Origin of the sequence: Blautia sp. HCP3S3_C4 (assembly GCF_052064095.1) — a bacterium.
Classification (GTDB): Bacteria; Bacillota; Clostridia; order Lachnospirales; family Lachnospiraceae; genus Blautia_A.
The window spans coordinates 57,672-115,342 of record NZ_JBQHWF010000002.1; the positions used below are offsets into that span (position 1 = coordinate 57,672).

The window sequence follows — 57,671 nt, forward strand, 5'->3', positions numbered from 1 at the left end:
AAATTACTGCGGATGTATATATTCCAGAAGAGAAGCTTCAAATAAATAATTAGTTACAAACTGAAAGAATCAAAATGAATTACTTTGCAATCTGAAAAAAATATGATACACTAATGCACAAAAGTACTAAAATTCAGAAAGAAACGAGGAATAAATACTATGGCACAGCTTTGGGGCGGACGTTTCACCAAAGAAACAGACAAACTGGTATATAATTTTAATGCATCAATTTCTTTTGACCAGAAATTCTATGAGCAGGATATCAGAGGAAGCAAAGCACATGTAGCAATGCTTGCAAAACAGGGAATCCTGACAGAAGAGGAAAAAATACAGATTGAAAATGGTCTGGATGGAATTCTTGCAGATGTAAGATCCGGAAAACTAGAGATTACATCTGAATATGAAGATATTCACAGCTTTGTAGAGGCAAATCTCATTGACAGAATCGGAGATGCCGGTAAGAAGCTTCATACAGGAAGAAGCCGTAATGATCAGGTGGCACTGGATATGAAGCTGTATGTGAGGGATGAGATCGATGAGACGGATGAGCTGGTAAAGAAGCTTCTTAAAGCACTGCAGAAGATCATGGAGGAGAATATCCATACATATATGCCGGGCTTTACCCATCTGCAGAAGGCACAGCCTGTTACTCTGGCACATCATGTAGGTGCATATTTTGAGATGTTTGTCCGTGACAGAAGCAGACTTTCCGATATCCGCAAGAGAATGAATACCTGTCCTTTAGGAGCAGGAGCACTGGCAGGAACCACATATCCGCTGGACAGGGAATATACTGCACAGCTTCTGGACTTTGACGGACCGACCAGAAACAGTATGGATTCTGTTTCAGACAGAGACTATGTGATTGAGCTTTTGTCAGCCTTTTCTACCATAATGATGCATATGAGCCGCTTCTGCGAGGAAATCATTATGTGGAATTCCAATGAGTATCGTTTTGTGGAAATTGATGATGCTTACAGCACAGGCAGCAGTATTATGCCTCAGAAAAAGAATCCGGATATTGCAGAACTGGTAAGAGGAAAAACAGGGCGTGTATATGGAGCTCTGACTTCTATCCTTACCACTATGAAAGGAATTCCTCTTGCGTATAATAAAGACATGCAGGAAGATAAAGAACTTACTTTTGATGCCATTGACACAGTGAAAGGCTGTCTGGCATTGTTTACAGGAATGATCTCAACTATGCAGTTTAACAAAAAAAATATGGAAGAAAGTGCAAAGAACGGATTTACCAATGCTACGGATGCAGCAGATTATCTGGTAAATCACGGTGTACCTTTCAGAGATGCCCATGGTATTGTAGGACGTCTGGTCCTTACCTGCATTGACAAAGGGATTTCACTGGATGAACTTCCACTGGAAGAATACAAGGCCATCAGTCCTGTATTTGAACAGGATATCTATGAAGCTATCAGTATGAAAACCTGTGTAGAGAAACGTATGACTATCGGTGCCCCGGGATCTGAAGTTATGAAAAAGGTAATTGCAGAGAACCGGAAATATCTGGAACAGAATTAATTTGAAAAAACATAAAAAAGGGTTGCATTTTACTTTAATTTGTTATAGTATGTACAAGAACGACAGATGTACGCGAAATGGAGACATCTGAAAAAGAAGGTCTGACGCAGGAAAATAGAGTCAGATGATACGCAAAGAGGAGATTATATTATGAGTGAAAAACTGAGAGTTGGTATCTTAGGTGCCACAGGTATGGTAGGACAGAGATTTATCTCACTTCTTGAGAATCATCCATGGTTTGAGGTAGTAACCGTAGCTGCAAGCCCGAGAAGCGCAGGAAAAACATATGAGGAAGCTGTAGGCGGAAGATGGAAAATGGACACACCGATGCCGGAAGCTGTGAAAAAGCTTGTTGTTATGAATGTAAACGAAGTGGAGAAGGTTGCTGCTACAGTTGATTTTGTATTCTCTGCTGTGGATATGTCAAAAGAAGAGATCAAGAAGATCGAAGAAGAATATGCTAAGACAGAGACACCGGTTGTTTCCAACAACAGTGCTCACAGATGGACACCGGATGTACCGATGGTAGTGCCGGAAATCAATCCGGAACACTTCGATGTAATTGAATCCCAGAAGAAACGTCTCGGAACAACACGCGGATTTATCGCTGTTAAACCAAACTGCTCTATCCAGAGCTATGCTCCTGTATTAACTGCATGGAAAGAGTTCGAGCCATATGAAGTAGTTGCTACTACATATCAGGCAATCTCCGGAGCAGGTAAAACATTTAAGGACTGGCCGGAAATGGTTGGAAACATCATCCCATACATTGGCGGCGAGGAAGAGAAGAGCGAGAAAGAGCCATTAAGAATCTGGGGTAAAGTAGAAGACGGTGTGATCAAACCTGCTACAGAGCCGGTGATCACATGCCAGTGTATCCGTGTACCTGTACTGAACGGACATACAGCAGCTGTATTTGTTAAATTCCGCAAGAATCCTACAAAAGAGCAGCTGATCAAAGCATTAGTAGAGTTTAAAGGACTTCCGCAGGAATTAGAGCTTCCAAGTGCTCCGAAGCAGTTTATCCAGTATCTGGAAGAGGACAATCGTCCACAGGTTACAGAAGATGTAAACTTTGAGCATGGTATGGGAGTATCTGTAGGACGTCTCCGTGAGGATACTGTGTATGACTGGAAATTTGTAGGACTTTCCCACAATACAGTCAGAGGTGCTGCAGGCGGAGCTGTTCTCTGTGCAGAGACTCTGAAGGCAAAGGGATATATTCAGGCAAAATAATAAGAAAAATAAAGGGGATGTCATTGTATGACATCCCTTTTCTGACCATATGATACAATGGTGGAAGATAGGAATAAAAGCAGATATGAGAGAAAAAAATTTAACAGTGATCATTACCTTTGTGTCCACTACTCAGGCAATGGCTATGGAGAGCAGAGGAAAGAAAACAGGATTTGAAGGCAGGATTATCCCTGTACCCAGAGAAATCTCAGCTTCCTGTGGACTGGCGTGGAAGTGCAGCGGACAAAATCAGGATACTGTAGAAAAATACCTCAGTGAGGAAGACCTGGAATATGAAGGAATATACCAGATTCTGATGTGACATACAGCTTTGACGCGCAGAGTGGTTTATGCTAAAATATAGCTGTCAGTGAGCCTGACATTGGAAAAATATACTGGTTTTGAGAAAGGGAGAAGCTATCCTGATGAAAAATAATAAAGTATATCTTACCCAGCTTGCCAGTGCGGCAGGCTGTGGTGCCAAAATCGGTCCTAAGGTTCTGGCACAGGTGGTGGAAAAACTGCCAAAGTTTACAGACCCTATGCTTCTGGTAGGGCCGGAGACTTCGGATGATGCTGCAGTATATAAAATATCAGATGAGCTTGCAATGATCCAGACAGTGGATTTTTTTCCACCAGTGGTAAATGATCCCTATATGTATGGTCAGATTGCAGCGGCTAATGCGCTGAGTGATGTTTACGCTATGGGGGGAATTCCCAAGCTGGCCCTGAATGTGGTGGCTTTTCCAAACTGCCTGGGACCGGAAGTGTTGGAACAGATCCTCAGAGGCGGAGCTGATAAGGTAATGGAAGCCGGTGCAGTTCTTGCAGGAGGACATACCATCAATGATAAAGAACCTAAATATGGTCTGTGTGTTACCGGGTATGTACATCCTGAGAAAATGTGGAAGAATTATGGAGCCAGGGAAGGAGATACATTGATTCTCACCAAGCCTCTGGGAAGTGGTATCTTAAATACGGCGATCAAAGCAGAAATGGCATCAGCAGAGGAAACAGAGAGTGTGCAGAGGGTGATGGCAAAGCTGAATAAATATGCAGCGGAGATTGCTGGAAAATATACTATTCACAGCTGCACAGATGTGACTGGATTCAGTCTGGCAGGACATAGCCTGGAGATGGCAAAGGGCAGTGGAAAGACTTTGGTGATTCATTCCGGGAAACTTCCTGTCATGGATGGTGTGGCTGAATATGCCCAGATGGGACTGGTTCCTGAGGGTGCATATAGAAATCGGGAGTTTGCAGGAGAGGCAATCCGAAGTGAGATTAGGGAGCTTTGGAAGGAGGATGTGGTTTTTGATCCTCAGACCTCAGGGGGACTACTTCTTGCAGTGCCGTCAGATGAGGCGGATCAGCTTGCTGCTGAACTGGGAAAAATGGATATTTCCGGAGGAATTATCGGTACTGTTACAGAATTGCAGGATAAATATGTAATATTTGATTAGAATGCCTGATGTTATTGATATAAAAAATCAATATCTGAATATTTTGTTTAAATTTAATAATAACCAAAAAATGACAATGTATTTAGTAAACTATTACAACAAATAAAGATTGTGATAAAGTTATCAAAGTGTTATAATGTTTTTATTAAAAACATTGCGGAGGTGTTATTATGAATTTTGAAGATGTGCAGAAAGTATCAAACGCGGCGAAAGCCAAGAGTAACCTGGTGAATACCAACTTTTTCAAGTACTTTATACGTGCGGTCATGGCGGGATTTTTTATTGATGTGGCCATGATCTACAGTAATGTAGTTGGAAACGTATTCTCCAAGACCATGCCTGAATGGGGAAAATTTATGGGAGCATTAGTATTCTCCATTGCAGTGCTTCTGATCAGCTTTGTAGGCGGTGAGCTTTTTACCGGAAATAATATGGTAATGGCGTTCGGAGCCTATGATAAACAGGTAAGCTGGAAAGAGGCCGGTAAGGTATGGGGAGTAAGCTACCTTGGAAACTTTGTCGGATGTGCAATTTTAGCATTGCTGTTTGTATGGGCCGGAGCGTCCGGAACAGCAGATTATTTTGCAGGATTTATCGGAAACAAGCTGAGTGTTCCGCTCGGACAGATGTTTTTCAGAGCAGTACTCTGTAACTTCTTCGTCTGTCTCGGTGTACTCTGCGGTATGAAATTAAAGAGTGATGCAGGAAGATTCCTGATGATCGTTATGTGTATTTCAGGATTCGTCGTAAGCGGATTTGAGCACTGCATCGCAAATATGGGAATCTTTGTTACTGCATACTGCCTGGTACCTGGATTATCCCTTGGAGCCATGTTAAAGAGCATGGTAGTAGTAACTTTAGGAAATATGGTGGGCGGTGCCCTGTTGCTGGCATGGCCGCTCAGAAAGATGAGTGCAGATAAATAATATGTCAAAAGCTTTATACATAGCCGAAAAGCCCAGTGTGGCACAGGAATTCGCAAAAGCTTTGAAGATCAACGGACAAAGACGGGATGGCTACCTGGAATCTCAGGACAGCGTGGTGACCTGGTGTGTGGGACATCTGGTCACCATGAGTTACCCGGAAAAATATGATATCAAATATAAAAGGTGGAGTTTAGATACCCTGCCTTTTTTGCCGCGCGAATTTAAATATGAAGTGATCCCCGGAGTGCAGAAGCAGTTTGAGATTGTCAAAGGACTGCTTAACCGAGAGGATGTGGACACTATTTACGTGTGTACCGACTCCGGACGGGAGGGAGAATACATCTACCGTCTGGTGGCACAGATGGCAGGCGTTCATGGAAAAAATGAAAAGAGAGTCTGGATTGACTCTCAGACAGAAGAAGAGATCATGAGAGGAATCAGAGAGGCAAAGGATCTGTCAGCATATGACAATCTTTCTGCTTCAGCCTATCTTCGGGCGAAAGAAGACTATCTCATGGGAATTAATTTTTCCCGTGTACTGACACTGCGTTATGGAAACAGTGTGTCAAATTATTTAAATACGAAATATCAGGCCATTTCTGTAGGACGGGTTATGACCTGTGTGCTTGGAATGGTAGTGCGAAGAGAGCGCGAGATCCGTGCGTTTGTGAAAACTCCGTTTTACCGCGTACTCAGCAGCATTGCCCTTGAGGGAGAAAACTTTGAGGGAGAATGGAGAGCTGTGGAAGGCAGCAGATATTTCCAGACTCCTTATTTGTATAAAGAGAACGGATTTAAAGAGAAAATATATGCTGAAAAACTGATACAGGAGCTGTCGGTAAGTCAGCCTCTGCAGTGTACAGTAGAGAAAATCGAGAGAAAAAAAGAGAACAGGAATCCGCCGCTTTTATTTAACCTGGCGGAACTTCAGAATGTGTGCTCCAAACTGTTCAAGATCAGCCCGGATGAGACATTGAAGATCGTACAGGAATTGTATGAGAAGAAACTGGTCACTTATCCCAGAACAGATGCCCGTGTATTGTCGACTGCGGCTGCAAAGGAGATTTATAAGAATATTTCCGGGCTGCGAAATTATGAACATACAGCGGAAATCGCACAGCACATTATTGAACAGGAAAATTACAAAAATCTGGCAAAGACCAGATATGTTAATGATAAGCAGATTACAGATCATTATGCAATTGTACCTACAGGGCAAGGATTAAATGCATTAAGAGGTGTTTCTCTTACTGCGCAGCGTGTATATGAGACCATTGTCAGAAGGTTTGTATGTATTTTTTATCCTCCTGCTGTATATCAGAAGGTCAGTCTTGTAACAAAGATTCAGAATGAGAGCTTCTTTTCCTCGTTTAAAGTACTGCTGGATGAAGGGTATTTAAAAGTTGCCACAAATTCTTTTGCGAAGCGGAAAGTAGCAGATGCCATGAGTGGCGGAAACAGAACCGGTGTGGCGGGGAATAACGGAAATGAAGATTCTGATCCAGATAATGGAAAGAATGGTTCAGATAATTCTTCAGAAGATATGGCATGTGATACCCGCCTTCTTACCGCATTGCAGAATCTGAAAAAAGGTGATATACTTTCCGTGGACAGCCTGAGTATTAAGGAGGGTGAGACATCACCACCAAAGCGTTATAATTCCGGTTCCATGATTCTTGCAATGGAGAATGCCGGGCAGCTTATTGAGGATGAGGAATTACGTGCTCAGATCAAGAGCTGCGGAATTGGTACCAGTGCCACCAGAGCAGAGATTCTTAAGAAGCTGTGCAATATCAAATATCTGGCACTGAACAAGAAAACCCAGGTCATCACTCCGACACTTCTTGGAGAGATGATCTTTGATGTGGTAAACTGCTCCATACGGCAGCTTCTGAATCCGGAACTTACTGCCAGCTGGGAAAAAGGACTTAATTATGTGGCAGAGGGAAGCATTACAGAACAGGAATACATGGACAAGCTGGAACATTTTGTGCGTATTCAGACCCAGCAGGTGGAAAAGAATAATTATCAGGCTTATCTGCGGCGCTTCTTTGATGCTGCAGCAGTGAACTATAAAGAACCGGCAGGAAAGAAAAGAGGAAAATAAAAATGTTAAAAGATTATACAATTGCAAATCTTCTGGATCTTAATGAAACAATCGCAAAGGATTTATTTGAAGGAAAAAACTATCCATGGGAAGTATTACCGGAGATCGGAGATTTCATTCTGAAACTGGGACAGACCTTAAGTGAGGAAGAATACGACCACCCGTCAGAAGATGTATGGATCGCAAAAAGTGCCAAAGTAGCACCTACGGCCTGCATCAACGGTCCGGTCATTATTGGTAAAGCAGCAGAAGTACGCCACTGTGCATTTATCCGTGGAAAAGCGATCATAGGTGAGGGTGCGGTAGTAGGTAATTCTACAGAATTAAAGAATGCTGTACTTTTCAACAAGGTACAGGTTCCGCACTACAATTATGTAGGTGATGCAGTTCTTGGTTACAAATCCCATATGGGCGCAGGTTCCATCTGCTCCAATGTAAAATCTGACAAGAAACTGGTAATTGTAAAAGATGGTGAGGAGAAGATTGAAACAGGTCTGAAGAAATTTGGTGCCATGCTTGGAGATAACGTAGAAGTAGGCTGCGGCTCCGTATTAAATCCCGGAACTGTGATCGGACGCTGCTGCAATATTTATCCGCTTTCTTCAGTAAGAGGCTGCGTACCTGCAAATCATATTTACAAGTCAAAAACAGAAGTTGTGGAAAAGAGATAATTAAAAAATAGAAGAGGCAGGCTGTAGGAATGATATTATTTCAGTCATACAGCCTGCTCTTTTATATTTTTTTGTCTGTCAGATATAGAAGATATCTGTTGTAATTGATATTACATATGAAATAAAACTTTCCTCAGGATTACCAGAATGGCAATATGTACCGGATAAAACCAGTAAAAGAAATATTTCAAAAATCTTCCTTTGATAAATCCACGTACGCCATTGTACATATTAATGGAAAGAAAAGCAAAGCATGCCTTCCATTCGTAGTAAAGCCAGCAGCTTCCGATGATTGCCTGGGCTGTTTTCTCATTGCGGAACCAGTACATGATCAGCAGGAATACAAATCCTCGCCATCCGTAATCTGCCTTCAGGAATACGGAGACGGCTAGCAGTGCCAGTACGCAGACAAGCTGCATTTTCTGATTGTCCCAGAAGTATTCCAACGCACAGAATGCCAGGTATCCAAGAAACAGGGTGAAAAATACATTCTGCTTTTCATATCTCCAGGTATTGGTAAACATGAAGTTCCATGGAATCTCAGAGATACATGCAAATAAAAAAAGATTCAAGCCGTATTTTTTGCGGTTGTGCGTGTGCAGAAATCCTTCCACTAACAGAAAACAGAAAATCGGAAAAGCAGCTCTGCCAATATCCCGGAAAATCCGATACCAGCTGTAATCCACGTCGCCGAAACTGAAAAGGGTTGCGGTTGTGGCAGGATAATTATACAGGATCATTAGGCCGGTATGGTCGACCAGCATCAGGGTGATAGCAATTAATTTTAAAGTGCTTCCACTCAGAACCTGAAATTTTGCAGGGAGAAAGGAAGCAGGTAACTTTGTTGTCATAATAGAAATCCCTTCATTAATAGAAATTAGAACTATTTTACCACAAAAAAATCAAAGATGGTTAAAAATTTTACAATTTATGACTGGACGAATCAGCACTTTTGTGAGAAAATAACACTAGGTTGTTAGGCATACTCATCTGAAGTCATTCAGCAGACCTCAGAGATTTGCCCTGTGCAGTTCATTCAGCAGTTCTGTACAGTGGCGAGTATAACAACATGAAGTTAATCTATACTTGAAAGGAGTTTTACAATGATTTATTCACGCGAAGTAGAAGAAATGTGCCCAGTTGCACAGGGCGTTCATCATGGCGCCGCTCCAATCCCAGAAGAAGCTAAATGGGTACAGGCAAAAGAAGTCAAAGATATTTCCGGTCTTACACACGGTGTTGGCTGGTGTGCACCACAGCAGGGTGCCTGCAAGCTTACATTAAATGTTAAAGAAGGTATCATCCAGGAAGCACTGGTTGAGACTATCGGATGTTCAGGTATGACTCACTCTGCAGCTATGGCTTCTGAGATCCTTCCGGGTCTTACTGTTATGGAGGCACTGAACACTGACTTAGTTTGTGATGCGATTAACACAGCTATGAGAGAACTCTTCCTTCAGATCGTTTACGGACGTACACAGTCTGCATTCTCAGAAGACGGACTTCCTGTAGGCGCTGGACTCGAGGACCTTGGTAAAGGACTTCGCTCTCAGGTTGGTACAATGTATGGAACTCTGAAAAAAGGACCTCGTTACCTTGAAATGGCAGAAGGTTATGTAACAGGTATTGCTCTTGATGCAGATGATGAGATCATCGGATATCAGTTCGTAAGCCTTGGAAAAATGACTGATTTCATCAAAAAAGGCGATGACCCGAATACTGCATGGGAAAAAGCAAAAGGTCAGTATGGCCGTGTTGCAGACGCTGTTAAAATTATCGACCCAAGAAAAGAATAATTTAGGAGGTAACAGGAAATGGCTTTATTTGAATCATATGAGAGACGAATTGACAAGATCAATTCTGTTTTAAACAGCTATGGCATTGCTTCTATCGAAGAAGCTGAGAAAATCACAAAAGACGCAGGTCTTAATGTATACGATCAGATCAAAGGCATTCAGCCAATCTGTTTCGAGAACGCTTGCTGGGCATACACAGTAGGTGCTGCAATCGCAATCAAAAAAGGATGCAAGAAAGCAGCAGATGCAGCAGCAGCTATCGGTGAAGGACTTCAGGCATTCTGTATTCCTGGATCCGTTGCTGATACACGTAAAGTAGGTCTTGGACATGGTAACCTTGGCAAGATGCTTCTTGAAGAAGAAACAGAGTGCTTCTGCTTCCTGGCTGGACATGAGTCCTTCGCAGCAGCTGAAGGTGCTATCGGTATCGCTGAGAAAGCAAACAAAGTTCGTCAGAAACCATTACGTGTTATCCTGAACGGTCTTGGAAAAGATGCAGCTCAGATCATCTCCCGTATCAATGGCTTTACATATGTAGAGACAGAATACGATCCATACAAGAACGAAGTGAAAGAAGTATTCAGAAAAGCATACTCCGAAGGACTTCGTGCAAAAGTTAACTGCTACGGCGCTAACAGCGTTCCGGAAGGTGTTGCTATCATGTGGAAAGAAGACGTTGATGTTTCTATCACAGGTAACTCCACAAACCCGACACGTTTCCAGCATCCGGTTGCAGGTACATACAAAAAAGAACGTCTTGAAGCAGGTAAGAAATACTTCTCAGTTGCTTCCGGCGGTGGTACAGGACGTACACTTCACCCAGACAACATGGCAGCAGGTCCAGCTTCCTACGGTATGACAGATACATTAGGACGTATGCACTCTGATGCACAGTTCGCTGGTTCTTCTTCTGTACCGGCTCACGTAGAGATGATGGGTCTCATCGGCGCTGGTAACAACCCGATGGTTGGTATGACAGTTGCAGTAGCTGTTTCCATCGAGGAAGCTGCTAAAGCTGGTAAATTCTAATAAATAGCTTAAAATAAGCATTTATCGTGTCCAAACGGAGTAATAAAAATAATAAAAAGGGAGTTATTCTTAATTGAGTAGCTCCCCTTTTTACGCTAAAATGTATAGTTTGCGACCGGAAAATGAGGGGATTCGGAGTGGAGATTAATAAATATGCTTTATTTGCCGATGTGGCAGATACTAAAAATTTTACAAAAACAGGAGAGCGGATGGGGTATACTCAGCCTGGTGTGAGCCATATTCTGAAAGGGATGGAAGCTGAATTTGGTTTTCCTCTTTTTATCAGAACCAAACAAGGGGTAATTCCTACCACCAATGCAGAGACCATCCTGCCTCTGGTACGTCAGCTACTGTCCATTAATGAACAGTTGGAGCAGACCATCAGTTCTCTGAACGGATTGACAACAGGACGGCTTACCATTGCTTCCTTTGCAAGCATAGCACGAAACTGGCTACCGGAGATCATCCATGCTTTTCAGCAGGAATATCCGGGTATCGATATTGCCTTGATGGAGGGTGGTACAGATGATATTGTGCAGTGGGTGGAAAATAACCAGGCAGATTTCGGGCTGCTGAGTAAAAGAAACATTGGCTGTCTGGATTGGATTCCGTTGTATGAAGATCCTTTGCTGGCAGTAGTTCCTGAGGATTATGATACAAGGGGAAGAGAAGCTTTTCCTATCTCAGAAATGGCCGGGAAGTCCTTTATTATTTCTGCTGAAGGCGTAGATTATGATGTGCATGAAGCACTGGAAATCGCTGATATTACTCCGGATACCAAGTTTTCATCAAAAGATGACCATGTAATCCTCTCAATGGTATCCAGCCATCTTGGCGTGAGTATTCTGCCAAAACTTGTGATCGGCCATACTCAGGAAGCGATAAAGACCCTTCCTCTTGAGCCTTCTGTGACCAGAGAACTGGGAATTGCATTGCGCAATGCAGAAAGTATTACTCCTGCAGCGCAGAAGTTTATTGAATGCATTCAGAAAATCCTGCCGGAGATGATATAATAAAGTAACAAAAAACAGCCATATCACAGAAAATGATAGGGCTGTTTTAAAATTTTATCCCATGTATACAGTTACATGATATTCTTTTTTGCCTTCTTCAAAAGGAATCAGACAGCTTTCGTATTCTTTACCGTCCACATTGATTTTCTTAACCCCTTTCTGTACATTATCCGGGTTTTTCACATCAATATGATAAACAGCATCTCTGAAAGTTCTGGTGAGTGTGAAATCTCCAAATCCTTCCGGAATACATGGATTAATGCATAATCCGTCATAAGATGGCTGTACACCCAGAATAGCCTGGGAAAGATTCCAGAAAGTCCATGCTGCAGTACCTGTGAGCCAGCTGTTTTTGGCCTGACCATGGTAAACTGCGTCAGCACCTGCTACCATCTGGGAGTAAACATAAGGTTCTGTACAGTGGATTTCGCTGATGTCTTCAATATAGGAAGGACAGGTCTTTTTATAAATTTCAAAGGCTCTGTTGCCACGGCCGATTACTGTTTCTGCAATGGATACCCATGGATTATTGTGGCAGAAGATACCTGCATTTTCTTTATATCCCGGCGGATAGGAGGAAATTTCCCCAAGGTTCAGATAATACTGGGTATAAGCCGGCTGCAGGATCATGATACCGTATTTGGTATCCAGGTGCTTTTTAACAGAATCCAGAGCCTTTTCTGCAAGTCCTTCTTTGACGCCAATTCCTGCCATTACGCAGAAGCCCTGTGGCTCAATGAAAATCTGTCCTTCTTTGCATTCTTTTGATCCAATCTTCTGGGACTGCGCGTCATATGCGCGGAGGAACCATTCGCCATCCCATCCTGCATCCAGAACTGCCTGATACATATCATCTACAGCTTTTTCTGCTTTATCAGCAGCTGTAGTATCACCTATATGACGACTGATCTGAGCAAATTCTTTACCGTATTTTACAAACATTCCTGCAATAAAGACTGATTCAGCAACTGGTCCTTCGGAAGGTCCGGTTGTCTGGAATGGTTCTCCTGGTTCTGTGGAGAAGCAGTTTAAGTTCAGACAATCGTTCCAGTCTGCGCGTCCAATGAGAGGCAGCTTATGTGGTCCCAGGTGAGTGCTGGTATATTCGAAAGAACGGCGAAGGTGCTCGTACAGTGGAGCAGCTTTTTCTTTCTGGTTGTCAAAGTCAACGATTTCGTTTAAAATAGAGAAATCGCCGGTTTCCTTCAGATATGCGGAAACTGCAGCAATCAGCCAAAGGGGATCATCGTTGAAACCGCTTCCGATATCAAGATTTCCCTTTTTGGTAAGGGGCTGATACTGATGGTAAGCGCTTCCATCTTCAAACTGTGTGGCTGCAATATCAAGAATACGCTCTCTTGCACGTTCCGGGATCAGATGTACGAATCCCAAGAGATCCTGGCAGGAATCACGGAATCCCATACCGCGGCCTGTGCCGGATTCGTAATAGGAAGCAGAACGGGACATATTGAAGGTTACCATACACTGGTACTGATTCCAGATATTGGCCATACGGTTTACATTTTCGTCCTTACTTTCTACATGGTAACGGGAGAGCAGATTGGACCAGTAAGCATTCAGCTCTGCAAATGCTGCATCAACCTGCTGTGTTGTCTGGAACTGTTCCAGGATTTTGTGAGCCCCATCCTTGCGGATTACATTAGGAGCAATGAATTTCTGATCCTGAGGATTTTCACTGTAGCCAAGAACGAAAACCAGATCACGGGATTCTCCAGCGGAAAGTGTAAGATTAATCTGATGGCTTGCAATAGGATACCAGCCGCTGGCTACAGAATTACCTGCTTTGTTTTTCTTTACAGCATCAGGGAAAGCGTTTCCGTTATTATGTCCCAGGAAAGCATCTCTGCTTGTGTCATATCCGTCTACCGGACAGTTTACGCTGAAGAAGCTGTAATGTTTGCGGCGTTCGCGGTACTCTGTTTTGTGATAAATTGTGCTGCCTTCGATTTCAACTTCACCAATACTTAAGTTTCGCTGGAAGTTTGTGCTGTCATCAACTGCATTCCAGAGACAGAACTCTACATAAGAAAAAAGAGAGAAAGTCTTGGGTTTGTCAGTGGTATTGGTAAGAGTCAGTTTATTGATCTCACAGGAAGTATTTACCGGTACAAAAGCCAGAAGATCAGCCTTTAATCCGTTTTTAGAAGAGAGAAAACGGCTGTATCCGATTCCGTGATGACATTCATAGGAATCCACAGGTGTTTTGGAAGGCATTGTACCTGGATTCCAGATATCTTCGCCATCATGGATGTAATAATATTTGCCGTTGGAATCTATCGGAATATTGTTGTAACGGTAGCGTGTGATGCGTAGAAGCTTGGCATCCTTATAAAAGCTGTAGCCTCCGCAGGTATTGGAAATCAGGGAGAAGAAATCCTGAGTTCCCAGATAGTTGATCCATGGAAGGGGTGTGTCAGGGGTTGTGATGACATATTCTTTCGCCTGATCATCGAAATAACCGAATTTCATAAAAAATCCTCCTATTTGTTGTGATGAGATATGACATGTTTGCTGAAAATACAGAAAATTAAATCACGAAAACGAATAAGTTCAGAAAGGAACGACATGGAATCGTGAGACATTCTGCTATTTTTCCTTAGTATAGCGGAATAGAATATGAAAATCAACTGTTTTCAGGAAAAATAACTGTCCAAAATAATAGGCGAATTTTCGTTAAAATGATGAAATTGATTTGTGATAAAATGAAAAAATAGGATAGAGAAATTGTGTAATCATACAAAAATAGTAAATATTGCACAAAAATGGAAAATGTTATCTTGAAAAATTGTGTGAGTAGTTATACAATAGATATAAATAAAAGTACGAAAACGATTACGAAAATTTTAGAAGGAAAGGAGTTACTGTTCACGGAGTGCATAGTGACAGATTGAGGAGTAAATATGGTTTCCATGAAAGAAATTGCAAAAAAATGTAATGTTTCTGTGGCAAGCGTGAGCAAAGCGCTGAACGGTTATTCAGATATCAGTGAAGAGACGCGAAAACTGATTCTGAAAACTGCCTCGGAAATGGGATATCTGCCCAATTCCTCTGCCAGAACATTAAAGACAAAGAGAAGCTACAATATTGGAGTTATGTTTGTAGATGAAGCACGCAGCGGACTTACCCATAATTATTTTAATCATGTGCTTGAAAGCTTTAAACGGACAGCAGAGGAGAGAGGCTATGATATTACCTTTACCAGCGGTAAAATCTCAGGACAGAAGTTAAGCTATTATGAACATTGTCGCTATAGAGGGGTAGACGGAGTGGTGATCGCCTGTGTTGACTTTTATACAGATGAAGTGCAGGAACTGATCCGCTCAGAGATTCCGGTGGTGACGATTGATCATGTTTTTGACGGGAATATTGCAGTGGTTTCCAACAACAGTCAGGGTATGGAGGAGCTGGTGAGCTATATCTACGAGCAGGGTCACAGAAAGATTGCCTATATTCACGGTGACAATACCTCTGTTACCAGGATGCGTCTCACCAGTTTTTACAGAACTGTGCAGAGACTGGGGGTTCAGATTCCGGATGAATATGTAAAAGAAAGCCCATACAGAGATGCAGACAGTGCAGCACGGACAACCGGTGAACTGCTGGAACTTCCGGATCCTCCTACCTGCATTATTTATCCGGATGATTATGCGGCCATTGGAGGAATTAATGAAATTCGAGAGAGAGGGCTGCGGATTCCTGACGATATTTCTATTGCAGGTTATGATGGAATTGATATTGCGAAAATTCTGGAGCCAAAGCTTACCACCCTTTGTCAGGACACAGCGGCAATTGGCAGGATGGCTGCGGAGAAGCTGATCGATCTGATTGAGAATCCCAAGACGACGTTGATTGACCGTTTTTCAGTAGACGGAACTTTGTTTAAGGGAGCGTCTGTGAAGAAAATAAGAGGTCTGAAAAAGCAGGATCCTGCTTCACATAAGTTATAAAAAATGATATAATTTATGAACTAAAATATAAAAGTCAGAGGTAAATATGGATTATCAGAGTATTATAACTTTTTTTATGGAAATGGCAGGTACGGTTGCTTTTGCTGCTTCCGGGGCAATGGTAGGTGTAGAACGGAATATGGACATTTTCGGTGTAAGTGTACTGGGGGTAGTGACAGCTGTGGGCGGAGGGATGATCCGGGATATTGTGCTGGGGATTATTCCGCCTAATGTGTTTATAAATCCGGTATATGCCCTGGTGGCTACCATTACTTCCTGTCTGGTTTTTCTGGCTTTTTACTGGAAACGTCAGCTTTTGGAAGGGCATATGCGGCTTACCTATGACAGAGTCATGCTGGTGATGGACTCTATCGGTCTGGGAATTTTTACAGTAGTGGGAGTGAATACGGGAATTCGCAGTGGATATATGGATAATGTGTTTCTCCTGGTGTTTCTGGGAACGATTACAGGAGTAGGGGGAGGCCTGATGCGTGACATGATGGCAGGAGTACCGCCTTATATTTTTGTAAAGCATATTTATGCATGTGCGTCTATTGTAGGAGCGGTTGTATGTGTGTATATGAATCGTTTTGTGGGAAATGTGGAAGCAATGATGGTAGCCTGCTTTGTAGTCATACTGATTCGGTATCTGGCAGCACATTATCGCTGGAATTTGCCCAGATTGTCTCATAATGAGAGTGAAAAATAAAAAGGAGCCCGGATTTATTCCGGACTCCTTCTTGACTTTATAGCAGGATAGTTATTGAGTGCTTATTTATTTTGTATTTTATTTTGTATTTTATTTTGTATCCTGGAGAGCGAGATAACCTTCTTCGCCTGTACGGATCTTAACAACATTTTCAATGTCGTATACAAATACTTTACCATCACCGATCTGACCTGTATGAAGGACTGCTTTGGCAGTTTCAATAACTTTCTTTACAGGTACCAGGCTGACAACAATCTCAATCTTGATCTTAGGAAGAAGATTCATTTCTACTTCAACACCACGATAGTAGGATGGAGCACCTTTCTGTACACCGCATCCGAGAACGTTCGTAATAGTGATACCTGTAACACCGATCTCGTTCATTGCCTGCATAAATTCATCAAGTTTATTCTGACGAGTGATGATAACAACCTTTGTAAGCTTGTGAACGCCTTCTTTCGGAAGTTCAGGAACTGATTCAGCAGGAGCAGAAGGTCTGGCTGTGACAACAGGAGCTTTTATGGAAGTTCCCATAGGAGTCGGAACACCTGCCATTGCGAAACCGTCATAAGCACTTGCAAGACCATGTTCTTTGGAGTCAAGACCTGCGATTTCTTCTTCAGCTGAAACACGAAGTCCGATTGTATGCTTGATTACCTGGAAGATAATTGTCATAGTAACAACAACCCATGCGATTGTAATGATCATACCAGTAAACTGAACACCAAGACCGTGAATACCACCGCCTGTGAAGAGACCTTTCCAACCTGTACCTGCACCGTCGGAGAAAAGACCAACTGCAAGAGTACCAAATGCACCGTTTAAACCATGAACACCGACAGCGCCAACAGGGTCATCGATTTTCAGGACTTTGTCAATAAATTCAATACCAAATACTACGATGAAACCGGAAGCAATACCGATGATTGCTGCAGATGTAGGAGAAACTGTATCACATCCTGCTGTAATTGCTACAAGTCCTGCAAGAGAACCGTTCAGAGACATGGAAACATCTGGCTTTTTGTAACGTACCCATGTAATGATCATAACAGTTACAGTTGCAACAGCTGCTGCAAGGTTAGTAGTAACGAAGATTTTACCTGCACTTACGATTGCATCGCCTTCCATACTTACTGTGGAAGCACCGTTAAATCCGAACCAGCAGAACCAGAGGATAAATACACCTAAAGCACCAACTGTAAGGTTGTGTCCCGGGATAGCTTTTGATTTGCCGTCCTTTGTATATTTACCGATACGAGGTCCAAGGATGATGGCACCGATCAGAGCTGCCACACCACCTACCATATGTACTGCACAGGAACCTGCGAAATCGTGGAATCCCATCTGGCTGATAAATCCACCGCCCCAGATCCAGTGTCCGGATACCGGATATACAACGAGACTGATCATAAGACTGTAGACGCAATAGGAAAGGAACTTGGTACGTTCTGCCATTGCACCGGAAACAATTGTTGCGGATGTTGCACAGAATACTGTCTGAAAGATTAAGAATGCCCAGAAAGGAACTCTGTCAGGAAGCATTCCTGTACCGTAGTTTGCTTCAGAAGCAATACCCCCGATCTTTCCGATAAATCCATTGCCTGCACCAAACATCAGACCGAAACCAACCAGCCAGAAGACCGGAGTACCGATACAGAAGTCCATCAGGTTTTTCATAATAATGTTACCTGCGTTTTTGGCTCGTGTGAAGCCTGTTTCTACCATTGCGAATCCGGCCTGCATAAAGAAGACCAGTGCGGCGCCGACCAGCACCCATATTGTGTTTACTGAAGAAAATTCCATAATATTACTCCTCCCTCATTCATGAATAAATTTCCTCTATATCGAAAAACGCGGCAGAATCCCCAAAAGGGTTCTGTCGCGCTTTTGCGAACTTAAAATTTTTGTTATAAATATATGTAAAACAGGGGAATATCAAAATATCGTGTGATTAATGGATGAGGAAATCGATAATGAATTATGAAGTAGAGTTCATAAAGGGATATTCCCCTGTTGTTACCAATGTATTAAATATTTACGGATTGTTCCGTTGATTTGTAGCTCCAACAATCCTATAAACATTCAGAATCATATCATTTATACGGAAAACAGAAGCTTGTTATAGGTAGGATATGGAAGCAGTGCATCCGGAATCAGTGTTTCAGCTGTATCTACAGATTTTCTTAAGCTTTCCATGTCGGAAAGTACTATGGACTGATATGCCTTTGCATTTGCAAGAGGATCCTCTATAGCAAGAGCTGTTGCTGTATCTGCTTTCAAGGTTTCCAGACCTTTGGTGATATCACCGGCAAGATCAGAGAGTTCTTTAATCAGTTTACCTTCTGCATCAGTACTGATATCTGCAATAACAGATTTTTTGGAAATAGCAGTAGCCGCCAGCTTGTCAATATATTCAAATACAGATGGAAGGAAATCCTTCTGTACCATTTCAACCATAGTATTGGATTCGATATTAACGATCTTGGAATAGGCTTCCAGCCAGATTTCATAACGGGATTCAATTTCTTCTTTGGTAAAAATGCCATATTTTGTGAAGAGCTCGATATTTTTGTCTGCAATCCACTGTGGAAGAGCATCCGGGGTAGATTTCAGGTTAAAGAGACCCCGTTTTTCAGCTTCAGCAATCCATTCATCTGTATAACCATTACCATTAAAAATAACACGTTTGTGAGCAATAATGGTCTTTTTGATCAGTTCATGGATTGATTCTTCCATTTTGTCTTCCGGAACATCTTTTAATTCCTCAGCAAACTGATGAACAGCCTCAGCAACGGCTGTGTTCAGGATGATATTTGGGTTTGCAACAGAAGCTTCAGATCCCAGCATACGGAATTCAAATTTATTACCGGTAAATGCGAATGGTGAAGTACGGTTTCTGTCTGTGTTATCTTTTATAAAGTGCGGAAGAACCTTGGCACCGATGTTCATCTGGACAGCACGGCTTCCTGCGAAATATTCATCTTTTTCAATTGCTTTTAATACTTCTGTAAGTTCATCACCAAGGAAGACGGATACAACTGCAGGCGGAGCCTCGTTGGCACCCAGACGGTGATCATTTCCTGCACTTGCAACAGAAATACGAAGTACATCTGCATATTCATCTACTGCTTTGATCACAGCAGTAAGGAAAATCAGAAACTGTGTGTTTTCTCCCGGCGTTTTGCCAGGATCCAGAATATTTATGCCATCATCTGTGACCATAGACCAGTTATTGTGCTTTCCGCTTCCGTTAATGCCGTCAAATGGTTTTTCATGAAGGAGGCAGACCAGACCATGCTTGTCAGCAACTTTCTTCATGATTTCCATTGTAAGCTGGTTGTGGTCAACTGCAACATTTGTGGTATCAAATACAGGAGCTAATTCATGCTGTGCAGGAGCTACTTCATTGTGTTTAGTTTTGGCCGGGATGCCCAGCTTCCAGAGCTCAACGTCCAGATCATGCATGTAAGCTGCAACTCGCGGCTTAAGTGCTCCGAAATAGTGATCTTCCATCTCCTGTCCTTTTGGAGCAGGGGCACCGATCAAAGTACGTCCACAGAATACCAGATCTTTTCTTTGTTTATATAATTCTTTGTCTACCAGGAAGTATTCCTGCTCCGGACCAACGGTGGTATTTACATGTTTAACGGTTTTGTTTCCTATGATATGGAGAAGATTTACAGCCTCTTTGTCCAATGTCTGCATGGAGCGGAGAAGAGGAGTCTTTTTATCCAGTGCTTCGCCACTGTAGGAGCAGAATGCTGTAGGAATGTAAAGTGTTCCGTCTTTAATGAATGCAGGAGAAGTTGGATCCCATGCAGTATATCCTCTTGCCTCGAAGGTGGCACGCAGTCCGCCGGATGGGAAACTGGAAGCATCAGGTTCACCTTTTACAAGTTCCTTACCGGAGAAATCCATGATTACCTGTCCATCGCCTGTTGGAGAGATAAAGCTGTCATGTTTTTCTGCTGTTACGTTTGTCATTGGCTGAAACCAGTGTGTATAATGTGTTGCTCCGTTTTCTGTTGCCCATTCTTTCATGGCAACAGCTACAGAATTTGCAACATCCAGTTCAAGGTGGGTGCCGTTCTCAATTGTCTTTTTTAATGCTTTGTACATGTCTTTTGGCAGTTTGCTTCTCATTACTTTGTCGTTGAATACAAGGCTGCCATACAGTTCTGGGATATTCTGTGCCATATAGGTATTCTCCTTTCGAATTATGGTTCATCAATTTTTTCGTCTCATAGAAAATCCCTCATTCGCATAACATTTTCTATAAAACGAAAAGTTTTGTATAAAACGAAAAAGGCACTTCGAATCTGATTTACATCAGTTCAAAGCGCCTTTGCTTTATGTGCTGTACTATAAACGATATAAAAAGAGATGTCAAGTACTTTTTTTAAAAAATAAAAAAACAGAAAAAATTATAGACAATAAAAATAAAAAGGAACAGTTGACAAATCTAATTCTGTTATTATAATTTACTATGCAAGTTTTTAGCAAAAGTGCGGACCATATTTTGGAAGGCAATGGCTGAATGGAAAGTAATACAATAAACAAATATGATAGAAATCGGAGGAGAGATCAGATGGCTGGAATAAAAGAAGAATGTGGCGTGTTTGGCATTTATGATCTGGATGGAGGAAATGTGGTTCCCTCCATATATTATGGATTGACTTCCCTGCAGCACAGAGGACAGGAATCATGTGGACTGGCGGTTTCAGATACCAGAGGAGAGAGAGGAAATGTAAAATTTCACAAGGATCTTGGACTGGTAAGTGAGGTGCTTCGCCAGGATGTAGTGCGTAAATATTCAGGAGATATTGGTATTGGTCATGTAAGATATTCTACAACAGGAGCTTCTGTTGCTGAAAATGCGCAGCCCCTGGTTTTGTCTTATGTAAAGGGAACTCTGGCGCTGGCTCATAATGGAAATCTGGTCAATACACCGGAACTGAAGTGGGAACTGATCCAGAATGGTGCAATTTTCCATACCACTACAGATTCAGAAGTGATTGCTTTCAATATTGCAAGAGAACGTGTACATTCCAAAACAGTAGAAGAAGCTGTTTTAAAAACAGCCAGGAAGATCAAAGGCGCTTATGGACTGGTTGTTATGAGCCCGAGAAAACTTATCGCTGTCCGAGATCCTTATGGCCTGAAGCCTTTATGCCTGGGAAAAAGAGGAAATGCTTATGTGATTGCTTCTGAAAGCTGTGCGCTGACCTCAGTGAGTGCGGAGTTTGTCCGTGATATTGAACCAGGTGAAATTCTTACTATCACAAAAGATGGACTGAAATCCAATATGGAGCTTGCTGGTACAAAAAAGGCACATTGTGTATTTGAGTATATTTATTTTGCCCGCCTTGACAGTACGATCGATGGAGTAAAGGTTTATGATGCCAGAATCCGGGGTGGTAAATCGCTTGCCAAGTCTTATCCTGTAGAAGCAGATATTGTTACAGGTGTTCCGGAATCCGGTCTTCCGGCAGCAAAGGGATATTCAGAAGAATCAGGGATTCCCTTTGCCTTTGCATTTTATAAAAACAGCTACATTGGACGAACCTTTATCAAGCCTACCCAGGAAGAAAGAGAATCCAGCGTACATCTGAAATTAAGTGTACTGGAGTCTGTAGTGAAGGGGAAAAGAATTGTTCTGGTAGATGATTCAATTGTAAGAGGTACCACGATTGCCAATCTGATCCATATGTTAAAAGAGGCTGGGGCAAAAGAGGTACATGTACGTATCAGTTCCCCGCCATTTCTGCACCCGTGTTATTTCGGCACAGATGTACCTTCTAATGATCAGCTTATTGCTGCCAGCCACAGTGAAGAGGAAATCTGTCAGATGATCGGTGCGGATTCTCTTGGATATATGCAGACAGATTATCTGAAAGGCATGGCAGGAGGACTTCCTCTCTGCAAGGCTTGCTTTGACGGTAAGTATCCAATGGATATTCCTGACTATAAAGATGCTGATTTTATGGATATTGTAAAATGCTGATTCTTGAGAAAGAAAGGATATACCAGCACATCCATTAATTGGATACAGGAAATAAAGAATCATGAAAATTGGGGAAAATGCATATAATTATAAAGAGATTCCCGTAAAATGGTCAAGCCAATATGAGAAGATATAAAACATGAAAAGACAAAATGACTAAATTTGCGGCACTATAATTGTATAAAATATACAAAATGAAATAGAAAAAACGTCAACAGGAAATCGTGAAAAATCTTGACAAATCGAAATGTGTAGGACATAATGTGTGCAATTGAAAGGTGATAGGTTCACTGATAAAAGTATGAACAGAGTATCCAGAAAGGGTGATCATTATGACACAGAGTAAGATTAAGTTAAATGCAGTGGAGGATGTACAGGAATTTGTAAAGGCAGCTTCCAAATGTGATTTTGATATTGATATTTATTATAATAGGTTTCTCATTGACGCGAAATCCATTCTTGGGATTTTAAGTATGGATCTGACAAAGGTTTTGACTGTAGATTGTCATGGAGAAAATAAGGAGTTTGAGCGTACTCTTCAAAAGTTTGCAGTAGCCTGAAGCTATAAAAGTCAGGAACAGTATGTCTGTTCCTGACTTTTTTTAACCGAATCAGGTATTTCAATATTGACAAAGACAAAAAATTGTTTTATAGTATAGCATATTTTAAGATAAAAATCGGAAATATGGTTTTGAATAAGAAAAATAAATCTGACAAAGGCGTCAGGTACAGAACTTGTGGGCAAAGTGTCCCTACAGAGCTTCTGTACCTGGCGTTTTTTATTATTGAAATCCAGATTTTCCGGAAAGAATTTATGTTATCAGTTTTAGAGAACCAAGGATGATGGAGGAGGAAATCAAATGGCAGTAAAGTATGTATTTGTCACAGGAGGCGTTGTTTCCGGTCTTGGAAAGGGAATTACTGCTGCATCTCTGGGACGTCTTCTTAAAGCAAGAGGCTATCAGGTCACCATGCAGAAGTTTGATCCCTACATTAATATTGACCCGGGAACTATGAATCCCATTCAGCACGGAGAAGTTTTTGTAACAGATGATGGTACAGAAACTGATCTGGATCTGGGACATTATGAGAGATTCATTGATGAAAGTCTTGATAAAAATTCCAATGTGACAACCGGTAAGGTTTACTGGTCTGTTCTTCAGAAAGAACGTCACGGAGATTTTGGTGGAGGTACCGTGCAGGTAATCCCTCATATTACAAACGAAATTAAGGGACGCTTCTATCGCGCCAAATCATCAGATGAAGATAAGATTGCCATTATCGAGGTGGGAGGAACCGTTGGTGATATTGAAAGTCAGCCGTTTCTGGAAGCAATCCGTCAGTTTCAGCATGATGTGGGACATGACAATGCAATCCTTATTCATGTGACTTTGATTCCTTATCTGAAAGCATCCGAAGAAATGAAAACAAAACCTACACAGGCAAGCGTAAAGGAACTTCAGGGAATGGGAATCCAGCCGGATGTACTGGTGTGCAGAAGTGAACATGAACTGACAGAAGACATTAAAGAAAAAATCGCTTTATTCTGCAACGTACCTGTATCACATGTGCTTCAGAACCTGGATGTGGAATATTTATATGAAGCCCCTCTTGCAATGGAAAGAGAGAAGCTTGCAGATGTAGTTCTTTCCAGCCTGAGATTGGAAAACAGAAAACCGGATTTAAGTGACTGGGAGGAAATGGTAGAAAGTCTGAGAAATCCGAACAAAACAGTAAAAATCGCAATTGTAGGAAAATATACACAACTTCATGACGCATATCTCAGTGTAGTAGAGGCACTGAAACATGGCGGAATTTCCTGCAGAGCCAAAGTAGAGCTTGAGTGGATCGATTCCGAAGAACTGACAGAGAAGAATCTGGATCAGCAGCTTCACAATGTAGATGGTATTCTGGTTCCGGGTGGTTTCGGAAACAGAGGTACAGAAGGAATGATCCTGGCAGCACAGTATGCAAGAGTACATAAGATTCCATATCTTGGAATCTGTCTGGGAATGCAGATGGCAATTGTAGAATTCGCCCGTCATGTACTTGGATACGAAGATGCAAACAGTATTGAACTGAATCCGGAGACAAAACACCCGGTAATTGCATTAATGCCTGATCAGGAAGATATCGAAGATATTGGTGGAACCTTAAGACTTGGAAGCTATCCATGTATTCTTGCAGAAGATTCCAGATCCTATGAACTCTTTGGCAAAAAAGAAATCCATGAGCGCCACAGACATCGTTATGAAGTAAACAACGCATTCCGTAAAGAACTTCAGGAGAAGGGAATGAACATCGTAGGAACTTCTCCTGATAACCATATTGTAGAGATGATCGAGATCGCAGGGCATCCGTTCTATGTAGGAACCCAGGCCCATCCGGAATTCAAATCCCGCCCCAATCATGCACATCCTTTATTCAGAGGATTTATTCAGGCGGCTGTGAACTTTAGGCAGAGTGATACGAATGAAGAATAACAGAAAGGATGAGGAGATTATGAAAGAAGTGAGAGAACAGCAGCAACAACAAGGTCTGTACCGGCCTGAATTTGAACATGACAACTGCGGTATCGGAGCAGTTGTCAATATCAAAGGAAAGAAAACCCACGATACTGTTGCAAACGCATTAAAAATCGTAGAACATCTGGAACACCGTGCAGGTAAAGATGCAGAAGGCAAAACCGGTGATGGTGTAGGTATTCTTCTTCAGATTTCTCATAAATTTTTCAAAAAAGCCTGTAAGAAAGAGGGATTTGAAATTGGAGATGAGAGAGAATACGGTATCGCACAGTTTTTCTTCCCACAGCACGAGATCAAACGCGCGCAGGCAAAGAAGATGTTTGAGATCATTCTTGAGAAAGAAGGTCTGGAACTTCTTGGATGGCGTCAGGTTCCGGTATTTCCGGAAGTGCTTGGACACAAGGCAAGAGAATGTATGCCATGCATTATGCAGGCATTTATTAAAAAGCCGGAAGATGTGGAAAAAGGTCTTCCATTTGACCGTATGCTCTACATTGCAAGACGTGAGTTTGAGCAGAGTAATGATAATACTTATGTAGTATCCATGAGCAGTCGTACCATCGTTTACAAAGGTATGTTCCTGGTTGGACAGCTTCGTACATTCTTTGAAGATCTCCAGAGTCCGGATTATGAATCTGCGATCGCCATGGTACATTCCCGTTTCAGTACCAACACAAACCCAAGCTGGGAGAGAGCACATCCCAACCGCTTTATGGTACACAACGGTGAGATCAACACCATCCGCGGCAACGCAGATAAGATGCTTGCAAGAGAAGAAAATATGGAATCACCATATCTGGAGGGACAGCTTCATAAAGTGCTCCCTGTTGTAAACAGAAATGGTTCCGACTCTGCAATGCTTGACAATACACTGGAATTCCTGGTAATGAGTGGCATGGAGCTGCCTCTTGCAGTGATGATCACAATCCCTGAACCATGGGCAAACAATGATACTATTTCACAGGCAAAGCGTGATTTCTATCAGTACTATGCAACCATGATGGAGCCATGGGACGGACCTGCATCTATCCTCTTCTCAGACGGTGATGTGATGGGAGCTGTCCTGGACAGAAACGGTCTCCGTCCATCCAGATATTATATTACCTCCGATGGTTACATGATCCTTTCCTCAGAAGTGGGTGTTCTGCCAATCCCGGAAGAGAAAATCGTATTAAAAGAGCGTCTCCATCCCGGAAAAATGCTCCTTGTAGATACTGTAAAAGGTAAAGTAATTGATGATGACGAGCTTAAAGAAGGCTATGCAAAAATGCAGCCATATGGTGAATGGCTCGACAGCCATCTGGTACAGTTAAAGGATATCAAGATCCCGAATGAAAGACCGGAAGAATACACATCGGAGCACAGAGCACGTCTGCAGAAAGCATTCGGCTATACTTATGAGCAGTACCGTACTTCCATCAGAAACATGGCGTTAAACGGAGCAGAGAGCATCGGAGCTATGGGTGTGGATACCCCGCTTGCAGTATTTTCCAAACAGAACAGGCCATTATTTGACTACTTTAAACAGCTCTTCGCACAGGTTACCAACCCTCCAATCGATGCAATCCGTGAGGAAATCGTTACCAGCACAAGTGTTTATGTAGGTAAAGACGGAAACCTGCTGGAGCAGAAACCGGAAAACTGTCAGGTATTAAAGATTAATAACCCGATTCTGACAAACACAGATATGATGAAGATTAAGAACTTTAAACATGAAGGATTTAAGACAGCAGTAGTTTCTACCTTATACTATAAGAGTACGAAACTGGAGAGAGCGATCGACCGTCTTTTCGTAGAAGTAGATAAAGCATTCCGCGAGGGTGCAAACATCCTTGTTCTTTCAGACAGAGGAGTAGATGAAAACCATATGCCGATCCCGTCACTTCTGGCAGTATCCGCAGTTCATCAGCATCTTGTAAAGACGAAAAAGAGTACATCCCTTGCCATCATTCTGGAATCCGGAGAACCAAGAGAAGTACATCATTTCGCAACATTACTTGGATATGGTGCAAGTGCGATCAACCCATACCTTGCCCTTGAGACAATCCATGAGCTGATTGACAGCCATATGTTAAATAAAGACTATTATGCAGCAGTAGATGACTATAATCATGCAATATTAAGCGGTATTGTAAAAATCGCTTCCAAGATGGGGATTTCTACAATTCAGTCTTATCAGGGTTCTCAGATCTTCGAGGCAATCGGTATTTCCTCTGATGTGATCGAGAAATACTTTACAGGTACTGTAAGCCGTGTAGGTGGTATCACTCTGGCAGATATTGAGGAAAATGTAGAGAAACTTCATTCCGAAGCATTTGACCCGTTAGGACTTCCTACAGACCTTACTCTTGACAGTGTAGGTGCACACAAGATGAGAAGCCAGGGTGAGGAACATCGTTATAATCCTCAGACGATCCATCTTCTGCAGCAGTCCACATGGACAGGAAGCTATGATCTGTTTAAACAGTATACAGATCTGGTAGATAAAGAAAATCACGGAAACTTAAGAGGACTTCTGGACTTTAAGTATGCCGAGACACCGGTTCCGATTGATGAGGTAGAGAGTGTAGACGAGATCGTAAAACGATTCAAGACAGGTGCCATGTCCTATGGTTCCATTTCACAGGAAGCACATGAGACACTGGCAATCGCCATGAACCACCTCCATGGAAAATCCAACACAGGTGAGGGTGGTGAAAGTGATGAGAGACTGGATTCCGCAGGAAGCAGCAACGACAGATGCTCCGCGATTAAACAGGTTGCCAGCGGACGTTTCGGTGTAACCAGCCGTTACCTTGTATCTGCAAGAGAAATCCAGATTAAGATGGCACAGGGTGCAAAACCTGGTGAAGGTGGACATCTTCCTGCAAAGAAGGTATATCCATGGATTGCCAAAACCCGTCATTCTACACCAGGTGTCAGCCTGATCTCCCCGCCACCGCACCACGATATCTATTCTATCGAGGATCTGGCACAGTTAATTTATGACCTTAAGAATGCAAATAAATATGCAGATATTTCTGTCAAACTGGTATCTGAAGCAGGCGTGGGCACAGTTGCAGCAGGTGTTGCCAAAGCAGGTGCACAGACGATTCTGATCTCCGGTTATGACGGAGGTACAGGTGCAGCTCCAAGAAGTTCTATCCACAATGCAGGACTTCCATGGGAACTGGGACTTGCAGAAACACATCAGACACTGCTTAAAAATGGGCTGAGAAATCGTGTACGCATTGAGACAGACGGTAAGCTTATGAGTGGCCGTGACGTTGCAATCGCAGCATTGATGGGTGCAGAGGAATTTGGTTTTGCAACAGCTCCTCTCGTAACCATGGGATGTGTAATGATGCGTGTATGCAACCTGGATACCTGCCCGGTAGGTGTGGCAACACAGAATCCGGAACTTCGCAAAAGATTTAAAGGAAAACCGGAATATGTAGAGAATTTCATGCGCTTTATCGCACAGGAATTAAGAGAGTATATGTCTAAACTGGGATTCCGTACAGTCAGCGAAATGGTTGGACGTACAGATCTTCTGGTTCAGACAGACAATGTAGCGGAACCACATCAGGGTAAAGTAGATTTAAGTGCAATCCTGAACAATCCATTTGCAGGCAAAGATCAGAAAGTTACCTTTGACCCGAAGGCTGTATATAATTTCGAACTGGAAAAAACCATGGATGAAAAAGTTCTGGTTAAGAAATGCGCAAATGCAATCAATAAAGGTCAGAAAACAGAGCTTTCTGTAAACCTGACAAACATTGACCGTACATTCGGAACCATCCTTGGTGCAGAGATTACCAGAAAGAATAAAAACGGACTTGCAGATGACACCATAACTGTACACTGCAACGGTGCCGGCGGACAGAGCTTCGGTGCATTTATCCCCAAAGGACTTACACTGGAACTGACCGGTGACAGCAATGATTACTTCGGAAAAGGACTTTCCGGTGGTAAACTGATCCTGAAGGTTCCGGAGAAAGCTGCATACAAAGCAGAAGAGAATATTATTGTAGGTAATGTTGCCCTCTACGGTGCAACCAGTGGTACTGCATTTATCAATGGTGTTGCAGGTGAGCGTTTCGCAGTCCGTAACTCCGGTGCATCCGCAGTTGTAGAAGGCGTAGGAGAGCACGGCTGTGAATATATGACAGGTGGCCGCGTAGTCGTACTTGGTAAGACTGGCAAGAACTTTGCAGCAGGTATGAGCGGCGGTATCGCATATGTACTTGATGTGGATAATGTTCTTTACAAGAACCTGAACAAAGCCATGATTTCCATCGAAAAAGTGGAAAACAAATATGACAAAAAAGAACTTCGCGACCTGATTGAAGCTCATGTAGAAGCAACAGGTTCCAAACTCGGTGCGAAAGTTCTGGCCGACTTTGATTATTATCTGCCGCACTTTAAGAAACTCATTCCAAATGAGTACAAGAAGATGATCACTTTAAGTGCAAAACTGGAAGAAAAAGGTCTGAACAGTCAGCAGGCACAGATGGAAGCGTTCTACGAAAGTATTGGCGCCAAGCATTGAGAGAGGAGAGGAAATCATGGGAAAACCTACGGGATTTTTAGAGTATAAAAGAGAGACAGCAAAGGTTCTGCCACCAAAGGTCCGCATTGCAAATTTCAAAGAATTCAGGACCCCTTTAAATAAAGAAAAACAGAAACTTCAGGGCGCACGCTGCATGGCATGCGGTGTCCCATTCTGCCAGTCAGGTATGATGATCGGCGGTATGGCATCCGGCTGCCCTCTGCACAACCTTGTACCTGAGACAAACGATCTGGTTTATACAGGCAACTGGAAACAGGCATACTTAAGACTGAGCAAGACACACAGCTTCCCGGAATTTACTTCCCGTGTCTGCCCTGCACTCTGCGAAGCAGCCTGCACCTGTAATATAAACGGAGAACCAGTCTCCACAAAAGAAAATGAACGTGCGATCATCGAGACAGCCTACGAGAACGGATGGGTAACTCCGCAGATCCCGGAAGTGCGTACAGGCAAATCCATCGCAGTCATCGGAAGCGGTCCGTCTGGACTGGCAGCAGCTCAGCAGTTAAACAGACGAGGCCACAGCGTAACTGTATTTGAAAGAAAAGACCGTGTAGGCGGACTTCTCCGTTACGGTATTCCTAACATGAAGCTGGACAAAGCTGTTGTTGACAGAAGAATCCATCTTATGGAAGAAGAGGGAGTTAAATTCGTTACAAATGTAAACGTAGGAAAGGACATCAAAGCAGAAGAACTTCTGAAACAGTTCGACCGCGTTATCCTTGCCTGCGGAGCATCCAATCCACGAGACATTAAAGTTCCGGGACGGGACGCAAAAGGAATTTATTTCGCAGTAGATTTCCTGGGACAGGTAACAAAAGCGCTGTTGGACTCTGATTTTGCCAAAGTTCCATATGAACTTGCCAAAGGAAAAAATGTTCTGGTCATCGGTGGTGGTGATACAGGAAATGACTGTGTGGGAACATCTATCCGTCTGGGTGCCAAATCTGTGATCCAGTTAGAGATGATGCCCAAGCCGCCAGTGGAAAGAATACCATCCAATCCATGGCCGCAGTGGCCCAGAGTCCTCAAAACAGACTATGGCCAGGAAGAAGCTATCGCAGTATTCGGACATGATCCACGAGTATACCAGACTACTGTTACAGAATTTATCAAAGATAAAAACGGAAATGTCTGCCAGGCAAAGCTCACAAAATTAAAGAGCGAAAAAGATCCAAAGACAGGACGTATGATGATGGTTCCTGTAGAAGGAACCGAAGAAGTCATTCCTGTAGACGTAGTTCTTATCGCAGCCGGATTCCTTGGCAGTGAGAAATATGTAACAGACGCATTTAAGGTAGCCATCAATGGAAGAACCAATGTAGATACAAAACCAGATCAGTACCAGACCTCCGTAGACAAAGTCTTCACTGCAGGAGACATGCACCGAGGCCAGTCCCTGGTAGTATGGGCAATCCGCGAAGGCAGAGAAGCTGCGAAAGCGGTGGATGAATCACTGATGGGATATTCCTATCTGTAAAAATAAGATAAAATATGAGAAAGGTGCTATTGCCTGACGGAAAAGGATGTCAGGCAACAGCACCTTTTTTGAAAGTGATTTTTGGGTCTTGCATTATAATAATTATAGTTGACAGAGAATAATACATTTGCTACACTAAATTTGCATATCTAAGATAATTTTTGAGCTATTCGGTTCATCCATTTCCCTTTATGATTAAGTACAAAAGACAGTATTTTTGAATTTGTATTTTGCGTATTTCTCTTTCGGAGAATACAGAAATCTTTTCAAATTTGGTATAGAAAAATTGATTGACACCATATACGATACCACATATAATGTAAATAGGAGATATAAGAATGTCAAAATGGGATAAACTGATAACACGTATATGTAATTTATCAAAAGATCTTCGGTTTGATGAATTGCGAAAAGTATTGGAAAGTTATGGATATGAAATGAATGTTCCGAGAAGTGGAAGCAGTCATTATACATTTAGAAAGTCTGGATGTATGCCTATTACAATACCAAAACATGAGCCGATAAAGAAAGTATATGTAGAAATGGTAAGGGAAATAGTAGAAAGTGAGGCGAAGAATCATGAAGACGCTGAATGATTATATGTCAATGTCTTATCGCATGGAAGTTGTAGAAGATAAAACCGAAGGAGGATTCGTAGTTTCGTATCCGGATCTCCCTGGTTGCATTACCTGCGGAGAAACAGTGGAAAGTGCAATTTCAAATGCCCTGGATGCAAAAAAAGCATGGCTTGAAGCTGCATTAGAAGAAGGAGTAGAAATCCATGAACCAGATAGCCTTGAAGATTATTCCGGACAGTTTAAACTGAGAATTCCAAGAAGCCTGCATAGACTACTGGCAGAACATTCTCAGAGGGAGGGAATCAGTATGAATCAGTACTGCGTATATCTTCTTTCGAGAAATGATGCGGTATTCTCAAAATAGCGATTATAAGTAAGCTGCAAAGCGTGTTATTGAAAGCGTAGCGCACAGTAACATGGAAAGAGCCGGTGATTTATTTATAAAAATAAGCAGTTGACAAAAAATAGTCATGTTGCTATAATTGCCTACATGAACAAAGGCGTTCTTTCTATAGAAAAGTAACTGTAGAAAGTGCGCCCTTTTTTATATCACTATAAAAAGAATCTATAAAATTTCCAGACAGGACAAAACTGTATCGAAGAATTATTAAGAAAGCAAAAACAGCAGAAACTATGCTGACAAGGAGTGAATGAAAATGGGGAATTATACCAGAGAAGAAATATTACAGATGGCTGAGGAGGAAGACGTGGAATTTATCCGTCTCCAGTTCACAGATATGTTCGGAACGCTGAAAAACATCGCCATAACTGCCCGGGAACTTCCCCGTGCACTGGACAACCGATGTATTGTAGATGGTTCCTTTATCGCAGGAATAGCAGGAGAATCTGAACCGGATATGTACTTAAGACCGGATCTTGACACTTTTGCAATTCTCCCATGGAGACCACAGCAGGGAAAAGTTGCCAGACTGTTATGCGATATCTATTGTCCGGACGGAACCCCTCATGAGAGAAGTCCGAGATATATCCTGAAGAAAACCGCCCGGGAGGCAAAGAAGGAGGGATACACCTGTCTGGTAGATCCGGAATGTGAATTTTTCCTTTTTCATACAGATGATAACGGAGTTCCGACTACTGTAACACATGAAAAGGCCGGATATCTGGATGTCAGCCCTGTGGATCTGGGTGAAAACGCAAGACGTGATATTGTATTAAATCTGGAAGACATGGGGATTGAGGTAGAATCTTCTCACCATGAAACTGCTCCTGCACAGCATGAAGTAGATTTCAAATACGGTGAAGTCCGTACTATTGCAGACCGGATTATGTCATTCAAGATGACGGTCCGTACCATTGCCAAACGCCATGGACTTCATGCGACATTTATGCCGAAACCAAGGGCAGAAGTAAACGGTTCCGGAATGCACATTCATTTCTCTTTATTTAAAGATGGAAGAAATGTATTCGTCAATCCGGAAAATCCACAGGAATTAAGCGAAGAAGCTTATTACTTCGTAGGAGGTCTTCTGGCTCACAGCAAAGAGATGGCACTGATCACCAATCCTATCGTAAATTCCTACAAACGTCTGGTTCCGGGCTATGAAGCACCGACAGAGCTGACATGGACAAAGAACAACCAGAATTCACTGGTAAGAATTCCGGGATCCAGAGGTATGGAGACAAGGATCGAACTGAGAAGTCCAGATGCAGCAGCAAATCCGTATCTGGTATTTGCAGTATGTCTGGCAGCAGGACTGGATGGAATTCATAAGAAGATTTATCCGACTAAGTCCTCCAGCAGAGAGTTATCCGAAACAGACCAGAAAGCAATGAAGATTGAAAATCTTCCGGGAAATTTGAACGAAGCAATTGATTACTTCGAACAGAGTGACTGGATCAAAGAAGTACTTGGAACAGAATTTTGTAAAGAATACGCAGCAGCCAAGAAAAAAGAATGGTTGCGTTATACAAGAGAAATTTCAGCCTGGGAAATCGAGGAATACTTATACAGAATTTAACCGAATCAAACAAGTCCCCTGTAGAAATTGTAAAAGGCAATAAGCAGTGGGTGGGGACTTGTTTGTATCAGGAGGAGCGAAGCTTCTTCTGATAAACTGCGAAGCAGTTATTCGGTTATGAGCAAGTAGCGAAGCGGATTGCGAACATCCGCTTGATCAAAATCAAACAAGTCCCCTGCGGAGGCTGCAAAAAGCAATAAGCAGTGGACGGAAACTCAGGCTGTAACAGAAATAGGAGTGGCAGAGTTATGAGCAGCAGCATTGTGATTGCGTTACCGAAAATTGAAGACGCAAAGAAAATCCGCACAATACTTAACAGACATGGGCTCACAGTAGCTTCTGTCTGCAGCTCTGTCTCTAATGCGCTGGCCAGTATCTCAGAACTTGACAGTGGTGTCCTGATATGCGGGTATAAGCTGACAGATGCCTATTATAAAGACGCTCTCGATGACCTGCCACAGTATTTTGAAATGCTGCTTCTGGCTTCTCAGCGTATTATAGATGAAGCACCGAATTCCGTCAGCACTGTACAGATTCCGATGAAAGCAAGCGTACTGATAGATACGGTCAATGACATGCTCTATCATCTGGAACGCCGGATCAAAAAAGAAAAGAAGAAACCAAAGCCCAGATCAGAAAAAGAACAGAATTATATCTCGAATGCCAAACGCCTTCTGATGGAAAAAAACCAAATGACAGAAGAGGAAGCATATCGACATATCCAGAAATGCAGCATGGATTCAGGAACCAACATGGTAGAAACTGCACAGATGTTACTCATGCTGATGTATGATGAAATCTGATTTTTCAAACACGTTCTAAATAAAATATCCGAAAATAATAAGGAAAATTTTGTAAAAAATGACGATATTATTTTGACAGAATATGTGGTAATATACAGAATATATTTTTGTTCATATCAAGTTAGAGGTAAAATACATTTTAACCCTAACATTATATTATATATAGAAAGAACACAAACAAACATAAAATAGATAATAACAGGAAGAATGATTACAAAGGCGTAATCAGAGAGTCCAGGGGATAAGTGTCTCCGGATTTTCTGATTACGCCTTTTTGATATTCCAGGGTTTTAAGCCAAAAAGTCGTTGTGCTTGCACGAAAAGCCTTTTGAACTTGAAACCAGTGAAGATATCACAAAGGTTTTCAGAAATAAAGAAATGGAGGATGAGGAAATGGAATTTATGGATGGAACATGGAAAAAAGAAATCAATACCTGGGAGGAACTCGTAGGTAATAATCTCCTGAACCAGGAAGCCGTAATCGAAGGCGCTGTTCACAGCATCCGTAATATGGGTGATGTGGCATTTATCATTCTTAGAAGAAGGGAAGGCTTATTCCAGACAGTCTATGAAAATGAAATGGCAAATGTTTCCATTCATGAATTGAAGGAAGCAATGACGGTCAGGGTGAAAGGAATCCTGCATGAAGAGGAGAGAGCACCCCACGGAAGAGAACTTCTTATCCGTCATATTGATATTTTATCAACACCTGCAGAACCTCTTCCGATGGCAATTGACAAATGGAAACTGAACACTTCCCTGGAGGCGAAATTAAACTACAGACCGATTTCCCTGAGAAACCTTCAGGAGCGTTCCAAATTTAAAATCCAGGAGGCGCTGACAAAGGCATTTCGTGATTATCTCTACGGACAGGGATTTACAGAGATTCACACTCCGAAGATTGGAGCCAGAGGAGCAGAGGGTGGGGCAAACCTTTTCAAATTTAGCTACTTCCACAAACCTGCAGTACTTGCGCAGAGCCCACAGTTCTACAAACAGATGATGGTTGGCGTATTTGACAGAGTATTTGAGACAGGTCCTGTATTCCGTGCTGAGAAACATAACACCAAACGTCACTTAAATGAATACACCAGTCTGGACTTCGAGATGGGATATATTGACAGCTTCGAAGAAATTATGGCAATGGAAACAGGATTCCTCCAGTATGCCATGAACCTTCTGAAAACAGAATATGCAAAAGAAGTACAGATCTTGAAGCTTGATATCCCGGATGTATCCAAAATCCCGGCAGTCCGTTTTGACGTAGCCAAAGAACTGGTATCGCAGAAATATAACCGTAAGATCAGAAATCCATTTGACCTGGAGCCGGAAGAAGAAGCATTGATCGGACAGTATTTCAAAGAAGAATATGGCTCAGATTTCGTATTTGTCACACATTATCCGTCAAAGAAACGTCCATTTTATGCAATGGATGATCCGGAAGACGCAAGATTTACCTTAAGCTTTGACCTGTTATTCAAAGGCCTTGAGATCACAACAGGCGGACAGCGTATCCATGATTACAACATGCTGGTACAGAAAATTGAAGACAGAGGTATGACGCAGGAAGGCATGGAACAGTATCTGGATACCTTCAAACATGGTATGCCGCCTCACGGTGGACTGGGAATCGGTCTGGAACGTCTGACCATGCAGCTTATCGGTGAAGAGAATGTTCGTGAAACCTGTCTCTTCCCTCGAGATATGAACCGTCTGGAGCCGTAAATAAGTCAAAGATTTGGAAGACTGCTTATATAAGGAGAAAATCATGGCAAAGATCATAGATGATGAAACAATGGAAAATGTCTGCATCCTGGCCAAGCTTTCACTCTCAGAAGAAGAAAAGGAAAAAGCAAAAGCTGAAATGCAGAAAATGCTTGATTATGTAGAGAAACTGGATGAACTGGATACATCGGAAGTAGAGCCTATGTCCCATATTTTCCAGGATGAAAACGTATTTCGTGAGGATGTTGTCACAAACGGAGACAACAAAGAAGCAATGCTGGCAAATGCACCGAAGGCAAAAGAAGGACAGTATCAGGTTCCGAAAACCATAGGATAGGAGACAGGACAATGGAGTTGGAGAAATTAACAGCCCTGCAGCTTGGGGAAAAAATAAAACAGCGTCAGGTCAGCGTCCTGGATGGAGTAAAAACTGTTTTCGCACAGATCGAGAAACAGGATTCAGAAGTACACGCTTATCTTGACACATATAAAGAAGAAGCATACAAACGTGCAGAAGAAGTACAAAAAGGCATTGAGGACGGTACTTATACCGGCCCTCTTGCAGGCGTACCCATCGCGATTAAAGACAATATCTGTATTAACGGTAAGAAAACAACCTGTGCATCAAAGATTCTTGAGAATTTTGTGCCTCAGTATAATGCAGAAGTCATTGATCGTCTGGAAAAAGCCGGACTGGTCATTATCGGAAAAACAAACATGGATGAATTTGCCATGGGAAGTACAACAGAGACCTCCGCTTACGGCATCACCAGAAACCCATGGAATCTGGAACACGTACCAGGCGGTTCTTCAGGTGGTTCCTGTGCTGCAGTGGCAGCAGGAGAAACCTATCTGGCACTTGGTTCAGATACCGGCGGATCTATCCGTCAGCCAAGTTCCTATTGTGGTGTAACCGGAATTAAACCAACCTATGGAACAGTATCCCGTTATGGTCTTGTAGCTTATGCATCTTCCCTGGATCAGATTGGTCCTGTAGGAAAAGACGTATCTGACTGTGCAGCTCTTCTGGAGATCATCGCAGGACATGATACAAAAGACAGCACATCCATGAAAAGAGAAGACCTTCAGTTTTCCAAAGAACTGACAGGAGATATTAAGGGGATGAAATTCGGAGTTCCTGAAGAATATCTGGCAGAGGGACTTGATCCGGAAGTAAAAGCGTCTTTTATGGGTGTTCTTGATACGCTGAAAGAACTGGGAGCAGAAGTAGAATTCTTCTCTATCAAAACTATGGAATATATGATCCCGGCTTACTATATTATTGCCAGTGCAGAAGCAAGTTCCAACCTGGAACGTTTCGATGGGGTGAAATATGGTTTCCGTGCAGTGGAATACGAAGGTCTTCACGACATGTACAAAAAGACCAGAACAGCAGGTTTCGGTGAGGAAGTAAAACGCCGTATCATGCTTGGTTCCTTCGTGTTAAGCTCCGGTTATTATGATGCATACTATCTGAAGGCACTCCGCACAAAAGCCCTGATCAAGAAAGAATTTGACCAGGCATTTGGCAAATATGATGTGCTCCTTGCACCTGCATCTCCATTTACAGCACCGAAGATCGGTGAAAGCTTAAAAGATCCCCTTGCCATGTATCTTGGAGATATCTACACAGTAGCAGTCAATCTCTGCGGTCTTCCGGGAATTACAGTTCCATGCGGAAAAGACAGCAAAGGTCTCCCAATCGGTATCCAGATGATCGGGGACTGCTTCATGGAAAAGAAAATCCTGCGTGCAGCACACGCCTATGAAACCAGCCGCGGCTCCTTTGCCGTGCCAGGAGAAGGAGGCACCAGATAATGAAACAGTACGAAACAGTCATAGGACTTGAAGTCCATGTAGAACTTGCAACAAAAACAAAAATTTTCTGCGGATGCTCCACAGAGTTCGGAGGAGCACCCAATACACATACATGTCCTGTCTGCACAGGTATGCCGGGTTCCCTGCCTGTATTAAATAAGAAAGTAGTAGAGTTTGCCCTGAAAGCAGGTCTTGCAGCAAACTGCCAGATCCACCAATACTGCAAATTTGACCGTAAGAACTATTTCTATCCGGATAACCCACAGAACTATCAGATCTCTCAGTTATATCTGCCAATTTGTCATGACGGATGGGTAGAGATTGAAACCTCTGCAGGCAAAAAGAAAATCCGCATCCATGAAATGCATATGGAAGAGGATGCAGGTAAACTGATCCATGATGAATGGGAAGACTGCTCCCTGGTAGACTATAACCGAAGCGGTGTCCCGCTGATCGAGATCGTATCTGAGCCGGATATGAGAAGCTCTGAGGAAGTAATCGCCTATCTTGAAAAACTCCGTTGTATGATGCAGTATCTGGGTGTATCAGACTGTAAGCTTCAGGAAGGTTCCATGCGTGCAGACGTTAACCTTTCTGTCCGTGAAGTGGGAGCAGAAGAATTCGGTACCAGAACAGAGATGAAGAACCTGAACTCTTTCAAAGCCATTGCCAGAGCAATCGAAGGCGAAAGAGAACGTCAGATCGAACTGATCGAAGAAGGCAAGGCAGTTACACAGGAAACACGCCGCTGGGATGACAATAAAGAATATTCCTACGCCATGCGTTCCAAAGAAGATGCCAAAGACTACAGATATTTCCCTGATCCAGACCTGCCTCCGATCCATATTTCTGATGCATGGATTGAAAAGATCAAAGCAGAACAGCCGGAGCTTCGCGAAGTGAAACAGGTCCGCTATCAGGAAGAGTACGGACTCCCGGCATATGATGCGGGAATCCTTACAGAATCCCGTCATCTTGCAGGTCTTTTTGAAGAAACAGCAGCAATCTACGGAAATGCAAAGAAGACAGCAAACTGGTTTATGGGTGAGGTACTCCGCCTGACAAAAGACAAGGCAATGGATCCGGAACAGGTATCTTTCTCACCGAAACATCTTGCAGATCTTCTGGTAATGGTAGAAAAATCCGAAGTCAGCTCTCAGAATGCCAAAAAAGTCTTTGAGAAAGTATTTGAGGAAGACATTGATCCTGTAGCCTACATTGAGGAACATGGTCTGAAGATTGTAGAAGACACAGGACTTCTGGAAGAAACCATCAACAGGATCCTGGATGCTAACCCAGGACCACTTTCAGAACTTCTGGGAGGTAAAGATAAAGTCATGGGCTTCTTTGTAGGTCAGATCATGAAAGAGATGAAAGGCAAGGCAAATCCTGCAAGCGTCCGCGAGACACTAATGAAAGAAGTAGAGAAGCGCAAATAAAATAAATCACCCCGGACATTATGGCCGGGGTAAAAAATGTTAACATATTACCAGTGAACAGTAATGTTAATATTAAAAATTATGCTCAGAAAACACTTTGAGACTTTACATTATTAAATAATTAAGTATAATAAAATTCGAATAAAACATATTTGAAGAAAAGACACAAATAGAAATGGAAAGGCAAAGCAGCAGCCTGCTGTAGACAGGTATATAAAAACTGCGAAATATGCCAGGGAGGAAATCAAACATGGTAACAGTAAACCACAACTATCTGAAATTACCGGGAAGCTATCTGTTTTCCACAATTGCAAAAAAAGTAAAAGCATATAAAGAAGCCAACCCAAAGGCAAACGTGATCTCACTGGGAATCGGTGATGTAACCCAGCCTTTGGCTCCGGCGATCATTGAAGCACTCCATAAATCTGTAGATGAAATGGGAGATGCAGCTACTTTTCATGGTTATGCACCGGATCTTGGTTATGAATTCTTAAGATCTGCCATTGCAAAGAATGACTACAAAGACAGAGGATGCGACATTGAAGCAGACGAAATTTTTGTCTCTGACGGTGCAAAGAGCGATTCCGGAAATATCCAGGAAATCTTCGGACTGGATAACAAGATTGCAGTGTGCGACCCTGTATATCCTGTATATGTAGATACAAACGTAATGGCAGGCCGTACAGGAGAATACAACAAAGAACGTGGTAACTTTGATAACGTAATCTATATGCCATGTACAGCATCCAACGGCTTCCTTCCGGAATTCCCGGAAGAAGTACCGGATCTTATCTACCTTTGCTTCCCGAATAACCCAACTGGTGGTGCCATCACCAAACCCCAGCTTCAGGAATGGGTGGACTATGCAAATAAAAACGGTTCCGTCATTATCTATGATGCAGCATATGAAGCATACATTTCCGAAGAAGATGTACCGCACAGCATCTATGAGTGCGAAGGAGCAAGAACCTGCGCCATCGAACTGCGCAGCTTCTCCAAAAATGCAGGTTTCACAGGTGTCCGCCTCGGCTTTACAGTTGTACCAAAGGATCTGGTTCGTGACGGTGTAGATCTCCACAGTCTCTGGGCAAGACGTCATGGCACTAAATTCAACGGTGCTCCATACATCGTACAGCGTGCAGGAGAGGCGGTATACTCTCCTGAAGGAAAAGCACAGCTGAAAGAACAGGTAGGTTACTACATGAGCAACGCCAAAGCTATCTACGAAGGTCTGGCATCAGCAGGCTATTCAGTATCCGGTGGCGTAAACGCTCCGTATATCTGGCTGAAAACACCGGATAAGATGACTTCCTGGGAGTTTTTTGACTATCTTCTTGAAAAAGCCAATATTGTAGGAACTCCGGGCTCAGGATTTGGTGCTCATGGTGAGGGATTCTTCCGCCTCACTGCGTTTGGAACCCATGAGAATACCATAGAGGCCATTGAGAGAATCAAAAATCTGTAGTTTTTCGGTTGCAATAGTATTAAAAAGAATGGCAGAAGCTGTTGAATATGCCTCCTTTCTCAAGTATACTTAAGGTATTAAAGAAAGGAGGCGTATTTTTATGAAACAAAGAACAATGCTTTATTTATTCACTCTTTCAGCAGTAATGGTGTCTGCTACAGTATATGCAGGCGAAACAAAACCGGAAATCCAGATCGCAGCGGAGAGTACAACCGGCAGTCTGAAGGATATGGAGCTTAATGACAATCAGATTGTTCTTCTCTTTGACAGTGATGTACATGGAGGAATCAGCAGTGATGAAAATTATTCCGGTTCTTCTGCAAGCCTTGGTTATGCAGGACTTGCTGCGGTTAAGGCAGAAGTTGGTGAAACAACAGATCAGCTGACGGTGATTGACCTGGGGGATGCGATCCAGGGTTCTGTTGTGACCACAGAGTCAGATGGACAGGATGCAATGGATCTTATGGAAAAGATAGGATATGATATCTGCATACCGGGAAATCATGAATTTGATTATGGTATGGATACTTTTCTCTCCTATGCACAAAATGCATCAGCAGATTTCCTTTCCTGTAATTTTGTCAGCACAGAGACAGGAGAGACTGTTTTTGATGCTTACAAAGTAGTTCCCTATGAAGTTAATGGAAGAGAAATTAAAATCGGCTATGTAGGAATCTGTACACCGGAAACGATCACAAAATCTACGCCTACTTATTTCCAGAATGAAGACGGAGAATTTATCTATGGTTTCAGTGCACAGACCAATGAGCAGTTATATGAAACCGTTCAGAATGCAGTAGATGCCGCTGTTTCAGACGGTGCGGATTATGTGGTGGCATTGGCACATCTTGGCGATTCCGGTGTGGAAGAAGCATGGTCTTCCCGCAATGTGATCAAAAATACAGAAGGTATTGATGTGATCCTAGACGGACACGCTCACGACACCATTGCAGGTGAAGTGATCAATGACAAAAATGGAGATGAGGTTCTCCTCACTGCTGTAGGGACCAAGCTTGAAAATATCGGAGTTGTCAAATTTGACGCTTCACAGGACAATGAAATGACCATATCCAGTGGTCTTGTCAATGAACTGACAGAGGATGAGATTTCTTCAGAAGTCTACACAGAACTAGATACTATGGTTAAGGATATTGAAAAGAAATATGAATATCTGTTTGTAAAAGTAGGAAATACAGAACATGCACTTGTGATCAATGATCCGGATAATCCGGAAATACGACTTGTGCGCAATGAAGAGACAAATATGGGTGATTTTATCACAGATGCATACCGCATCCAGACAGGAGCAGATATTGCATTTATGAACGGAGGAAGTATACGTGCAGATATTGGTGCAGGCGAGATCAAATATATGGATCTGATCACTGTATTGCCGTGGAACTCAGAGGCGGGAGTCATTGAAGTAACAGGACAGCAGATTCTTGACTGTCTGGAAATGGGAGCACGCCTGGCACCGGAAGAATGCGGCGGATTTATCCAGCCTTCCGGACTGACCTACACCATTGATACCACAATGAAATCCTCTGTAAATGTAAACAGCGAAGGTGAGTTTGTTTCTGTAGATGGTGAATACCGCGTAAAGGATGTTATGGTGGGAGAGGAACCTCTTGATAAGGATAAAACCTATACTCTTGCCATTAACAGATATTATTCTGAAGAATGTGGAGATGGAATGACCATGTTTAAGGGATCAAAGGTTATATCACCGGCTGAAGGAGAAGAATGGACCATTGATCATGACCTGGTTATTGATTATATAGCTTCCCTTGACGATGTGATTGGTGATGAGTACGCACAGGCACATGGACAGGGACGAATTACCCTGGTCACAGAAGAGAAAGCAGACGATACGGCGGAAGAATAAAAAAATGGTATTTTATACAGAACCGTGGTATTATAAAAGACAAAGTATAATTTACAGGAGGACAATGCAATGAGAATCAGACGTGAAGAGCATATGGCAGGCGGCAATGGACATGTAATTATCAAGGAGCTTCTGGATGCAGAGCAGTTAAACGGTAAATGTGGACTGTATGCACAGGTAACTCTGGAACCGGGATGTTCACTGGGATATCATGAGCATCATGGAGAAAGCGAAACTTATTATATTTTACAGGGACAGGGAGAGTACAATGATAATGGTACTTATCGTCCTGTTAAGTCCGGCGATATTACTTTTACTCCGGATAATCATGGACATGGACTTGCCAATACAGGAAACACAGATTTGGTATTTATGGCATTGATCATTAAAGACTGATAGCTAAAAAACAGCAGCAGATATTTTTCGAAAGGAAAAACTGACTGCTGTTTTTTGTTGCTAAGACAAAGCCGGGTGGCTATAATAAATACAGACTTTGGTATTTGAGATTTACCATAAAATAAGAATTGCACAGATGGAGAAAAACATATGTATAAGAAGAATGCAAAAAAATTATTGAAATTTATAGAGAAAAGCCCTACTGCATTTCAGACAGTGGCAGAGATGACGAAAAGACTTGAAAAGGAAGGCTTTGAAGAATTGAAAGAAGAGAAACACTGGAAGCTTAAAAAAGGTGGAAATTATTATGTGACCAGAAATCATTCTGCTATCATAGCTTTTTCTATTCCTGAAAAGCCTGTATGGAAATTTCATATTATGGCAAGCCACAGTGATTCCCCTTCTCTTAAGATCAAAGAGAATCCGGAAATAGAGGTGGAGAATGCTTATATCAAACTGAATGTAGAGCATTACGGTGGAATGATTCTGTCTCCATGGTTTGACAGACCTCTGTCAGTGGCAGGAAGACTGATCGTTCGTCAGGATGGAAAGGTCAGAGAGAAGATGGTGACTGTGGACAGAGACCTGCTGGTTATTCCCAATCTTGCCATTCACATGAACAGGGAAGTAAATGAGGGATACAAATATAATGTACAGAAGGATATGCTGCCTCTTTTCAGTGATAAGGAAGGAAAGGGCAGATTTATGGAAACTGTGGCTGAAGCTGCAGATGTAAAGACAGAAGATATTCTGGGACATGATCTGTTTCTTTATGACAGGACTCCGGGTGCTCTCTGGGGAATAAATGAGGAATTTGTTTCTGCGCCCAGACTGGATGACCTACAGTGTGCGTTCTCTTCTCTGGAAGGATTTCTGCAGGGAGAGCGTAAGGAAAGTATTGCTGTCCATTGTGTGTTGGATAATGAAGAAGTGGGAAGCAGTACAAGACAGGGGGCTGCCTCCACATTCCTTAAGGATACTCTGATGCGGATCAATATGGGACTGGGACGAACTCAGGAGGAATACTATATGGCACTTGCAGACAGCTTTATGATTTCTGCAGATAATGCTCATGCTCTCCATCCAAACCATACAGATAAGACAGATCCGGTAAATCGTCCGGTGCTGAATGAGGGAATCGTGATCAAGTACAATGCAAATCAGAAATATTGTACAGACGGAGTGTCCGCTGCAATTTTCAAAGACATTTGTCACAGGGCAAAGGTGCCGTACCAGACTTTTGTGAACCGCTCAGATATGGCAGGTGGTTCCACACTGGGAAATATTTCCAATACTCAGGTTCCTATGAAAACAGTGGATATTGGTCTGGCACAGCTTGCTATGCATTCTGTATATGAAACTACAGGTGCCAAGGATACAGAGAGCCTGATAAAGGCTGCGTCAGTGCTTTTTGCATAGCTTGTGGGCACACTGGCAGATAAAATGTAAATATAGATCAGGAGATAAGAAAGTGAACAGAAAAGCAGTGTTTTTTGATGCAGACGGAACACTCTGCGATATGGAAAAGGGTGTACCCCAGAGCACGAAGGAGGCATTGAAGAAATTAAGAGAAAACGGTCATGAAGCATGGCTGTGTACAGGCAGGAGCAGGGCCTTTGTTTCCTGGTATCTGGAAGAACTTCCGTTTACCGGTATGATCAGTGCCTGCGGGGCTACCATTGAAAAGGATGGAGAACGTCTTTTTAATAAAGAGATGACTCCGGAGATTGCAAAAAAGTCAGTGGAAATTCTGCGCAGATATGGTCTGGTCCCGGTTATGGAAGGTGCAGATTTTATGTATTATGATAAGGATGAATATAATACAGATGTGAACTGGTATACAGACCTGATCACAGAATCTCTGGGACCCAAATGGCGTCCCATCAAGGGAAATGAAGACTGTATGCACATTAATAAAATCAGTGCAAAAATGATAAAGGGTTGTGATGCAGAGGCTGCCTGCAGAGAACTGAGTAAGTATTATGATATTATCCGTCATGAGAGCGGTTCAGGAATTGCGGGAACTACCATTGAACTTGTTCCCAAAGGCTTTAACAAGGCAGTGGGAATCTCGGCAGTGTGCAGGCTCTTTGATATTCCATGGGAGGATACCATCGTATTTGGAGACAGCAATAATGATCTTGCCATGTTTGAATATGCGGCAGTGAAGGTTGCTATGGGAAATGGTTCAGAGAAAATAAAAGCTCTGGCAGACCATATTACGCAGGATATGTTCCATTATGGAATCAGAAATGGATTGGAATATTTGAAGCTGATATAAAGTTCTAATATAAAAAGCCTGGGATCAGATCAGTCCCAGGCTTTTGCATATGTAGAGCCAGATTGTCATGGTAAAGGAGCTTAACAGAGTGGTAGTCATAACCACACCGGAAGTAAAATCGCCGTCATACTCCATATTTTTGGCCATGATATAACAGCTTACAGTAGTGGCAGAGCCTAGCATGATAATGATAGCCACCAGCATATCATGGGAGAAGCCAAATAATACGGCAATGGGAAGAAATACAGCTTCATATCCTACAAGCTTCAGAAAGGTACAGGCGATCAGCGGTTTTGGCCTTGAAAAGGCTTTGCCGAATTTCAGCGCACCGCCCATAGCCATCAGACCAAGAGGAGTAGCGGTTTTTCCCAGGTTATTCACAGAGGTTCTTATGATTGCAGGCAGAGGAAGATGTAAAAGGGACCATACCATGCCAACAAGGATTCCAAGGATAATAGGATTAGTGGCAATGCCCTTTAGGGTTTTGACAAGCTTTGCGGTATCTAGCTTTCCACCTCCGGGTGCGAAAAGGGAAAGTGTGGTAACTGCCATTACATTATACAGAGGCACACTTCCGATGATCATAAGGGGAGCCATTCCTGCATTACCGTAGAGATTCTGGATAATGGCGATGCCAAGGATGGCAGCACTGCTGCGGTAAGAAGCCTGGATAAATTCACCCTGAATATTGCGTGGCTTCAGTAAATAGGAAAGTCCTGTGGAAATTCCAATACTGATCAGTGTTACAAAGAAGCAGAACAATACAAATTTCGTATTCCAAACACTGTAAAAGTCAGACTCTGCAATATCCAGAAACAAAAGTGCAGGAAGTGCGGCATTAAATACAAATTTGTTCAGGCGGCTTACAAAGGTGTCATCAAAAAGTCCGATCCGTCTGAAAAAAAGTCCCAGCATCAAAGTAAGAAAAATGGGAATGGTGGCATTAAGACAGAAAACAAGATTTTCCATAACAGGTGTCCTTTCAAAATTAATAACATTCATGATTATAAACATTTGTCAGGAATTGTCAAATACGGATTTCTATGCTATTCTGAAAAAGAAATTTTGAAAAACCGTAGATAGTGGAGTGGTGAAACATGAAGTACGGAAAGATACGAATTGAAGATGGATTTCTGGTATTTACCAGACATATGATGATAAACAGTCTTCCATGTAGAGACATTGTATGGGCCTATATGCGAAAAGAAGGCGCAGATGAAGGCGATGACAGGCAGCTGAGCATAAATTATCTTGTGATCGTTACCAGGAGAAAAAAACGGTATAAATTTGATATGAGCCAGAGAGAGGTACAAGATTGTATCCGCCTTCTCAGGGCACTGAATCCGGATATGGCAACAGGCTTTCCTAAAGGAGGAAGAGTGCTTCTTCAGAGCCTGTCGGATACCAGGGATCTGGGTGCGATTGTCACGGAAGATGGCAGACATATTCTGCCTAAAAGGCTTCTGCGCAGCGGAGCCCTGTATCATATCAGTCAGGCAGATAAGGAACTTCTTATGGAAGCATATAATCTGAAAGCAGTGATTGATCTGCGGTCCGGCGCGGAAATCAGGAAAAAACCGGATCTTATTATGGCAGGGGTGGAATATTATCACATTCCCATTCTGGAGGAGGTTTCCGGCCTGTGCGATACCGGAGATATCCGTGAACTTTTGCAGAAAATTCCGGCCGATCCCTGGGAATATGTGAGAAATTTCTATGCACAGATAGGCACGGATCTCTATGCTATCAAGCAGTTTGCCAGGTTTGTGGATGTGGTTTACCATCATGAAAAAGGGGCACTTCTCTGGCACAGCGACACAGGAAGAGGAAGAGCCGGGCTGGCTACAGCCTTACTTCTGGCACTGTTGGGTGTAAAGAAGGATATTATTTATCAGGATTATCTGCGCACAAATCGTTATCTGTCATCGGAGCTTAAATATATGCTGCGTCTGTCTCAGACCTGGCCGGAAGCAGGAGCAGATACAGAAGAGAAATTGACAGCATTGTATCAGGTCAGAGAGGACTACCTGGATACTGCATATAAATCCGTGCTGGAAGAGTATGGCACTATGGAAAGATTTTTCAGGGATGCGCTCTATCTGAAACCCAAAATGATTGAGGAACTGCGGGAAAAGTATCTGATCTGATGATTTTTTTCAAAATAGCCAAAAATCAGTAAAAAAAACCGATTGGTTTGACCAAAAATATCATTGACAAAACGTTGATTGTTGATATAATGGTAACCATACAAACTATTTATTATATTAACGCGTTGATGAAGTGCGTTGAAAGCAGGTGAAACATGCAGAAGAGAGTATTATCCCTGTTGGTAGATAATACTGCAGGTGTGACTACCCGGGTATCTGGTCTGTTCAGCCGCAGAGGATATAATATTGACAGCATTACAGGCGGTGTAACGGCAGATGACCGGTTTTCCAGGATTACTGTTGTGTGCAGCGGCGATGAGTTGATTCTGGAACAGATCACAAATCAGCTTGCCAAGCTTGTTGATGTAAGAGATATCAAGATCCTGGAACCGGATAACAGTGTATGCCATGAGTTGCTTATGGTGAAGGTATCGGCCAGACCGGAACAGAGACAGGGAATTATTTCCATTGCAGATATATTCCATGCCAAGGTTGTGGATGTGAGTAAGGAATCCCTTATACTGGAAATGACAGGTACTCATAATAAGCTGGAAGCATTTATTGATCTGATGAAGGACTATGAAATCCTGGAGATGGCCCGTACAGGTGTTACCGGATTATCCAGAGGTTCAGATGATGTGACTTTTTTATAGCTTGATTATTACATAGTTTGCTAGGGGAGAATCCCTTAACGATAAATTTTTTTACAAATTAGCAGGAGGAAAATTAAAATGGCTAACAAGATTTTTTATCAGGAAGATTGTAATTTAAGCTTACTGGATGGTAAAAAAATTGCAATTATTGGATACGGAAGCCAGGGACATGCACATGCTCTGAACTTAAAGGAATCCGGATGTGATGTCATTATCGGTCTTTACGAAGGCAGCAAATCCTGGAAGAAAGCTGAAGAGCAGGGCTTTAAGGTATATACAGCAGCTGAAGCAGCTAAACAGGCAGATATCATCATGATTCTTATCAATGATGAATTACAGGCTAAACTTTACAAAGAATCCATCGAGCCAAACCTTGAAGAAGGCAATATGTTAATGTTTGCTCATGGTTTCAATATCCATTTCGGATGCATCAAACCACCAAAGAATGTTGACGTTACAATGATTGCTCCTAAAGCACCTGGTCATACAGTAAGAAGTGAGTATCAGGCTGGAAAAGGAACACCTTGTCTTATCGCTGTAGAGCAGGATTACACAGGAAAAGCTCAGGATCTTGCATTGGCATATGGTCTTGGAATCGGCGGAGCAAGAGCTGGTCTTCTTGAAACTACATTCCGTGTAGAGACAGAGACAGACCTTTTCGGTGAGCAGGCTGTACTTTGCGGTGGTGTTTGTGCACTTATGCAGGCAGGTTTTGAAACACTTGTTGAAGCTGGTTATGATCCAAGAAATGCATACTTTGAATGTATTCATGAAATGAAACTGATCGTAGACCTGATTTATCAGTCAGGATTCGCAGGAATGAGATATTCTATTTCCAATACTGCTGAATATGGCGATTACATCACAGGACCTAAGATCATCACAGAAGATACAAAGAAAGCTATGAAGAAAATTCTTTCTGATATCCAGGATGGTACATTTGCAAAAGACTTCTTACTTGATATGTCTGATGCAGGTGCACAGGTTCACTTCAAAGCTATGAGAAAATTAGCTTCAGAGCATCAGTCTGAAAAAGTTGGCGAAGAGATCCGTAAACTTTACAGCTGGAATGGCGAAGACAAACTTATTAATAACTAATTAAAGAATAAGTATGAAACCCCTGTCATAATTTTGACAGGGGTTTTGTTGTGAAAAATTATAATTCTACTATTTGTCCATTTTCAGAATCATATCTGCAATATTTTCCATTTCCGGATATAAATGGCTGGTAAGTATTGGTCTTAATATCCTTTAGATAGACAATACCGGTAGCGATCATTTCTACCAGGGAGAAACGTTCACTGAGACTGGAAATCCATTTGTAGGTTTTGTTCTTTGAGGAATCTGTCATGATCATATTGTAAGCATGACCATCAGGGGAGGCTTTTTCCAAAGAGAAGTATACTTTTTCAGCTTTGTCAGGTGTATCAAAGACCTGGCTGGTTATATAAGAAGAAAAATTAGTTTTAACAAATTTATGAAAAGAATTCAGGTCATAGGTGATTCCAGATACTTCATCAATGATCTTATCTCCACGTTCCAGGCGGGTGCGGATTACCTTCAAAACCTCCACAGTCCAGTTGATAAAGGAAATACTACTGTAATCCATACTCTCCAGAAGTGTACTGATTAATGCTTTTGATAATACATTTGACCTCACGGCCTCATCATAAAGTTCTTTGTTCATAATGTTCCCTCTTTTCTTATTATTTTGATTTAGAATTAAAGCTGTGATATTATAGAGTTACTGACATCATATGATTTTTAGGGAATATAATAAGTGGATGTACTAATATTATTATAAGTCGGTATCGTATAAAATGCAATAAAAAATAAGATAACTAAAATTGAAATTGTGTAAAATAACCAAATGGCAATGTCCGATGAAACAGACATTGCCACGAAAGAGATGATAAGAAGGAGATGGAAAATTTGAAAATAGAAGAGGAATTTATCAGTGGTTTTTGTCGTACTTGTAATATGGGGCAGACAGTATGCTGTGAATATACCATACAAGATAACGAAAAAACACTGTCATTTATGGATTGTGCCCATGAAAGGTGCGTAAATACAGGAGCCTGCGAGATTTACAGACAAGCAAAGGAACTGGAATGTAAATAGGTTATATGAAAATTTTTAAAATAAAGAGTTGATCAGATACAGAAAATTGGCACTGTCCGTTTAGCTGTTCAACATAATAAATAATGCTTTTGACTCCGATGCCATGTCCCTCTTTTGCTGAAACAGGAATACCATCTACAAATTCCGGCATTTTTGCTACAGGGTTTTCAACCTGGAGCATAAGATGTTTCTTTTTTTGAGAAATAGTAAGTCTGGACCATCTGGATTGTCTGTCTGCCTGTTCTAATGCATGCATGGAATTTTCAAGTGCATTTGACAAAATTGTACAGAATGCAAGGTCAGAACAGGGCAGATCTTTTCCTGTAGAAATATTACAGTCAAGAGAAAATCCCCTGTCTGTGAAGCGGGAATCATAGATAGAGATTACAGAGTTCAGCATTTCATTTGGGGAGTAATTGGAAATAATGGTATCAGCGTATGCTGAGCTGATCTCTTTGATATATTCCTGTGCTTTTTCCAAATGATTATTTTGCAGCTGTATAAGGATGATGCTTAGGTGGTGACGCATATCATGACGCAGGATTGCCAGTTTTTGACTGCTGATTTTTACCTGATCAATTTCTTTCTGCATGGACTGAAGCTGAATTTCCATCAGGTTACTGTACTGCTTTAGTTCCTGCTTGTTTTCATATTCTCTGAAATAAATCATAAGAAATACCAGATATGCAATACAGAAAGCGAATCCCATAAATTCAACGACTGCTTTGTTTCCGGAATACAGCAGACTGGAGAATTTGGTAGATGCATAATCAAAAATATAATAAACAAAAGGCAAGAATCCGATGATACTCAGTTCCCGGGTGCCTTTTGCAAAAATGGTACGGGTGGAACGAAAAACATATTTATAAAGAATGATAAATGTTCCAAACGTAGTCAGTATTCTGGCAGAATAGTAGCACCATTCTGTACCTGTTAGATTTAGTGCAAATAATCCGATCCAGTTACTCAGCTGACAGCAAAGATATGCGGAGAAAACCGAAACACAGGAAGAAATCAGAGGAAATTTGTAATAAAAAGATAAAAACAGGATTAAAGGTAAATGTATAATTAAAGGATAGAATTGCAGGGCAAGTGCCTCTCCGAAAAATGCTGAATTAATGAGGTACAGGGAACCTTGAACACAAAACAGCAGGAACAGGGATAAAATATTTTTCTTATTTGATTTTACACCAAGAAAAAAGGCGGAACAGTAAATTCCAAAAAGCAAAGTGCCTACATTGTGGATGGCAGACAGAATCTGTGTGAGCATAACAGAACCTCCTGATATCAGGTTAGGGGCAAAGTGATTTTGGCCCTAACATCATTATATATATTCAGTATAAAAGATTCCAGACTCATTCGCAAGTTTGTACATTTATTCGCGGTATCTGACAGGAAGTGTGGATTGCTTATTGCTTTTCGCAACCTCCGCAGGGGACTTGCTTGATTCGGTTAAATTTGTTGAAGTAGTCTGTGAATTATGGTATGTTTTTATGTATAAAGCGATAAAAGCAGAAATGATGCTATGTATCTGCCTGCAAAAAAACTAAATGAGGTGATCTGAAATGAAATATGAAGTAAATGCATTGGGAAAACAGTGTCCCATACCGGTGGTAATGACAAAAAAGGTGATCGATCAGTCGGGAACAGGAGATGAAATAGAAATCCTGGTTGACAATGAGACTGCGGTAAACAATCTCAGCAGATTGGCAAATAAAACCGGTTGTACCTTTGTGTCAGAAAAACTGGAGGTAAAAAAATACAGGGTAAAAATGAAGGTTCAGACCGAACAGACAGGCACAGAAGTGAAGGAAGAGGAGTTTGTCTGTGAAATGCCGGGAAAGAAAGTAAAGGTAGCAGTGATTTCCGCTGATGTTATGGGAAAGGGAGATGATGAACTGGGAAAAGTTCTGATCAAGGGCTTTTTATATGCTTTATCACAGATGGAGACCCATGTGGATACAATCCTTTTTTACAACGGAGGAGCGAAGCTTACTACAGAAGGTTCTGACAGCATAGAAGATTTGAAGAAAATGGAAGCAGAAGGGACAGAGATACTGACCTGTGGTACCTGCCTGAAACATTATGGCCTGATGGAGAAGCTTTTGGTAGGAAAGGTTACGGATATGTATACCATTACTGAACGAATGATGGGGGCGGATAAAATTATCCGCCCGTAGATTAGTACATCGATTTCGAAATAACTATATACTAGTACATCGTTTTCGAAATAACTATACCACTCACTTGTCTGCGAATCCGATTGCACAGGTCTAAAAGCCTCAGCGTAGCCCGCTACGCCTGCGTTTTTAGACCTGCACACTCGAATCCGCATCCTACGCGATTGGTATAGTTATTTACGAAACGATGTACTAGATAGAAATGTGCTGCTCTTCAATATGATGTTTCTTTGCATAGCCGGTAAGAATCAGAGTGAGTGCGCCGTCTCCGGTAATATTGCAGGCAGTTCCGAAGCTGTCCTGAAGTGCAAAGATCGTGAGCATTAAAGCAGTGGCGTAATCTCCGAATTTCAGTATACCGGTGAGAAGTCCGAGAGAGGCCATGACAGTTCCACCGGGAACTCCGGGAGCACCTATGGCAAAAACTCCCAGAAGAATGCAGAAAAGAGCCATAGTCCCGGGCGCCGGTACAGCACCATACAGGATTTTGGAAATTGTCATGCAGAAAAAAACTTCTGTCAGCACAGAGCCACAGAGATGAATGTTGGCAAATAAAGGAATACCAAACTGAACCATATCCTTTCTCAGGGGCTTAGCTTTTCCAGCACACTGAAGTGCTACGGCAAGGGTGGCTGCTGAGGACATGGTGCCTATTGCAGTAAGATAGGCGGGACCATAGTGGCGTATAACTTTCAGAGGATTTTCTCTGGCATAGATTCCGGCAGCAGTATACAGGAGAAACAGCCAGATAAAATGACCCAGTAATACAATGACAATAACTTTCAGGAATACAGGAAGCTGTCTGGTAATAGTTCCTTCGTAAGCCAGAGAACAGAAGGTCAGTCCAATGAACAGAGGAAGGATCGGAATAAGGATCCGGGATACCAGGGAAAGAACAATATTCTGAAATTCCTTCAGCAGGGAAGTCATCAGCTGTGCTTTGGTCCATGCAGAAGCCAGACCCAGCATAACAGCCAGAACCAGAGCACTCATGACAGGCATGATCTGTGGAATAGAAAGCTGAAAAATTACATCAGGAAGACTTCTCAGGCTGTCTGCACTGGAGCGGATAGATAAATATGGAATCAGCAGGTAGCCTGCAGCTGTAGAGAATAAAGCTGCCCCTATGGAAGAAAAATAGGCGATAAAAACAGCAATCCCCAACATGCGGGAAGCATTGTTACCAAGCTGGGTTATGGATGGGGCGATAAAACCGATAATGATCAGAGGAACACAGAAATTGATCAACTGCCCCAGAATATATTTCAGAGTTACGATAACATTTAATGCAGTCGTGGTGAAGGCGGATTCAGAGTTGAAATTTAAAAGCAGGCCGAATCCCATACCCAAGGCTACACTAACCAGAAGCTTAAATGGCAGACTATATAAAAATTTGCTTTTTTTCATAAAAATACCTCCTTTTAAGACAATTATAATATGAAATCGAAAAATCTACAATGGCTGATTGATACTTGCAAGTTTTTGCCAAATCGTGTATATTAAAGGATAGTATAGCATTGAAAAATGCAAAAGGAGGATTACTTACTTATGAAAAAATCACTTTTGCTGGTTCTGGTATTGGGTCTGGCTTTTGCAGCTTCCGGCTGTGGATTTGATCCTACCATTGATTCCAGTGTTATGATCGTAAAAGTTACCCCTACACCGGAGGTGACACCTACACCGGAAGTGACACCTACACCGGAGGCAACTCCCATACCGGAGGTGACCACAGAGCAGACTGCCAGTGGGGTAAAGGTTGAGGTGAAAAACGGTACCTATTATGCAGCTTCTGAATTGAATCTTCGCTCAGATGCAAGTGCAGATGCAGAACTGGTGACAAGTGTAGCAGCTGGTACAACCTTAAACAGCACGGGGGTATGTGAGAATGGATGGATTCGTGTAGATTACAATGGACAGGTATGTTATGCAAGCGGTGACTTTGTAACAACTACAGCACCTGAAGGAACTCAGGACGGATCATCAGACCAGGCAGCAGCATAGGATGAGTACGCAGAGCAGTAATCAATAAAAAACAAAATTATAAAATAAAAAGAGGAAGCGCATTGTGACGGAATGCGTTTCCTCTTTTTTAATCCAAACAAACAAGTAGGGAAGCGGATGATTTTATCCTCTTGACTTGGAACAACCGGATTATTGTGGGTAAACCAGCCTGTCCGGTTTGATATCGTAAAGTACTTCTTTCAGAAACTTTCCGGCCAGATATTTTGCCATTGGAAGATTCATATCCAGATAATTACCGCAATCTTTTGCAGCGGCACCGGGGACTTCTCCCTCAAAATCACGGATGAACTCAAAGGTCTCGGTCATCAGGGGTACAATATCACTGGATTCATAGTCTCCAATCAGCAGGAGATAATTGCCGGTGCGGCATCCCATTGGTCCCCAGTAAAGCATTTTTGACCCGAATTCTGGGTGGTTCCTGAGAAATGTGGCAGCCAGATGCTCGATGGTATGAAGCTCTGCTGTATTCATGACAGGCTCTTCGTTTGGGGAGGTCATACGGATATCAAAGGTAGTGACCACGCTGTCACCTGCTTTATCCTTGCGGGAGACATAAATACCGGGCTGTAATTTAATATGATCTATGGTGAAACTTGTTATTTTTTCCATTTGGATTCCTCACTTTCCTATATGATACGATGGTCACAGGCGATATGCCTGTTTTGTCGCTTTTTATTGTAGCAGTCCCTGGGATTTATTTCAAGAGCCTACTTTTTGACTCTAACATCATTATATACGCATGAAAAATATGTGAAAAGAGTTGTTTTTTTTTAATGATACGTTATAATGCAATAAGGAAGCCTGGCGATTTCACAGTAAAACCGGGTATGAAAAAATAGTAACAATCGGAGGTATAGATTTATGAAGAGAAAATTACTGGCAGCACTTTGTATTACAGCTATGTCAGCAGGACTGCTTGCAGGCTGCGGAAGCAGTGAAAAGGCAGAAGATACATCAAAATCACAGGAAACATCTGCAGAAGATACTTCTGAGCAGGAAAGTAAAACGGATACAAAAACAGAATCCGGGACATCAGACAGTGATGAGGCTGTAAGCGAGAAGGAAGCAGAAGAGGCAGGCTTCTCCGATGGTTCAGAAAGCGAATCAGCAGACAGTTCAGATACTGAAAGCAAGGATGCAGATAAGGAGAGCGCAGATGCTGCGCAGGGAGTACTTCTGGATACCTCAAAAGAGCTTACAGGAACACATCATGCAGAGATAGAGGTCAAGGATTACGGTACCATTGAGGTAGAGCTGGATGCAGATTCTGCACCTGTTACAGTGACAAATTTTGTAAAGCTTGCCCAGGATGGATTTTATGACGGACTTACTTTCCATCGTATTATTGAGGGATTTATGATCCAGGGAGGAGACCCTAATGGAGATGGAACCGGTGGATCTGATGAGAACATCAAGGGAGAATTCAGCAACAATGGCGTGGAAAATAATATTTCCCATACAAGAGGAACTATTTCCATGGCAAGAGCCCAGGACCCGGACAGTGGAAGCTCTCAGTTCTTTATTGTACAGGCAGACAGCACCTTCCTGGATGGGGATTATGCCGGATTCGGACATGTAACAGAGGGTATGGATATTGTGGATAAGATTTGTGAGGATGCAAAACCTACAGATGATAATGGAACCATTTCAAAAGAGGAGCAGCCTGTGATCGAGAAAGTTACGATTATAGACTGATGGAGAATTTGAAAATGCTTGAGGGAAAAACTGTATTACTGGGTGTGACGGGCAGCATTGCGGCATATAAGATCGCCAGTCTGGCCAGCGCATTAAAGAAGCGTCATGCAGATGTGCATGTACTGATGACAGAAAACGCTACAAATTTTATCAATCCCATTACTTTTGAAACTCTCACAGGAAATAAATGCCTGGTAGACACCTTTGACCGGAATTTTCAGTTTCAGGTAGAGCATATATCCATTGCAAAGAAGGCAGACCTAGTGATGATCGCACCGGCAAGCGCAAATGTGATTGGCAAGCTGGCTCATGGGATTGCAGATGATATGCTTACCACCACGATCATGGCATGTAAATGTAAGAAATTCATTTCACCAGCCATGAATACAAATATGTTTAAAAACCCTGTTGTACAGGATAACCTTAAAATTCTGGAGCATTATGGATATGAAGTGATCGCACCGGCAAACGGATATCTGGCATGTGGTGATACAGGTGCGGGCAAGATGCCTGAACCAGAGACATTGCTTGCTTATATTGAAAGAGAAACTGCCTGTGAAAAGGATCTGAAGGGTAAAAAAATTTTGGTAACAGCAGGTCCGACACAGGAGGCAATTGACCCTGTGCGATATATCACGAATCATTCTTCCGGAAAAATGGGATATGCAATTGCGAAAATTGCCATGCTTCGTGGCGCAGATGTTACGCTGGTGAGTGGATGCACTGCTATCGAGCCGCCAATGTTTGTAAATCTGGTACCTGTTGTGACTGCAAAGGATATGTATGAAGCAGTGACTTCTATCAGTAATGAACAGGATATTATCATTAAAGCGGCGGCAGTTGCGGATTATCGCCCTGCAAATGTCAGCGACGAGAAAGTCAAGAAGAGAGAGGGACAGATGTCCATAGAATTGGAGAGAACAGATGATATTCTGAAATATCTGGGAGAACATAAGCCAACGGGACAGTTTTTGTGTGGATTTTCCATGGAAACCCAAAATGTGATCGAGAATTCCAGAGCAAAGCTGGTAAAGAAAAACTTGGATATGGTTGCAGCAAACAATGTAAAAGTAGAGGGTGCCGGATTCCAGGGAGACACAAATGTACTAACATTGATCACCCGGGAAGAGGAAATTTCACTTCCTCTTATGACAAAAGAAGGTGCGGCTGGCAGACTTCTGGATAAAATTCTGGTTATGACAGCGGGCAGCAAATAAAGAAAAGGATAGAAAGGGAGGCTGTTGCACAAAAGAGATTTGCGGCAGTCTCTTTTCATGTTATATAATTTATAGTAAATTGTAAAAAAGATAAGGAAATGACAGAATGATTTTAGCAATTGATATAGGAAATACGAACATTGTAGTTGGATGTATAGATGAAGAAAAGATTTATTTTACAGAGCGGCTTTCGACAGTGCACACAAAGACAGAGCTGGAGTATGCGGTAGATCTTAAAACTGTACTGGA

General features: G+C 42.2%; 49 protein-coding genes (2 of these 49 cut by a window edge). 40 read left to right on the top strand and 9 right to left on the bottom strand.

Translation table 11 applies throughout. The features are described 5' to 3' along the window. The 8 genes from ACTNC6_RS02220 to ACTNC6_RS02255 all read left to right on the top strand — a co-directional run. Positions 1-49, top strand: the final stretch of a protein-coding gene (locus ACTNC6_RS02220; RefSeq protein ID WP_441043109.1) for an epoxyqueuosine reductase QueH. Its footprint begins 575 nt before the window's first position; 49 of the gene's 624 nt are visible here — the last part of the coding sequence; the start codon falls outside the window, past its left edge; it ends in the stop codon at positions 47-49. A gap of 110 nt (positions 50-159) precedes the next feature. After that, the gene (argH, locus tag ACTNC6_RS02225) at positions 160-1,539 is read left to right on the top strand and encodes an argininosuccinate lyase (protein ID WP_441043110.1); all 1,380 of its coding nucleotides are present in this window, start codon (positions 160-162) and stop codon (positions 1,537-1,539) included. Positions 1,540-1,689: 150 nt separating this feature from the next. Next, the gene (asd, locus tag ACTNC6_RS02230) at positions 1,690-2,775 is read left to right on the top strand and encodes an aspartate-semialdehyde dehydrogenase (RefSeq protein WP_173743430.1); all 1,086 of its coding nucleotides are present in this window, start codon (positions 1,690-1,692) and stop codon (positions 2,773-2,775) included. A gap of 85 nt (positions 2,776-2,860) precedes the next feature. Next, entirely contained in the window at positions 2,861-3,097 is a 237-nt protein-coding gene (locus ACTNC6_RS02235; protein ID WP_441035473.1) for a DUF3343 domain-containing protein, read from the top strand. Between the two features lie 103 nt (positions 3,098-3,200). Then, a complete protein-coding gene (gene selD / locus ACTNC6_RS02240) occupies positions 3,201-4,238 on the top strand; it encodes a selenide, water dikinase SelD (protein ID WP_019161159.1) in 1,038 nt (345 codons plus the stop codon). A 170-nt stretch (positions 4,239-4,408) separates the two neighbouring features. Beyond that, positions 4,409-5,164: a formate/nitrite transporter family protein gene (locus ACTNC6_RS02245; RefSeq protein WP_441035477.1), complete on the top strand. Its 756-nt coding sequence runs from the start codon at positions 4,409-4,411 to the stop codon at positions 5,162-5,164. Between the two features lies 1 nt (position 5,165). Next, positions 5,166-7,271: a DNA topoisomerase gene (locus ACTNC6_RS02250; RefSeq protein WP_441035479.1), complete on the top strand. Its 2,106-nt coding sequence runs from the start codon at positions 5,166-5,168 to the stop codon at positions 7,269-7,271. Between the two features lie 2 nt (positions 7,272-7,273). Continuing rightward, entirely contained in the window at positions 7,274-7,942 is a 669-nt protein-coding gene (locus ACTNC6_RS02255; protein ID WP_441043111.1) for a UDP-N-acetylglucosamine pyrophosphorylase, read from the top strand. A 110-nt stretch (positions 7,943-8,052) separates the two neighbouring features. On the opposite strand, the gene ACTNC6_RS02260 is transcribed toward ACTNC6_RS02255, so the two are convergent. Continuing rightward, positions 8,053-8,793: a TraX family protein gene (locus ACTNC6_RS02260; protein WP_441035481.1), complete on the bottom strand. Its 741-nt coding sequence runs from the start codon at positions 8,791-8,793 to the stop codon at positions 8,053-8,055. A 252-nt stretch (positions 8,794-9,045) separates the two neighbouring features. Here ACTNC6_RS02260 and ACTNC6_RS02265 point away from each other — a divergent pair, with 252 nt between their 5' ends. The 3 genes from ACTNC6_RS02265 (at position 9,046) to ACTNC6_RS02275 (ending at position 11,780) form a co-directional block, all read left to right on the top strand. Further along, positions 9,046-9,738: an iron-sulfur cluster assembly scaffold protein gene (locus tag ACTNC6_RS02265; protein ID WP_019161164.1), complete on the top strand. Its 693-nt coding sequence runs from the start codon at positions 9,046-9,048 to the stop codon at positions 9,736-9,738. 18 nt (positions 9,739-9,756) lie between these two features. After that, the gene (locus tag ACTNC6_RS02270; RefSeq protein WP_008707497.1) at positions 9,757-10,767 is read left to right on the top strand and encodes a GGGtGRT protein; all 1,011 of its coding nucleotides are present in this window, start codon (positions 9,757-9,759) and stop codon (positions 10,765-10,767) included. Positions 10,768-10,904: 137 nt separating this feature from the next. Continuing rightward, on the top strand, positions 10,905-11,780 hold the full coding sequence (locus ACTNC6_RS02275) for a LysR family transcriptional regulator (RefSeq protein ID WP_441035484.1): 876 nt from the start codon (positions 10,905-10,907) through the stop codon (positions 11,778-11,780). Between the two features lie 54 nt (positions 11,781-11,834). On the opposite strand, the gene ACTNC6_RS02280 is transcribed toward ACTNC6_RS02275, so the two are convergent. After that, on the bottom strand, positions 11,835-14,270 hold the full coding sequence (locus tag ACTNC6_RS02280) for a GH36-type glycosyl hydrolase domain-containing protein (protein WP_441043112.1): 2,436 nt from the start codon (positions 14,268-14,270) through the stop codon (positions 11,835-11,837). Between the two features lie 431 nt (positions 14,271-14,701). Here ACTNC6_RS02280 and ACTNC6_RS02285 point away from each other — a divergent pair, with 431 nt between their 5' ends. Both ACTNC6_RS02285 and ACTNC6_RS02290 read left to right on the top strand, forming a co-directional pair. After that, a complete protein-coding gene (locus ACTNC6_RS02285) occupies positions 14,702-15,748 on the top strand; it encodes a LacI family DNA-binding transcriptional regulator (protein ID WP_441035488.1) in 1,047 nt (348 codons plus the stop codon). Positions 15,749-15,794: 46 nt separating this feature from the next. Continuing rightward, a complete protein-coding gene (locus ACTNC6_RS02290; RefSeq protein ID WP_441035490.1) occupies positions 15,795-16,457 on the top strand; it encodes a trimeric intracellular cation channel family protein in 663 nt (220 codons plus the stop codon). Between the two features lie 90 nt (positions 16,458-16,547). On the opposite strand, the gene ACTNC6_RS02295 is transcribed toward ACTNC6_RS02290, so the two are convergent. Together ACTNC6_RS02295 and ACTNC6_RS02300 are read right to left on the bottom strand one after the other, a co-directional pair. Then, entirely contained in the window at positions 16,548-18,260 is a 1,713-nt protein-coding gene (locus tag ACTNC6_RS02295) for an ammonium transporter (protein ID WP_441043113.1), read from the bottom strand. Between the two features lie 294 nt (positions 18,261-18,554). After that, a complete protein-coding gene (locus tag ACTNC6_RS02300) occupies positions 18,555-20,654 on the bottom strand; it encodes a glutamine synthetase III family protein (protein WP_441043114.1) in 2,100 nt (699 codons plus the stop codon). 391 nt (positions 20,655-21,045) lie between these two features. Here ACTNC6_RS02300 and purF point away from each other — a divergent pair, with 391 nt between their 5' ends. From purF to ACTNC6_RS02390, 18 genes are all read left to right on the top strand, one after another. Then, entirely contained in the window at positions 21,046-22,461 is a 1,416-nt protein-coding gene (gene purF / locus ACTNC6_RS02305; RefSeq protein WP_441043115.1) for an amidophosphoribosyltransferase, read from the top strand. Between the two features lie 332 nt (positions 22,462-22,793). After that, positions 22,794-23,021: an HPr family phosphocarrier protein gene (locus ACTNC6_RS02310; RefSeq protein WP_441035495.1), complete on the top strand. Its 228-nt coding sequence runs from the start codon at positions 22,794-22,796 to the stop codon at positions 23,019-23,021. Between the two features lie 300 nt (positions 23,022-23,321). Then, positions 23,322-24,944 (top strand): CTP synthase, encoded by a 1,623-nt coding sequence (locus tag ACTNC6_RS02315; protein WP_441035497.1) that lies wholly within the window; start codon positions 23,322-23,324, stop codon positions 24,942-24,944. A gap of 19 nt (positions 24,945-24,963) precedes the next feature. Then, positions 24,964-29,517, top strand: a complete 4,554-nt coding sequence (gltB, locus tag ACTNC6_RS02320) for a glutamate synthase large subunit (RefSeq protein ID WP_441043246.1) — start codon at positions 24,964-24,966, stop codon at positions 29,515-29,517. 16 nt (positions 29,518-29,533) lie between these two features. Further along, on the top strand, positions 29,534-31,018 hold the full coding sequence (locus ACTNC6_RS02325; protein ID WP_441043116.1) for a glutamate synthase subunit beta: 1,485 nt from the start codon (positions 29,534-29,536) through the stop codon (positions 31,016-31,018). A 338-nt stretch (positions 31,019-31,356) separates the two neighbouring features. Continuing rightward, positions 31,357-31,614, top strand: a complete 258-nt coding sequence (locus ACTNC6_RS02330; protein WP_025579462.1) for a type II toxin-antitoxin system HicA family toxin — start codon at positions 31,357-31,359, stop codon at positions 31,612-31,614. After that, complete coding sequence (locus tag ACTNC6_RS02335; protein WP_008704906.1) at positions 31,598-31,960, top strand: type II toxin-antitoxin system HicB family antitoxin; 363 nt, start codon at positions 31,598-31,600, stop codon at positions 31,958-31,960. The genes ACTNC6_RS02330 and ACTNC6_RS02335 overlap by 17 nt, the downstream gene beginning before the upstream one ends. A 292-nt stretch (positions 31,961-32,252) precedes the next feature. Further along, entirely contained in the window at positions 32,253-33,575 is a 1,323-nt protein-coding gene (glnA, locus tag ACTNC6_RS02340) for a type I glutamate--ammonia ligase (protein WP_441043117.1), read from the top strand. Between the two features lie 248 nt (positions 33,576-33,823). Beyond that, positions 33,824-34,378, top strand: a complete 555-nt coding sequence (locus tag ACTNC6_RS02345) for an ANTAR domain-containing response regulator (protein ID WP_441043118.1) — start codon at positions 33,824-33,826, stop codon at positions 34,376-34,378. Between the two features lie 393 nt (positions 34,379-34,771). Further along, entirely contained in the window at positions 34,772-36,103 is a 1,332-nt protein-coding gene (gene aspS, locus ACTNC6_RS02350; protein ID WP_441043119.1) for an aspartate--tRNA(Asn) ligase, read from the top strand. A 43-nt stretch (positions 36,104-36,146) separates the two neighbouring features. Beyond that, positions 36,147-36,440, top strand: coding sequence for an Asp-tRNA(Asn)/Glu-tRNA(Gln) amidotransferase subunit GatC (gene gatC, locus ACTNC6_RS02355; RefSeq protein ID WP_008704901.1), 294 nt, complete (start codon positions 36,147-36,149; stop codon positions 36,438-36,440). An 11-nt stretch (positions 36,441-36,451) separates the two neighbouring features. Then, the gene (gene gatA / locus ACTNC6_RS02360; RefSeq protein WP_441043120.1) at positions 36,452-37,921 is read left to right on the top strand and encodes an Asp-tRNA(Asn)/Glu-tRNA(Gln) amidotransferase subunit GatA; all 1,470 of its coding nucleotides are present in this window, start codon (positions 36,452-36,454) and stop codon (positions 37,919-37,921) included. Beyond that, positions 37,918-39,360: an Asp-tRNA(Asn)/Glu-tRNA(Gln) amidotransferase subunit GatB gene (gatB, locus tag ACTNC6_RS02365; RefSeq protein ID WP_441043247.1), complete on the top strand. Its 1,443-nt coding sequence runs from the start codon at positions 37,918-37,920 to the stop codon at positions 39,358-39,360. The genes gatA and gatB overlap by 4 nt, the downstream gene beginning before the upstream one ends. A 250-nt stretch (positions 39,361-39,610) precedes the next feature. Further along, a complete protein-coding gene (locus ACTNC6_RS02370; RefSeq protein ID WP_441035506.1) occupies positions 39,611-40,825 on the top strand; it encodes an LL-diaminopimelate aminotransferase in 1,215 nt (404 codons plus the stop codon). Between the two features lie 100 nt (positions 40,826-40,925). Next, positions 40,926-42,710, top strand: coding sequence for a bifunctional metallophosphatase/5'-nucleotidase (locus ACTNC6_RS02375; RefSeq protein WP_441035507.1), 1,785 nt, complete (start codon positions 40,926-40,928; stop codon positions 42,708-42,710). 69 nt (positions 42,711-42,779) lie between these two features. Beyond that, complete coding sequence (locus ACTNC6_RS02380) at positions 42,780-43,106, top strand: cupin domain-containing protein (protein ID WP_173743026.1); 327 nt, start codon at positions 42,780-42,782, stop codon at positions 43,104-43,106. A gap of 150 nt (positions 43,107-43,256) precedes the next feature. Then, positions 43,257-44,525: a M18 family aminopeptidase gene (locus ACTNC6_RS02385; RefSeq protein ID WP_441043121.1), complete on the top strand. Its 1,269-nt coding sequence runs from the start codon at positions 43,257-43,259 to the stop codon at positions 44,523-44,525. A gap of 52 nt (positions 44,526-44,577) precedes the next feature. Continuing rightward, positions 44,578-45,387 (top strand): HAD family hydrolase, encoded by an 810-nt coding sequence (locus ACTNC6_RS02390; protein WP_441035511.1) that lies wholly within the window; start codon positions 44,578-44,580, stop codon positions 45,385-45,387. Between the two features lie 24 nt (positions 45,388-45,411). Here ACTNC6_RS02390 and ACTNC6_RS02395 read toward each other — a convergent pair whose 3' ends face one another. Beyond that, positions 45,412-46,356 (bottom strand): AEC family transporter, encoded by a 945-nt coding sequence (locus ACTNC6_RS02395; RefSeq protein ID WP_433844138.1) that lies wholly within the window; start codon positions 46,354-46,356, stop codon positions 45,412-45,414. Positions 46,357-46,484: 128 nt separating this feature from the next. Between ACTNC6_RS02395 and ACTNC6_RS02400 the strand changes: the two genes are divergently transcribed. From ACTNC6_RS02400 to ilvC, 3 genes are all read left to right on the top strand, one after another. Beyond that, entirely contained in the window at positions 46,485-47,534 is a 1,050-nt protein-coding gene (locus ACTNC6_RS02400) for a tyrosine-protein phosphatase (protein ID WP_173743030.1), read from the top strand. Between the two features lie 155 nt (positions 47,535-47,689). Next, positions 47,690-48,187: an acetolactate synthase small subunit gene (gene ilvN / locus ACTNC6_RS02405; RefSeq protein WP_019161239.1), complete on the top strand. Its 498-nt coding sequence runs from the start codon at positions 47,690-47,692 to the stop codon at positions 48,185-48,187. 78 nt (positions 48,188-48,265) lie between these two features. Continuing rightward, the gene (ilvC, locus tag ACTNC6_RS02410; protein WP_441035514.1) at positions 48,266-49,285 is read left to right on the top strand and encodes a ketol-acid reductoisomerase; all 1,020 of its coding nucleotides are present in this window, start codon (positions 48,266-48,268) and stop codon (positions 49,283-49,285) included. 58 nt (positions 49,286-49,343) lie between these two features. On the opposite strand, the gene ACTNC6_RS02415 is transcribed toward ilvC, so the two are convergent. After that, positions 49,344-49,874, bottom strand: a complete 531-nt coding sequence (locus ACTNC6_RS02415; protein ID WP_441043122.1) for a hypothetical protein — start codon at positions 49,872-49,874, stop codon at positions 49,344-49,346. A gap of 245 nt (positions 49,875-50,119) precedes the next feature. Between ACTNC6_RS02415 and ACTNC6_RS02420 the strand changes: the two genes are divergently transcribed. Then, positions 50,120-50,308: a hypothetical protein gene (locus ACTNC6_RS02420; protein ID WP_441043123.1), complete on the top strand. Its 189-nt coding sequence runs from the start codon at positions 50,120-50,122 to the stop codon at positions 50,306-50,308. A 1-nt stretch (position 50,309) separates the two neighbouring features. Here the strand turns inward: ACTNC6_RS02420 and ACTNC6_RS02425 are convergent, their stop codons facing one another. Then, positions 50,310-51,578 carry a sensor histidine kinase gene (locus ACTNC6_RS02425; RefSeq protein ID WP_441043124.1) on the bottom strand — a complete coding sequence of 423 codons (1,269 nt, stop codon included), beginning with the start codon at positions 51,576-51,578 and terminating at the stop codon, positions 50,310-50,312. A gap of 295 nt (positions 51,579-51,873) precedes the next feature. On the opposite strand from ACTNC6_RS02425, the gene yedF reads away from it, so the two are divergent. Beyond that, positions 51,874-52,488 carry a sulfurtransferase-like selenium metabolism protein YedF gene (gene yedF, locus ACTNC6_RS02430; RefSeq protein WP_173743034.1) on the top strand — a complete coding sequence of 205 codons (615 nt, stop codon included), beginning with the start codon at positions 51,874-51,876 and terminating at the stop codon, positions 52,486-52,488. Positions 52,489-52,680: 192 nt separating this feature from the next. Here yedF and ACTNC6_RS02435 read toward each other — a convergent pair whose 3' ends face one another. Continuing rightward, on the bottom strand, positions 52,681-53,895 hold the full coding sequence (locus ACTNC6_RS02435) for a dicarboxylate/amino acid:cation symporter (protein ID WP_441043125.1): 1,215 nt from the start codon (positions 53,893-53,895) through the stop codon (positions 52,681-52,683). Between the two features lie 141 nt (positions 53,896-54,036). On the opposite strand from ACTNC6_RS02435, the gene ACTNC6_RS02440 reads away from it, so the two are divergent. After that, entirely contained in the window at positions 54,037-54,489 is a 453-nt protein-coding gene (locus tag ACTNC6_RS02440; protein ID WP_441043126.1) for an SH3 domain-containing protein, read from the top strand. Between the two features lie 150 nt (positions 54,490-54,639). Here ACTNC6_RS02440 and ACTNC6_RS02445 read toward each other — a convergent pair whose 3' ends face one another. Continuing rightward, entirely contained in the window at positions 54,640-55,119 is a 480-nt protein-coding gene (locus ACTNC6_RS02445) for an S-ribosylhomocysteine lyase (protein ID WP_173743037.1), read from the bottom strand. A gap of 252 nt (positions 55,120-55,371) precedes the next feature. Between ACTNC6_RS02445 and ACTNC6_RS02450 the strand changes: the two genes are divergently transcribed. The 3 genes from ACTNC6_RS02450 to ACTNC6_RS02460 all read left to right on the top strand — a co-directional run. Next, positions 55,372-56,205, top strand: a complete 834-nt coding sequence (locus ACTNC6_RS02450; protein ID WP_441034977.1) for a peptidylprolyl isomerase — start codon at positions 55,372-55,374, stop codon at positions 56,203-56,205. A gap of 14 nt (positions 56,206-56,219) precedes the next feature. After that, positions 56,220-57,422 carry a bifunctional phosphopantothenoylcysteine decarboxylase/phosphopantothenate--cysteine ligase CoaBC gene (coaBC, locus tag ACTNC6_RS02455; RefSeq protein WP_441034979.1) on the top strand — a complete coding sequence of 401 codons (1,203 nt, stop codon included), beginning with the start codon at positions 56,220-56,222 and terminating at the stop codon, positions 57,420-57,422. Positions 57,423-57,528: 106 nt separating this feature from the next. Next, positions 57,529-57,671: the start of a type III pantothenate kinase gene (locus ACTNC6_RS02460; RefSeq protein WP_441034981.1), read on the top strand. It continues 622 nt past the right edge of the window; the window shows 143 of its 765 coding nt (coding positions 1-143); it begins with the start codon at positions 57,529-57,531; the stop codon falls past the right edge of the window.

What these genes read in the sequence shown, in the direction of transcription:
- ACTNC6_RS02330 (WP_025579462.1), top strand. Translation starts at nt 31,357, where the DNA reads ATGTCAAAATGGGATAAACTGATAACACGTATATGTAATTTATCAAAA.
- ACTNC6_RS02285 (WP_441035488.1), top strand. Translation starts at nt 14,702, where the DNA reads ATGGTTTCCATGAAAGAAATTGCAAAAAAATGTAATGTTTCTGTGGCA.
- gatC (WP_008704901.1), top strand. Translation starts at nt 36,147, where the DNA reads ATGGCAAAGATCATAGATGATGAAACAATGGAAAATGTCTGCATCCTG.
- ACTNC6_RS02250 (WP_441035479.1), top strand. Translation starts at nt 5,166, where the DNA reads ATGTCAAAAGCTTTATACATAGCCGAAAAGCCCAGTGTGGCACAGGAA.
- gatA (WP_441043120.1), top strand. Translation starts at nt 36,452, where the DNA reads ATGGAGTTGGAGAAATTAACAGCCCTGCAGCTTGGGGAAAAAATAAAA.
- coaBC (WP_441034979.1), top strand. Translation starts at nt 56,220, where the DNA reads ATGCTTGAGGGAAAAACTGTATTACTGGGTGTGACGGGCAGCATTGCG.
- ACTNC6_RS02395 (WP_433844138.1), bottom strand. Translation starts at nt 46,356, where the DNA reads ATGGAAAATCTTGTTTTCTGTCTTAATGCCACCATTCCCATTTTTCTT.
- ACTNC6_RS02280 (WP_441043112.1), bottom strand. Translation starts at nt 14,270, where the DNA reads ATGAAATTCGGTTATTTCGATGATCAGGCGAAAGAATATGTCATCACA.
- ilvC (WP_441035514.1), top strand. Translation starts at nt 48,266, where the DNA reads ATGGCTAACAAGATTTTTTATCAGGAAGATTGTAATTTAAGCTTACTG.
- yedF (WP_173743034.1), top strand. Translation starts at nt 51,874, where the DNA reads ATGAAATATGAAGTAAATGCATTGGGAAAACAGTGTCCCATACCGGTG.
- ACTNC6_RS02295 (WP_441043113.1), bottom strand. Translation starts at nt 18,260, where the DNA reads ATGGAATTTTCTTCAGTAAACACAATATGGGTGCTGGTCGGCGCCGCA.
- ACTNC6_RS02315 (WP_441035497.1), top strand. Translation starts at nt 23,322, where the DNA reads ATGGCAGTAAAGTATGTATTTGTCACAGGAGGCGTTGTTTCCGGTCTT.
- ACTNC6_RS02335 (WP_008704906.1), top strand. Translation starts at nt 31,598, where the DNA reads ATGAAGACGCTGAATGATTATATGTCAATGTCTTATCGCATGGAAGTT.
- ACTNC6_RS02435 (WP_441043125.1), bottom strand. Translation starts at nt 53,895, where the DNA reads ATGAAAAAAAGCAAATTTTTATATAGTCTGCCATTTAAGCTTCTGGTT.
- ACTNC6_RS02400 (WP_173743030.1), top strand. Translation starts at nt 46,485, where the DNA reads ATGAAGTACGGAAAGATACGAATTGAAGATGGATTTCTGGTATTTACC.
- ACTNC6_RS02375 (WP_441035507.1), top strand. Translation starts at nt 40,926, where the DNA reads ATGAAACAAAGAACAATGCTTTATTTATTCACTCTTTCAGCAGTAATG.
- selD (WP_019161159.1), top strand. Translation starts at nt 3,201, where the DNA reads ATGAAAAATAATAAAGTATATCTTACCCAGCTTGCCAGTGCGGCAGGC.
- gltB (WP_441043246.1), top strand. Translation starts at nt 24,964, where the DNA reads ATGAAAGAAGTGAGAGAACAGCAGCAACAACAAGGTCTGTACCGGCCT.
- ACTNC6_RS02415 (WP_441043122.1), bottom strand. Translation starts at nt 49,874, where the DNA reads ATGAACAAAGAACTTTATGATGAGGCCGTGAGGTCAAATGTATTATCA.
- ilvN (WP_019161239.1), top strand. Translation starts at nt 47,690, where the DNA reads ATGCAGAAGAGAGTATTATCCCTGTTGGTAGATAATACTGCAGGTGTG.
- ACTNC6_RS02440 (WP_441043126.1), top strand. Translation starts at nt 54,037, where the DNA reads ATGAAAAAATCACTTTTGCTGGTTCTGGTATTGGGTCTGGCTTTTGCA.
- ACTNC6_RS02445 (WP_173743037.1), bottom strand. Translation starts at nt 55,119, where the DNA reads ATGGAAAAAATAACAAGTTTCACCATAGATCATATTAAATTACAGCCC.
- ACTNC6_RS02260 (WP_441035481.1), bottom strand. Translation starts at nt 8,793, where the DNA reads ATGACAACAAAGTTACCTGCTTCCTTTCTCCCTGCAAAATTTCAGGTT.
- purF (WP_441043115.1), top strand. Translation starts at nt 21,046, where the DNA reads ATGGCTGGAATAAAAGAAGAATGTGGCGTGTTTGGCATTTATGATCTG.
- ACTNC6_RS02325 (WP_441043116.1), top strand. Translation starts at nt 29,534, where the DNA reads ATGGGAAAACCTACGGGATTTTTAGAGTATAAAAGAGAGACAGCAAAG.
- aspS (WP_441043119.1), top strand. Translation starts at nt 34,772, where the DNA reads ATGGAATTTATGGATGGAACATGGAAAAAAGAAATCAATACCTGGGAG.
- ACTNC6_RS02450 (WP_441034977.1), top strand. Translation starts at nt 55,372, where the DNA reads ATGAAGAGAAAATTACTGGCAGCACTTTGTATTACAGCTATGTCAGCA.
- ACTNC6_RS02345 (WP_441043118.1), top strand. Translation starts at nt 33,824, where the DNA reads ATGAGCAGCAGCATTGTGATTGCGTTACCGAAAATTGAAGACGCAAAG.
- ACTNC6_RS02265 (WP_019161164.1), top strand. Translation starts at nt 9,046, where the DNA reads ATGATTTATTCACGCGAAGTAGAAGAAATGTGCCCAGTTGCACAGGGC.
- ACTNC6_RS02245 (WP_441035477.1), top strand. Translation starts at nt 4,409, where the DNA reads ATGAATTTTGAAGATGTGCAGAAAGTATCAAACGCGGCGAAAGCCAAG.
- ACTNC6_RS02255 (WP_441043111.1), top strand. Translation starts at nt 7,274, where the DNA reads ATGTTAAAAGATTATACAATTGCAAATCTTCTGGATCTTAATGAAACA.
- ACTNC6_RS02385 (WP_441043121.1), top strand. Translation starts at nt 43,257, where the DNA reads ATGTATAAGAAGAATGCAAAAAAATTATTGAAATTTATAGAGAAAAGC.
- ACTNC6_RS02290 (WP_441035490.1), top strand. Translation starts at nt 15,795, where the DNA reads ATGGATTATCAGAGTATTATAACTTTTTTTATGGAAATGGCAGGTACG.
- asd (WP_173743430.1), top strand. Translation starts at nt 1,690, where the DNA reads ATGAGTGAAAAACTGAGAGTTGGTATCTTAGGTGCCACAGGTATGGTA.
- ACTNC6_RS02425 (WP_441043124.1), bottom strand. Translation starts at nt 51,578, where the DNA reads ATGCTCACACAGATTCTGTCTGCCATCCACAATGTAGGCACTTTGCTT.
- glnA (WP_441043117.1), top strand. Translation starts at nt 32,253, where the DNA reads ATGGGGAATTATACCAGAGAAGAAATATTACAGATGGCTGAGGAGGAA.
- ACTNC6_RS02235 (WP_441035473.1), top strand. Translation starts at nt 2,861, where the DNA reads ATGAGAGAAAAAAATTTAACAGTGATCATTACCTTTGTGTCCACTACT.
- ACTNC6_RS02300 (WP_441043114.1), bottom strand. Translation starts at nt 20,654, where the DNA reads ATGGCACAGAATATCCCAGAACTGTATGGCAGCCTTGTATTCAACGAC.
- ACTNC6_RS02380 (WP_173743026.1), top strand. Translation starts at nt 42,780, where the DNA reads ATGAGAATCAGACGTGAAGAGCATATGGCAGGCGGCAATGGACATGTA.
- argH (WP_441043110.1), top strand. Translation starts at nt 160, where the DNA reads ATGGCACAGCTTTGGGGCGGACGTTTCACCAAAGAAACAGACAAACTG.
- ACTNC6_RS02310 (WP_441035495.1), top strand. Translation starts at nt 22,794, where the DNA reads ATGACACAGAGTAAGATTAAGTTAAATGCAGTGGAGGATGTACAGGAA.
- ACTNC6_RS02270 (WP_008707497.1), top strand. Translation starts at nt 9,757, where the DNA reads ATGGCTTTATTTGAATCATATGAGAGACGAATTGACAAGATCAATTCT.
- ACTNC6_RS02370 (WP_441035506.1), top strand. Translation starts at nt 39,611, where the DNA reads ATGGTAACAGTAAACCACAACTATCTGAAATTACCGGGAAGCTATCTG.